The sequence below is a fragment of the Streptomyces sp. NPDC030799 genome, from assembly GCF_055572255.1.
Window position 1 is genome coordinate 1 of the sequence record NZ_JBVIDS010000020.1, and the last position, 57,076, is coordinate 57,076.

Consider the following 57,076-nt stretch of genomic DNA (forward strand, 5'->3'; position numbering starts at 1 on the left):
GTCTTGGCGACGGTGACCAGGTCGCCGCCGCGCAGCGCGCCCGCACACAGCCGGGTGATGGAGGACTTGCCGCGGATGCCGTTGACCAGCACCCGCTGGGGTATCGCGGCGAGGTTGTCGTAGTGCCTGCGCTGTTCGACCATGCCGGCGATCAGGAGGCCCAGGGAGCTGATGAGAAGGACGCTGTAGAGGAAGAGCATGACCTTGCTTCTCGGGGCGGGCTCTTGAGGGGAGCGGCTAGGTGCTCTGGGACGGGAGTGGCTCTGCTCAGGTGCTCAGGTGCTCTGGGGCTGGGGCCGCCGCTCGGTGGCGGGGGCGTGGTCGCGCCGCCGGCGTCCCGCCGCGACCAGCTGCTGCCGGACGAGTTCGAGGCTGCGGGCCACGGAGCCCACCTCGTCGTGGTGGACGGGGTAGATCACACTGGTCCGGTCACCCGAGGCGAGTGCCGCCGCCGAGCGGTCGAGGGCGCGCAGCGGACGCAGGACGGCCAGCTCCAGCCAGCCCAGACAGAGCAGCATCGCCGTGAAGGCGAGCAGCCCGGCCAGCTCGGCGTGCCGCTCCGTCTCGTACGCGGCGAGGCGCGTCCAGGACAGCGGCTTGTGGGTGACGACCCGCCAGTGCAGGCCCGCGACGGCCGGTGTCCCGCTCACGTCGGCGTCGGCGGCGAGGGTGGTGCGGCCATGGCCCGGCGGGGTGCTGAAGGCGATGAAGCCCCCGTTGGCAGCGATGATCCTGCCCCGCGCGTCGACCAGCCACGACCGGCCGAGGCCGGGGCGGTTCAGGACGCCGTTGAAGGCGTCCGGCCGCAGTTCGGCGAAGAGCTTGCGCCTGCCGTCGCCCACGGGCACCACGGCCGCCGAGACCGGCGTCGTGCCGGAGGTGTTGAGCTGGAGCACGGCGGGCGCACCCGGCTTCACGGACCTGGCGGCGGCGGCGCGGTCGATGCCGTACGGGGCCTCGCCGGTGCGTGCGACGACGTGGCCGCCCGCATCCACGAGGTAGAGGGAGCGCCAGGCTTCGTGCCGGAGCAGCTGCTCGTGGAGTACGGCGGAGATGCCGCCGCGGCTGTCGTCGGCGGCGAGCTGGGCGATCGAGGAGAGGTCGGCGACATTCTCGTCGAGGGTGCGCCGGACGCGGTCGGCGGCGGCCTGGGCGCGGTGCCGCTGGTCCTGCGCGGCCTGCGCCGGCGCCTGCGTCCGCCCTTCGGCGAAGCTGAGCAGGGGCAGCGCCACGGCCCAGGCCGTGACGAGGGCGGCGCAGCACAGGACGACGATGCGCAGACCGGCGCGGCGGGACGGCGCGAGGGCCGGGCCGGAGGCATCGCTCTCCCCGGAGAGCCGGCGGCGCAGCGACTCCAGCGACCGTCCGATCCGTGCGGCTTCCCCCCACCCGCGCACCGACACCGGACGCTTGACGTCCCCGCCTGCGAGGCGGCGTGCTTCCTGGTGCAGCCGGAGCAGCGGGCGCTGCACATGACGGACCAGCAGCCAGGTGACGAGGAGGCCTATCGCGAGCAGCACGCCCGCTGCCACGGGGCCGATGAGGCTGTTGCCGTGCGCGGCGGTCCCGGCCGGTACCGGAACCGCCGTGGCCACGGAGAGCCCGAGCCCGCGGACGCGGTCGCCGTCGGGCACGGCCGCGCGTCCGATGACGAGATAGCCCCGGCCCGCGCGGCGCAGGTCGACCTTTCCGTCCTCGACTGCCGTACGCAGGGCCGTGTTGGTGACGTTCTTGCCGACGGCGGCGATGATGCGGCCGCCGCTGTCGGTGACGAAGGTGGAGCGGGCGTCCTGCTCGCTCGGCAGGCGCAGTGTCGCGGACGAGACGACCAGCCGGCTCTTGCCCGCGGCTCCGTCGAGGGAGGCGAAGGACAGCAACCGGGGAGCGCCGGAACGCCCGGCGACGAGCCGGGGCCGCAGTCCACCGCTGCCACGGTCGGCCGCGGTGAGTCCGTCGAGCGGCACGGCCTCTCCGCGCGCGGCGAGCAGCCGGCCCGAGCCGGTGTCCACGACGGCGAGCCCGCGCCATTTGGAGTAGACGTTCGTAAGGGACGTCAGGATCGCGTCAGGGCTTTTCCGGCTGCCACCGCCGAGCAGCTCGACGGCATCGTGCAGATCCTGTGCGCTCTGTTCCAGAGACGCTCCCAGAGAAAGCGCGGAATCGGTCGCGATATCCCTCTGGGACTCGGAGACGGCGCGGGACACGTCATGGTCTTGAGAATTCCCGACAGTAAATATGGTCAGGGCGCAAACGGCCGCCAAGAGGCTCGGTAACAGGGCTATGGGTGGGCGGACACCACCGAGCAGCGGCATGTCCGCGCGCCGGCGTCGCACCTTGCGGGGGTGAGGGGCAGGCTTCTCTGCCTGCATGAGAACACTCCTGAACAGTCAGAACGCAGCTTGCATGGAGATGCCGGCGGTGTCCGCGACCGCCCCGGGGACGACGTTCGCAACCACAGCTGCAGGCGACCTCCAAGACGAGGGAAGTCATGGGCGGGTTCATCGACAACCGCAAATTTCCCGTCAGTTGAGCCTGTGACGGGTGCCACATGATGTGACCGCAACCCGTGTCGGTGCGGTCTCTCTCATACAGAGGAACTGCGAATTCACGAACGAGCCCCCAGCCCGATTCCCGACGCGGCGAAAGGCCCTGCTGATCGCTCTCACCACAAGCGCGGCCGCGGCCTCGACCACCTTTGCCCTCATGACCGCGCAGGGCCCCGAGCCCGCACCAGCGCGCCTCCTGCGTCTGGCGGCCGACCTCCGCGGCCACGTCGACGGCTTCCCCGGGACGGCGGCTACCGCAGCCCCACTCCCGCCGAGCGCTCCGCCCTGGCCGCCGCGTCATGGCGCAGGAGATCGACGCACCGCTGGGGATCCGGCAGGGGAAGTGACCGCGAGCAGCGCCTCCGCGTCGACGTACGGCGCGGTCGGAGTCGGCTCGCTGTACCGGCGCAGCGGCCAGGCCTCGCCCTCCAGCGCCGGAACGCCGCCAGTCGTAGCGGTGCACGACGCCGCCGGCAGGAAGTGCACCCACGCCGCGTCCCGCCGCCGCCCGCGCAGACGATGTCGGTAGTGACCCCAGTACTACACGCCGAGGTGTACCGGTCTGTGGCTCTACGCCGAACGGGGTCTCAAGACAGAGCGGTACCGAAGGGCGCGAGACTAAAGGTGGGACTCCAGTGCGGCGTAGACCTTCCGCCAGGCGTCCGCGCCGGCCTGCGGGTCGTAGTCGGCCGGGCGGTCCGCGCAGGCGAAGCCGTGCCGGGCGCCGGGGTAGGTCACCAGTTCGTGCGGGACCTTCGCCTCGGTGAGGCGCTGTTCGGCCTGCTCCCATTCCTCGGCCGGGATGATGTGGTCCAGTTCGCCGCGGAAGCCCAGCAGAAAGGCACCGCCCTCGGCGATCCGCTCGCTGGTCTCCAGCGGAGGCACCGGGCCGACCAGGGGGAAGCCGCTGTTCAGGAGCCAACCCGGGTAGAAGACGGCGGCCAGCTCGAAGCTCAGCTCGGTCGCCGCCCGTACCGCGATGTGGCCGCCCATGCTCAGCCCGAGGAAGGCCACGCCCCGCTGCCCGGCCTCCCCGCGTGCCGCCGCGAGGGCCGCCGCGGCGTCGGCCACCAGCTCGTCCCGGTCCAGCGCGCGCATCAGCACCAGGCCGTCCTCGCGTTCCTCGGCGGAGTATCCGAGTTCTGTGCGGCGCGCGTTGCGCCAGTAGTAGTCGGGGGCCAGCGCGGTGTACCCCGCTGCCGCCAGCTCCGCGCAGGTGTCGCGGACGTAGGCGTTCACCCCGTACAGCTCGGAGCAGACCACCACGGCGCCGCGCACCTCACCCGTCGCGCGGTGCACGTACGCCTCGATGCCGCCCGCTTCGCCGAGTGTCTCCCATTGACCGGTCATCATCGTTCCCCCGTACCTCGATCATCGGTTTTCGGCTGAACTCTACTCAGGGGAAAGGGAGTTCGCCGTCGGACGGTGCGATGTGGCCGGAGCGGGGTCAAGCCGTCCCCATTCCCCACAGCCCCTTCGTGATCGCCGTCGCGCCGCCCGCCAGGGACAACAGGAGAACCAGATGGCGGGCCCGGTGTTCGGGGATGCGGTCGGCGATCGTGTGGCCGGTCAGGGCACCCAGCGCCAGCGCGGCGACGGCCACCGCCCACTGGGGTCCGGTCAGGCGGGGCGTGCCGTTCGCAGCGATCGAGAACGCGTTGACGGCGACACCGTAGAACTGGGCGTTGGGCACGAAGTCCCGTACCGTCCAGCCCGCGTTGAGGGCGTACAACGACACCGGTGGGCCGCCCACCCCCGCCGCCGCGTTCATGAAGCCGCCCAGCGCTCCCGCGGTCACCGCTCCCTTGCCGCCGCGCAGGGCCGGCACCCGGGCGCCGCGCATCACGAGCAGGACGGCCGCCGTCACCAGCCCGCCCATCACCACCAGCAGGAGGGGACGCGGGAGTTGGCGGGTCATCCAGGCGCCCGCCGGGACCGTGCAGGCCGCGGCCAGGCACAGCGGGACCATGGCCGCGGGACGGACGCGGCGCCAGCCGCCCGCGAGGCCCACGACGCTGATGGCCCCGGCGGCGCAGTTGGCGAGCACCACCCCGTCGGCGGGGCCGAGCAGCAGCACCAGCGCCGGTACGGCGACCAGCGCGAAGCCCATGCCGGTCAGCCACTGCACGCATCCGCCGAGCAGGACGATCCCGGCGAGCAGCGTTTCCGTCATGTCATGCCCCCCTCATGGAAGGGAACGCTAGCGGTGCTCGCTGTGACCCGGGGCACTTTCCGCGTGGTCCCCGGCCCGGTGGGCAAGAGCCCTTCCGGAACACGACGGCCGACGTCTCACCATGCGGGAGCACGGTGGTGGGATTCGGGCGCTCGTTAGACTGAGCCGACACAAACGAACCGAGCGAGGAGCGCACGTGGGCCTTGTCGTGCAGAAGTACGGAGGCTCCTCCGTAGCCGATGCCGAAGGCATCAAGCGCGTCGCCAAGCGGATCGTGGAAGCGAAGAAGAACGGCAACCAGGTTGTCGTCGTCGTTTCCGCGATGGGCGACACGACGGACGAGCTGATCGATCTCGCCGAGCAGGTTTCTCCGATGCCTGCCGGGCGCGAATTCGACATGCTGCTGACCGCCGGAGAGCGGATCTCCATGGCCCTGCTGGCGATGGCGATCAAAAACCTGGGCCACGAGGCCCAGTCCTTCACCGGCAGCCAGGCAGGCGTCATCACCGACTCGGTCCACAACAAAGCACGGATCATCGACGTCACGCCGGGCCGGATCCGCGACTCGCTGGACAAGGGCAACATCGCGATCGTCGCCGGTTTCCAGGGCGTCAGCCAGGACAAGAAGGACATCACCACGCTGGGCCGCGGTGGTTCCGACACGACGGCCGTGGCGCTCGCCGCCGCGCTCGACGCCGAGGTCTGCGAGATCTACACCGACGTGGACGGCGTGTTCACCGCCGACCCGCGCGTGGTGAAGAAGGCGAAGAAGATCGACTGGATCTCCTTCGAGGACATGCTGGAGCTCGCGGCCTCCGGCTCCAAGGTGCTGCTCCACCGCTGTGTGGAGTACGCCCGCCGCTACAACATCCCGATCCACGTGCGGTCGTCCTTCAGCGGACTGCAGGGCACCTGGGTCAGCAGTGAGCCGATTGGGGACAAGAAGGTGGAGCAGGCCATCATCTCCGGTGTCGCGCACGACACCTCCGAGGCCAAGATCACGGTCGTCGGCGTGCCGGACAAGCCGGGTGAGGCCGCCGCGATCTTCCGGGCCATCGCCGATGCCGAGATCAACATCGACATGGTCGTGCAGAACGTGTCCGCCGCCTCCACCGGCCTGACGGACATCTCCTTCACGCTGCCGAAGACCGAGGGCCGCAAGGCCATCGACGCGCTGGAGAAGAGCCGCTCCGGCATCGGCTTCGACTCGCTGCGCTACGACGACCAGATCGGCAAGATCTCGCTGGTCGGCGCCGGTATGAAGACCAACCCGGGCGTCACCGCCTCCTTCTTCGAGGCGCTGAGCGACGCGGGCGTGAACATCGAGCTGATCTCGACCTCCGAGATCCGTATCTCGGTCGTCACCCGCAAGGACGACGTGCCGGAGGCCGTCCGTGCCGTGCACACCGCTTTCGGGCTCGACTCGGACACCGACGAGGCCGTCGTCTACGGCGGCACCGGCCGTTGATCCCGGGTACAGGCCGATGACCAGCAAGCCGACGCTCGCGGTCGTGGGAGCGACCGGAGCCGTCGGCGCGGTCATGCTCCAGATCCTGTCCCAGCGCGCGGACATCTGGGGCGAGATCCGCCTGATCGCCTCCCCCCGCTCGGCCGGCCGCAAGCTGGCCGTGCGCGGGGAGGAGGTCGAGGTGACGGCCCTGAGCGAAGAGGCCTTCGACGGGGTCGACATCGCGATGTTCGACGTCCCCGACGAGGTCGCCGCCCAGTGGGCGCCGATCGCCGCCGCGCGCGGTGCGGTCGTCGTCGACAACTCCGCCGCCTTCCGGCTGGACCCCGAGGTGCCGCTCGTCGTACCCGAGGTCAACCCGCACGCCGTACGGGTCCGCCCGCGCGGGATCGTCGCCAACCCCAACTGCACGACCCTGACGATGATCGTCGCCCTGGGCGCGCTGCACGCCGAGTTCGGGCTGCGCGAGCTGGTGGTGTCGTCGTACCAGGCGGTGAGCGGGGCCGGGCGGGCCGGCGTGGACACGCTCCGCGCCCAGCTGTCCCTGGTGGCCGGGACCGAGCTGGGGACCAAGCCCGGCGACGTACGGCGGGCCGTCGGCGAGGACACCGGGCCGTTCCCCGATCCGGTCGCCCTGAACGTCGTCCCCTGGGCCGGCTCCCTGCGGGAGGACGGCTGGTCGTCGGAGGAGATGAAGGTCCGCGACGAGGCCCGCAAGATCCTCGGGCTGCCGCAGCTGCCGGTCGCCGTGACCTGCGTACGGGTCCCGGTGATCACCACCCACTCGCTGACCGTGCACGCCCGCTTCCAGGGCGAGGTGACGGTCGACCGGGCCCGGGAGATCCTCGCGACCGCGCCCGGTGTGGTGCTGTGCGACGACCCGGCCGCCGGCGAGTTCCCCACCCCCGCCGACGTGGTGGGCACCGACCCGACCTGGGTGGGCCGGCTGCGGCGGGCCCTGGACGACCCGACCGCGCTCGAACTCTTCGTGTGCGGCGACAACCTCCGCAAGGGGGCCGCGCTGAACACCGCGCAGATCGCGGAACTGGTCGCGGCGGAGCGGGGCGACCGGGCTTAGGCCCGTCAGGAGCAGGTTTGTAGGATCTGTGTAAGAAGTGTGGCCGGAAGCATGGTCCGAACCACTTGAAACCATTGCCCAGGGCAACAGAGGATTTCCCTCCCCGTCCCCGCAACCTTGCGGCGGACGGGGAGCGTCTTTGCGGTCACTCTTCGGGCGTGGGGACGCCGTGACCGGGTCGGGTGCGGGGACCCACCCATATCGGAATATAAGGGAAGAGCGGGACGCATGACGGCACTTGAGGTACGGCCGGTCGTCGCACATGTGACGCCCGGCACGTACAACCCTGGCGGGGGCAGGCGTGTCCAACTGGCGTGGCAGAGGTACTCGAACTCAGTGCGGTCCGCGGCACGGCGGCCCTCCGGCCGCCCCGTGCGGCGCTCCGGCCCCGCACGCCCGGCGGCATGCCGGTGATCGCGCCCATGCCCGCAGCGCGGCCCGCCCGCATACCCAGTCAGCGTGACGGTGCCGAGGATGCCGCGGCGACCGAGGCCGTCGGTACGACCGTCGACCACCTCACCGAGACCTACCGCGCGCACTACCGCTCGCTGCTCGGCCTCGCCGCGCTGCTCCTCGACGACACCGCCTCCTGCGAGGACGTCGTCCAGGAGGCCTTCATCCGCGTGCACTCGGCCCGCAAGCGCGTCCGCGACCCCGAGAAGACCCTCGCGTACCTCCGCCAGACCGTCGTCAACCTCTCCCGCTCGACCCTGCGCCGCCGCATCCTCGGCCTGAAGCTGCTCTCCAAGCCGATGCCGGACATGGCGAGCGCGGAGGAGGGCGCCTACGACCAGCTGGAGCGCCGCGACCTCATCAAGGCGATGAAGGGCCTGCAGCGCCGCCAGCGCGAGGTCCTGGTCCTGCGCTACTTCGCGGACATGACCGAGGCCCAGGTCGCCGAGAGCCTCGGCATCTCCCTCGGTTCGGTGAAGGCGTACGGGTCACGGGGGATCGCCGCGCTGCGGGTGGCCATGGAGGCACCAGCATGAGCGAGCGAGCCGAAGGGGGCGATTCCGATGAGCGCCACTCCCACGAACGTCACGAGCCCTTCGCCTGGCACGAACCGACGAAGCGGGACGAGCAAGAGCACACGCAATCGCACGCTGGGAACGGAACTGTGAACCACGGCCCCGACGAAAAGGGCACCGAGGGCCGCCGCCACGGCCCCACCGGGCCCGAAGCGGACCGGGACGGGCTCGGCCAGGACCTGGACGGGTCCGGCCCGGCCCGGGACGGGCTCGGCGCCGACGAGGCGGCGCTGCGCCGGATGCTGCACTCCGCCGTCGACGACATCGAGCCGCGCGTCGGCACGCTGGACCAGCTGCGCCGGGCCGTCCCCGCGCGGCGGGCCCGCAAGCGGCAGGCCGCCGTCGGCATGGCCGCCGCGGCCCTGTTCATCGGCACCGCGATCCCCGCGCTCGTGCACGTCTCCCGCGCCGGCGACACCGACTACAACACCGCCATGGCCGGCCAGTCCTCCCAGGCCCAGGGCGGTACCGGGCAGAGCAGGGACAAGGGCGGCGACAAGGGCCCCCGGAGGGGCACCAGCAGCGCGAGCGCCCAGCCGGACAAGGGGCCCGGCAAGCCCGGTGAGACGGGCAAGCCCGGCGGCGGCACCACCGGCTCGACCGGCGGCGCCAACCCGTCCGCCACCCTCACCGCGGGCGGCGTACCCACGTGCACGGCGGCCCAGCTGGGCTCCGCCACCGGCACCGCCGACGTCCCCGACTCCGCGGGCGTGGTCTACGGCACGTTCCGCGTCGTCAACACCTCCGCCGCCGCCTGTACCGTCGCCGGTGCGGGCACCATCACCCCCACCGCGGTGGGCGCGGCCGAACAGGCCAAGATCAGCAGTACCCGGCATGTGGCCGGGGACGCGGCGACCGATCTGCCCGACCCCTCGCTGGAGGTCACCGGGCTGCTCCTGCAGCCGGGCGCGGCCTACGAGGAGAAGTTCGCCTTCGTACCCTCGGAGACCTGCCCCACCACCGGCGGCGACAACCCCACCGGCGGCACGGACCCGGGCCGGCCCTCGCCGGATCCGACACCCACCCCGGACGCGAACGCCTCCGGCGGTTCGGCCGACGGCGGCGGTTCGGGGGGTTCGGCGGGTCCCACGACCCAGCTGATGACCGAGGGCGGTACGGCGGACGGGAGCGTGCAGGTCACGCATACCGCGGAGGGCGGTTCACCGTCGGCCACGGCGACGGTGACCGGGGAGTGCGCGGGCACCGTGATCTACACCGGGGTGCTGGCGGGGGCTTAGCGCCGTCGGCGGTCAGGCGCCGTAGCTGCGGGCAGTCGTGCCGCCGGGGCGGCACGGGTGGGCGCAGCGGCACCCTGCACGGGCCGGCAAGCGATCCCGCCCCGGCCCGCACCGGTACCGGTCAGCTACTGCTCACCGGTTCCGGCGCTTCCTCCGGCACCAGGCCCAGCGCAGCGTCCCGCACCGCCTCCGCCTCCCGCCGCAGCAGCCGGAACCACATGAAGACCACGAAGCCGGCGAAGACGAACCACTCCCCGGTGTATCCGAGGTTCTGGAACGCCTTCAGATCCAGCCCGGTACCGCCCGGCGCCGTCGCGGGCACGCCCCTCATCCCGGAGTCGGCCCGGTCGAGCGTGACCCAGGCGTCGTACAGCCGGTCCGGCACCAGGTTGACCAGCGACGCCGAGCTGATCGCCGCGGTCTGCCCCGCCGGCAGCCCGCCCTGCGCGCTGACCCCGTTGTCCCCGGGCGTCTCGGACGCCTGCAGCGCGCCGGTGACGGTGACCTCACCGCTCGGCGGCGCGGGCGCCTTCGCCGGGTCCGCCTTGCCCGGCAGCCAGCCCCGCACGACCGGCAGCGCCTTGCCGGAGCCGGTGCGCAGCAGGGTGAGGACGTAGAAGCCGTTCTTGCCGTCCAGTTGCCGGCCGGGCACCAGCAGCTGCTTGCCGTAGTGCCCGCTCGCGGTGACCCGGCGGCCCGAGGTGGCCTTGTCGACGGGCAGCATCGACTCCAGCGGACGTGCGGTCTCGTGCCGGTCGGACGCGGCCTGCTCGGTCGCGGCCCGGTGGTCCTGGACCCGCCCCTCGAACCGGCTCAGCTGCCAGGACCCCATGAAGACGCAGAACGGGATGGCGAGCAGCACGAAGACGTTGATGCCCCACCAGCGGGGTGTCAGCAGAAACCGGTACACGCCTCCCACGGTACGGCGCCCGTGCCGCGTCGCTGCCCGCGGGTCAGCCCTTGGTGGCCTTGAGCGAGTAGATCAGCGGGATGCGCGGGTGGTCCGCCGGGAAGCGGTGGTAGCCGTCCCGGACCTCGAAGTTCTCGAAGCGCGGGAAGAGCGAGACGTCGTGTTCGTGCAGGAACTCGATGCGCAGCCCGGTCGCGGCGAGCGCGGAGACGACGTCGCCGAGGGTGTGCTGCCACTGCACGCTGCGGTTGTGGACGGTCACGGCGTCCTGGTCGGCGTAGGTGCCGGGCTCTTCCCACACCTGCCCGTCGCGGGCGAAGTAGTCGCGCACGATCCGCGAGCCGGTCGCGTCGTCCAGGGCCTCGGTGATCGGGTGGAACTCGGCGAGGTACAGGAAGCCGCCGGGCGCGACCAGCGAGGCGGCCGTCTCGGCCCAGCGGCGGATGTCGGGCAGCCAGCACAGCGCGCCCAGCCCGGTGTAGACGATGTCGTACGACGCCTCGGGTACGGCGTCGGCCGCGTCGTACACGTCGCTGGTGACGAACGCGGCGCGTTCGGGCCCGTGGCCAAGGTCGGCGGCAAGGGAGCGGGCGGCCTCGACGGCCGGTTGGGAGAAGTCCAGGCCGACGACGCGGGCGGCGCCCCGGTGGACCCAGGAGAGGGTGTCCGTCCCGATGTGGCACTGCAGGTGCAGGAGCGTCCTGCCGGTGACGTCGCCGACCTCGGCCGCCTCGAAGTCCCGCAGGACGTCCGGGTGTGCGCGGAAGCCGGCGAGGTCGTAGTACTCACCGGCGACGTGCACGGGGACCCTCTCGTCCCACATGGCCCGGTTGTCCTCGCGCCAGCCGTCGGGTGCGGAATGATGGTCGACCTGCGTGCTCATGGTCGGGAAGTTATCCACAGGCTGCGCACACTCGCCACCCAATTGTCGGCGCGGCCAGGCAGTATGGGCGCATGACTGGGGCGATGAGTGAGAGCAACGGGCCGGGTGCGCGGGACGCGGCCGGCATGCCGGACTGGGAGAAGCGCTTCCGTGCGCCGCGGGTGTCGCTGCCCGACTGGGCGGAGGACGCGCCGCACCGCTCCCTGTTCGTGTCGAACGCGACGGGCACGTACGAGCTGTACGCCTGGGACCGTGCGACGGGCGAGCAGCGGCAGGCGACGTTCCGGCCGAACGGCACGACGGACGGCGTGCTCTCCCCGGACGGCGCCTGGATCTGGTGGTTCGACGACAAGGACGGCGACGAGTTCGGCATCTGGCGCCGTCAGCCCTTCGGAGGAGGGGCGGACGAGCCCGCCGTCCCCGGCCTCGACCCCTCCTACCCGGCCGGCCTGGCCCTGGCCCGCGACGGCCGCACGGCGGTCGTCGGCCGCTCCACGGACGAGGACGGTACGACGATCCACCTGGCGCGCGAGGGCCAGGACCCGGTCGAGATCTACCGGCACCGCGAGTCGGCGGGCGTCGGCGACCTCTCGCACGACGGCTCCCTGATCGCCGTCGAGCACACCGAGCACGGCGACGCCATGCACGCGGCGCTGCGCGTGCTCCGCCCGGACGGCACGCCGGTCGCCGAGCTGGACGACACCAAGGGCGGCACCGAGGAGCTGGGCCTGGAGGTGCTGGGCTTCGCACCGGTCGACGGCGACACCCGCCTGCTCATCGGCCACCAGCGCCGGGGCCGCTGGGAGCCGCTGGTGTGGGACGTGACGACGGGCGAGGAGACCGACCTCGCCCTGGACCTCCCCGGTGACGTCAGCGCCGAGTGGTACCCGGACGGCTCGGCCCTGCTCATCGCCCATGGCTTCGAGGCCCGCAGCGAGCTGTACCGCTACGACCTGGGAAGCCGCGAGCTGACCCGCATCCCCACCCCGCCCGGCACGGTCTCCGGCGCGACGGCCCGCCCGGACGGCAGCGTGGAGTACCTGTGGTCGTCGGCCGCCGAGCCCCCGGCGGTGCGGTCGACCTCCGGTGGTGTGGTGCTGGATCCGCCCGGCATGGCCTGCCCGCCGTCGGTGCCGGTGGAGGACGCGTGGGTGGAGGGCCCCGGTGGCCGCATCCACGCGCTGATCCAGAAGCCGGCGGGTGCGAGCGGCCCCCTGCCGACGGTGTTCGACCTGCACGGCGGCCCGACCTGGCACGACAGCGATTCCTTCGCCGCGGGCCCGGCCGCCTGGGTCGACCAGGGCTATGCGGTGATCCGCATCAACTACCGCGGCTCCACCGGCTACGGCCGCGCCTGGACCGACGCCCTCAAGCACCGGGTCGGCCTGATCGAGCTGGAGGACGTCGCCGCGGTCCGGGACTGGGCGGTGTCCTCGGGCCTCGCCGACCCCGCCCGCCTGGTCCTCACCGGCGCCTCCTGGGGCGGCTATCTCACCCTGCTCGGCCTCGGCACCCAGCCCGAGGCGTGGACGCTGGGCATCGCGGTCGTGCCCGTCGCGGACTACGTCACCGCGTACCACGACGAGATGGAGGCCCTGAAGGCCATGGACCGCACCCTGCTGGGCGGCACCCCGGAGGAGGTCCCCGAGCGCTTCGAGGCCTCGTCCCCGCTGACGTACGTCGACGACGTCAAGGCCCCGGTCTACATCTCGGCGGGCGTCAACGACCCGCGCTGCCCGATCCGCCAGATCGACAACTACGTCAAGCGCCTGGAAATGAGAGGCGCGCCCCACGAGGTGTACCGCTACGACGCCGGGCACGGCTCACTGGTGGTGGACGAGCGGATCAAGCAGGTGAGACTGGAGATGGACTTCGCGGCCCGGCACCTGGGTGCTTCCTGAGCGAGGGTCAGCGCAGTTCCGCGAGGCCTCTGCGAGTGGCGGCGACGACGACCCGGTCCTCCTTCGACAGCACATGGTCCGGTGCCGTGTCCGTCCGTCCCTCCAGGGCCAGTACCCTCCAGGACCCGGCCCGGAAGGCGTCCCGCACCGTCCGTCCCTCCAGCTGGGGGTGCCCGGCGACATCGACCGCGGCGAACAGCAGCACCCTCCGCTCCACCGCGATGGCGCCGAGCACCTGCCGCCCGAGCATCGCCCCGGCGAACGCGGGCGCGGCCAGATGGGTGACGCTCCGGCTCCGGGTCAGGGCGTGCGGGTACGCGGCGCGCAGGGTGCGGTACACGGCGGTGGCGAAGTCGTCGTCGTACAGCCGCAGCACCACCCGCAGGTCGGGCCGTACGGACCGTGCGTACAGCACGGCCTCCAGGTTCGTGGTGTCCGCGCTGGTCACGGCGAGCAGTGCGTACGCCCGGTGGATCTTGGCGGACTCCAGCACCCCTTCCTGGGTGACGTCCCCGAACACCACCGGCACCCGCAGCCTGCGCGCGGTCGCAAGGCCCCGTGCCTCCGGGTCGGACTCGACGCACACGACGGGGATGTTCAGCTCGCGCAGCCGGGTCAGCACCCGGGTGCCGATCTTGCCGAGCCCGAGCAGCACCACATGGCCGCCGAGTCCGCGCGGTGGTTTGCGCAGCGCGGAGGCCGTGCGGAAGGTGCCCAGCGCCTCCAGCACGGCCGCCAGCAGCACCGGAAGCAGCAGCAACCCGACGAGTCCGGAGAGGAGTTGGAGGATCTGCCGGCCCAGCGGCGCGCCGATGGCCGGGTCGTCGATGGCGAACAGGTCGAGGAGGGTGTAGTAGAAGGCACGCAGCGGATGGATCCCCGGCGTGACCACCCACAGCGCCACGGCGAGCGCGACCACGCACGCCGTCGCGCCCGCCAGCGACCACCGCAGCCGCCGGGAGAACAGCGAGGCGAGCGGCGGTACTCCGCCTCGGCCGGGCGCGGCCGACTCCCCGCCGCCCGCCGACGACACCTGCTCCAGCACCACGGCCGCCCGCCCGGCGGCCTGCCGTACCTCGTCGTCGTCGGGCAGCAGCCGCGGCTCCTGCTCCCCGCCGCCCTCGGGATCCGCGCCCGGCGGGGACAGCAGGGCGAGCGTGCACAGCCCGGATCCGGCCGACGGCCGTTCGACGGCGCGCAGCAGCAGCCCCTCGGTCTGTACGACCTTGCTGGTGCCGGCGACGGCGGTGGCGGCCAGTGCGGGTGCGGCGGTGTCGGCGTCGGACAGCACGGTGGTGGACGCGTCCGAGCCGCCCTCGCCGTTGCCGGCCGCCAACGCAGCGGCCTGGTCGAGGAGTTCCTCGATGTGCTGGCCCAGCCGGCGGTTGTAGAGCCGGAGGACGAGCCGCAGCCGCGGGTTGAGCCGGCGGGCGGTCAGCGCGGCCCGGATGTTGGTCTCGTCGTCGTCGAAGACGAGGGCGAGCGCGGCGGCCCGTTCCACCCCGGCCTCGGCGAGCACGGCCTCGGTGACCTCGAAGGCCTCCAGCACGCGTGCACCGTCACCCCCGTTGCCCCCGCCGCCGGTGCTCGTGGCCGGCGCGGTGTGCGCGGATCCGGCGCCGCCGCGGCCGACCGCGGCGCTCACCACACGGTCGAACAGCGCGGCCGACGCGGAACGGGCCCGGCCGACCACCGGGGGTCTGGCGGTGCGCTCGTTCGGCGGTACCACGAGGGTGACCTGCTCGCCGTAGACCCCGCGCAACTCGGCGGCCAGCCGGTGCGCAAGCCCGTCGTCACCGCACACCACCATGTGCGCCGGCGGGGCACTGGGCCCCCCTTGATACGGAACGCTCGCCACGAGGTGAAAGAGTGCCCCAGGAAGAAGGGTGGTTCCAGCAGCGGTGTGAACACCTGGGGGACCCTGCGCGTACTGAGGGGGAGGGAGCCAGTACAGCCGGAGGTATCCACCCGTGGCCATCACCGAAGACGCCCCGCCCGGCGCGGAGGTCACCCCCACCGGTGTACCGGCCGCCCAGGAGGGCCGCCGGCTCAGCTCCCCGCTGGTGCTGGTGCTGACGCTGCTGCTGGCGGTGCTCGCCCAGTCCCCGATCCGCGGGCTCCTCGGCACCCCGGCGATGCAGAGCTGGATGACGGTGTTCGTCGCGGTGACCGTGCAGGCGCTGCCCTTCCTGGTGCTCGGTGTGCTGCTGTCGGCGGCGATCGCGGTGTTCGTGCCGCCGTCGTTCTTCGCCCGCGCCCTCCCGCGCAGCCCCGCCCTCGCCGTCCCCGTCGCCGGGATCGCGGGCGCCGTGCTGCCGGGCTGCGAATGCGCGTCGGTGCCGGTCGCCGGAGCACTGGTGCGCAGGGGCGTGTCCCCGGCCGCCGCCCTCGCCTTCCTCCTCTCCGCCCCCGCCATCAACCCGATCGTGCTGACCGCCACCGCCGTCGCCTTTCCCCACGACCCGGAGATGGTGCTGGGCCGCTTCCTGGCGAGCCTGCTCGTGGCGTGCGCGATGGGCTGGCTGTGGCAACGGCTGGGCCGCACCGACTGGCTGCGCCCGCCGGCCCACGGTGCGCACGAGGGCGCGACGAAGGGGGAGGCGTTCTGGAACTCGGTGCGGCACGACACCATGCACGCCGGCGGGTTCCTGGTGCTCGGCGCGATGGCGGCGGCCACGCTGAAGGCGGCGGTCCCGGCGGACTGGCTGCGCACGGCGGCCGGAAACCCCGTCTTCTCCGTGCTCGCCCTCGCGGTCCTGGCCGTGCTGCTGTCCATCTGCTCGGAGGCGGACGCGTTCGTCGCGGCCTCCCTCATCCAGTTCTCGCCGACGGCCAAGCTGGTGTTCCTGGTCGTGGGTCCGATGATCGACCTCAAGCTCTTCGCGATGCAGGCCGGCACCTTCGGCCGTACCTTCGCCCTCCGCTTCGCCCCCGCCACCTTCGCGCTGGCGATCGCGGGCGCCGTACTGACCTCGGCGGTGCTGCTGTGAACCGTCAGTCCCAGGCCGCCGTCCTGTTCCTGCTCGGTGCCGCCCTCCTGCACGCGGGCGGCACCGGCCTCTACCTCCGCTACGTCAAGGAAGGCCTGCGCCCGCTGCTGCTGGCCGCGGGTGTGGTGCTGATCGCGGCGGCGGTGGCGACGGTCTGGTACGAGCGCCGGCGTGCCCGGGCCGCCGCCCGCTCACACGGTCACGCCCACCCCGAACCCCGCATCTCCTGGCTGCTGCTGCTCCCCCTCCTCGCCCTCATCCTGGTCGCCCCGCCCGCCCTCGGCTCCTACAGCGCCCTGCGTTCGGGGACGGCGCTGCAAAAGCCGTACGCCTACGGCGCGTTGCCCGCCGCCGACCCCGCCCCCCTCTCCGTGATCGACTACGCCTCCCGCGCCGCCTACGGCCACGGCCGCTCCCTGCACGGCCGCACGGTCCGCGTCACCGGCTTCCTCGCCCTGGACCACTCGGGCGCGCCGTACCTGGTCCGCATGGCCCTCAACTGCTGCGCGGCGGACGCCCAGCCGGTGAAGATCGCCCTGACCGGCACCCTGCCGCCGGTCCTGCGGCCGGACGCCTGGCTGGAGGTCACCGGCACCTACTCGCCCCGGCTCACGCGGGATCCCGTCAACGGCGGCCCCATCCCGTACCTGAAGGTCACGTCGGCCAAACCGGTTCCGGTACCGCACGACCCGTACGACGAGACCTGGAACACCTGAGCCATCCGCGCACGAGGTCGTCAAGTGAGCGTGGTCCAGGCAACACCTGACCCTCCTTCATTGCCGGAACCGGCACAAGAACACCCCGGTGGCCCGGATGCACAATCGCGGGCGTGAACAGCTCTGACATGCTCTGCCGGTCCCCCTGGAAGCACGGCGTCCGCTGGTCGGTGGTCATCGGGGCGGGCGGGGGACTGCTCGCCGGAGTGGGGCTGGGGTGTGCGGGCGTGCTGCCGGACACCGTCCCCCTCGTGCTGGTGACCATCGGACTGTGCCTGGTGGGGGCCGCCGCGTGGTCGCTGTACCTGGTGACGGGCTGGGCGCGCGCGGACGCCTACGGGCTGCACACCTGGACGTTGCTGCGCCGCCGCAGCGTGCCGTGGCAGGAGGTCACGGATCTGCTGGTGCGGGTGCAGACCCTGCCCCGGGGCGGGGAGAACCGGCGCGTCATGGTGGCGCTGCGGGGTGGGCGGAGGCTGCTGCTGCCCCAGCCGTCCAGTGCCGGGTACGGCAAACCGGCCTTCGCCGAACGGCTGGCCGCGCTGCGCCGGATGCACCGTCGGTACGGCACTCCCGAGTCGACCGCGGTCCGCCATGTCACCGGCAAGAGCGTGGGCAGCGGCTGGGCGGGCCGGTTGTGTGCCTGCCTGCTGCTGCTCGTGGCGGCGGGTACGGCCGCGTGGTTCGTGTCGGCCGCCACGGCGCACCAGCGGGCCTGGGAGAAGGCCGTGCCCTGCGCGGCCGGGACGTCCGACGCCGACGCGTACGACTGTCTGTCCACCCTTCCGGCGGTGATCTCCCGGACCGATCCGCGCGGGCCGAAGCAGACCAGCCATCTGTACTTCGCCCATGGCAACCCGACCGACCGGCTGGCGGTGTCCGCCGATGCCGCCGAGGCGTTCCAGCCCGGCGACCGGGTCGAACTGACTGTCTGGCACCACCAGGTGATGAAGGTCGCGGGGAAGCGGTACGTCTGGCACGACCACGTCATCACGGGCGGCAGTGTGGCCGTCACGGCGGCCGCGCTCGTCCTCGTCGCGGGGTATCCGGCGGCCCAGGTGCTGCTGCGGCTGCGCGGGCGGCGGCTCCGGCGGCCCGACGACGAGGTGCTGCCGTCGGTCCTGCCGTTCGCGGGCGCCCTCGCCGGTACGGCCGCCTGGCTGCTGCCGCTGTGCTACCTCCACCCCACGGACCTGGCCGGCGCCACGGGGCCGGTCACCTGGCTGGCCGTCGGTTCGCTGGTCTCGGTCGCCCTGTTCGTCCTCGCCTGGCGAGCCACCCGTTTCCCGACGCCGCCAGAGCCGCAAGTGCCGCGACTCGCATAGGACTTCGGGGTGCCGGGGCGGTGGGCCCGCCTACTTCCTGCCCTCCTCCCCGAGCAGGCCGAAGCGCTCCAGGTCCCGCAGCCAGGCGTGGGCGTTGCCGTCCGACGGGGCGCGCCAGTCGCCGCGCGGGGAGAGGGAGCCGCCCGCCGAGACCTTCGGGCCGTTCGGCATCGCCGAGCGCTTGAACTGGGAGAAGGCGAAGAAGCGGCGGACGAAGACCTCCAGCCAGCGCACGATCTCCGGCAGCTGGTACGTGCCCCGGTCGGCCTCCGGGAAGCCGGGGGGCCAGGCGCCGGCCTCCTTGTCGTGCCAGGCGTGCCAGGCGAGGAAGGCGATCTTGGAGGGGCGGAAGCCGTAGCGCAGGACGTGGAAGAGGGTGAAGTCGTGCAGCGCGTACGGGCCGATCTTCGACTCGGTGGACTGCATCTCCTCGCCGGGGACGAGTTCGGGGCTGATCTCCGTGTCCAGAATGGCGGCCAGGATCTTGCCGGTCTCCTCGTCGAACTGCTCGCTGCTGATGACCCAGCGGATCAGATGCTGGATCAGCGTCTTCGGCACACCGGAGTTGACGTTGTAGTGGCTCATCTGGTCGCCCACGCCGTACGTGGACCAGCCGAGCGCCAGTTCGGACAGGTCGCCGGTGCCGAGCACGATGCCGCCGCGCTGGTTGGCGAGGCGGAACAGGTAGTCGGTGCGCAGGCCCGCCTGGACGTTCTCGAAGGTGACGTCGTACACCGGCTCGCCGGAGGCGAAGGGGTGGCCGATCTCCTTCAGCATCAGGCGTGCGGTCGGCGTGATGTCCAGCTCGGCCGCGGTCACGCCGAGGGCCCGCATCAGCCGGTGGGCGTTGTCCTTGGTGTGGTCGCTGGTGGCGAAGCCGGGCAGGGTGAAGGCGAGGATGTCGCTGCGCGGGCGGCCGGCGCGGTCCATGGCGCGGGCGGCGACGATCAGCGCGTGCGTGGAGTCCAGTCCGCCGGAGACGCCGATGACGACCTTGGGGCCGCCGATCGACGCGAGGCGCTGCTGGAGGCCGGCGACCTGGATGTTGTACGCCTCGTAGCAGTCCAGGGCGAGGCGGTCGGGGTCGGCGGGCACGAACGGGAAGCGTTCGAGGCGGCGGCGCAGGCCCAGGTCGGTCAGCGGAGGGTCCAGCTCGAACGACACCGTGCGGAAGTCGGCGGTGCGGGCGGTGTGGGTGCGGCGGTTCTCGCCGAACGTGCCCATCCGCTGCCGCTCCTGCCGCAGCAGGTCGAGGTCGACGTCGGCCACCGCGTACTGCTCGCCGAGCGGGAAGCGTTCGGTCTCGGCCAGCAGCACCCCGTTCTCGTAGATCAGGGTCTGGCCGTCCCAGGACAGGTCGGTGGTCGACTCGCCGAGACCGGCCGCCGCGTAGACGTACGCGGCGAGGCAGCGTGAGGACGCCGACCGGCACAGCAGCTTGCGGTCCTCGGCCCGGCCGACCGTGATCGGGCTGCCCGAGAGGTTGACCAGGACGGTCGCCCCGGCGAGGGCCGCCTCCGCGCTCGGCGGCACCGGCACCCACATGTCCTCGCAGATCTCCGCGTGCAGCACGAGACCGGGGACGTCCTGCGCGGCGAAGAGCAGGTCCACGCCGAAGGGGACCTCCGCGCCGCCGAGCCGGATCGTTCCGCCGCGCTCGTCGTCGCCCCCGGCGATCTGCCGGCGCTCGTAGAACTCCCGGTAGTTCGGCGGGTACGACTTCGGTACGACGCCGAGGATCCGGCCGCGGTGCACGATCACCGCGCAGTTGAAGAGCCGGTCGCGGTGCCGCAGCGGGGCGCCGACGACCAGCACCGGCAGCAGGTCCGCCGACTCGGCCACGATCGTGGCGAGCGCCTTCTCGACGTCGTCGAGCATGGCGTCCTGCAGCAGCAGGTCGTCGATCGCGTACCCGGACAGACACATCTCCGGGAACACGGCGACGGCGACGCCCTCCTCGGCGCACCGGCGCGCATGGCGCAACACCGCCCCGGCGTTGGCGGCGGGGTCGGCGATGACGGTGTGGCCCGTGCACGCGGCGACGCGCGCGAAGCCGTGCTGGTAGACCGACCAGAAGCTCAACGGGACCTCTTTCCGAAGCGACTTTCCCACAACAGGAAGCCTAAAGGGAGCCCGTCACCCACCGCCCACCTGCGGGTTTCAGTGTGCTGAAGCCCTTCCTGGCGGGCTGAAACCCGGCTGAAGCCGTGCTGAACCGCCCGGGCGGCAGTCTCTGCGGCATGACGACGACGGACCACGAACTCGCGATCGCAGCCACCGGGCTGCGCAAGTCCTACGGGGACAAGACCGTCCTCGACGGCATCGACATCCATGTGCCCGCCGGGACGATCTTCTCCCTCCTCGGACCGAACGGCGCGGGCAAGACCACCGCGGTCGGCATCCTGTCCACCCTGATCTCCGCCGACGGCGGCCAGGCGCGGATCGCCGGGCACGATCTGACCCGTGAGGCCCAGGCGGTCCGGGCGGCCATCGGGGTCACCGGCCAGTTCTCGGCCGTGGACGGGCTGATCACCGGCGAGGAGAACATGCTGCTGATGGCCGACCTGCACCACCTCTCCCGCCGGGAGGGCCGGCGGGTCACCGCCGGGCTGCTGGAACGCTTCGACCTGGTCGAGGCCGCGAAGAAGCCCGCCTCCACCTACTCCGGCGGTATGAAGCGCCGCCTGGACATCGCCATGACCCTGGTGGGCGACCCGCGGATCATCTTCCTCGACGAGCCGACCACCGGCCTCGACCCCCGCTCCCGCCACACCATGTGGCAGATCATCCGCGAGCTGGTCTCCGGCGGTACGACCGTCTTCCTCACCACCCAGTACCTGGAGGAGGCCGACCAGCTGGCCGACCGCATCGCCGTTCTCAACGGCGGCAAGCTGGTCGCCGAGGGCAGCGCCGGAGAGCTCAAGCGGCTCGTGCCCGGCGGCCATGTACGGCTGCGCTTCGCCGACCCGGTGACGTACGAACGTGCGGCCACCGCGCTGCGCGAGGTCACCCGGGACGACCAGGCGCTCACCCTGCAGATCCCCAGCGACGGCACCCAGCGCGAGCTGCGCGCCATCCTCGACTGGCTCGACGCCGCCGGTATCGAGGCCGACGAGCTGTCCGTGCACACCCCCGACCTGGACGACGTGTTCTTCGCCCTGACCGGCAGCTCCGTACCTTCCCAGCCCACCGACAAGGAGACCGTCCGATGAGTGCCGCCGCCACCCACGCCGTCCGTGACAACCTCACCATGCTGCGGCGCAACCTCCTGCACGCCCGCCGCTATCCGTCCCTCACCCTGAACCTCCTGCTCACCCCGGTCATCCTGCTGCTGCTCTTCGTGTACGTCTTCGGTGACGTGATGAGCGCCGGCATCAACGGCGGCCACGCGGACCGGTCGGACTACGTCGCCTACCTCGTCCCCGGCATTCTCTTCCTGACCGCCGCGATGACCTCGCTCGGCACCGCGGTGTCCGTGTGCACCGACATGACCGAGGGCATCATGGCCCGGTTCCGCACCATGGCGATCTCCCGCGCCTCCGTGCTGATCGGCCATGTGGTCGGCAGCGTGATCAAGACGCTGCTGGCTCTGGTGCTGGTCCTGGGCATCGGGCTGGCCATCGGCTTCCGGCCCGACGCGACGCCGGTGGAGTGGATCGCGGTGATCGGGCTGATGGCGCTGGCCGGCCTGGGGCTGACCTGGATCGCGGTCGGCATGGGCCTGGCGAGCCCCAACCCCGAGGGGGCCAGCAACATGGGCACCCCGCTGGTCATGCTGCCGTTCCTGTCCAGCGCGTTCGTGCCGGTGGACGCCATGCCGAGCTGGTTCCGCTGGTTCGCCGAGTACCAGCCCTTCTCGCCGGCCATCGAGACGCTGCGGGGGCTGCTGCTGGGCAGCGGGATCGGCACGGAGAACGCCGTGCTGACCGTGGCGTGGTTCGTGGGGCTGTCGGTGCTGGGGTATCTGTGGTCGAAGGCGCAGTTCAATCGCGAGCCGAAGCGGTGAGGTCTGCCGGCCGGCGGCCGCGGGTGCGTGGTGGGCTGGTCGCGCAGTTCTCCGCGCCCCAGGGGAGCTGCAGCTCGCCGCCCCGTTCAGGCGCCGTAGCTGCGGCACCTGGCGACGCGGGTCAGCGAACCCACCCCCACCGGCCCGCAGGGTGCCGGTCAACCTTGGGGAGCAGTCAGCTCGCGCAGCGCCTCCGCGCGCAACTCCTCCCGCCCCAGGGCGGCGTACCTCGACCTCGCGTCGGCGTACGCCGCCCCGTCGGCGTTCCCGGCCAGTGCCCGGGACCGGGACAGGGACAGGGTGGGGAACTCCCGCACCGCCGGCATCCGCTCCGCGAGCGCCACCAGCCGTACGGCTTCCCGTTCGCCCCGGGCCAGCCCGGCGAAGCCGAGCGCCAGCAACACCGTGCCGTACACCGGCAGTTCCACCGGAGCGCCGTCGGCCACAGTGCCGTCCGCCGGGGCGCCGGACAGCATGTCGAGCAGCCGTTCCCGCAGTTCCTCGGCGAGGTGGGCCACCGGCTCCAGCCGGCCGGCCTGCGCGTGCGCCGCCAGCGCGGCCGACCGCAGCTCCAGCGACCACGGTTCCACGAACGGGTCACCGGCATGCAGCAGTCCGACCTCCTGTACCTGCGCGACCGCCCGGCGCCACAGCCCGAGTCCGACCTCGGTCAGCCCCCGGGCCAACGCGATCTCCGCCCGGCTCGGCAGATCGGAGGAGAAGATCTGGGCGGACTCCGATGGCCGGTCCAGCTCCGCGAGCCTCAGCCAGTACTCGGCCTCGTCCAGTTCCCCACGCTGCAGACAGGCCAGTACCAGCCCCGAGTGCACCCCGACCGAGTCCGACCAGTCGCCGTGCCGGCCGAACTCGTCGAGCGCGTCCAGTGCGGCCCGCAGATGGCCGTACGCCTCCGCGCCCCGCTCGGACTGCAGGCACAGCTCGCTGATCCGCCCGTGACTGAGCAACGCCATGGCCGGATTCCCGAGCGGTTCGAGCGCGTCGAGCATCCGGCGGGCGTACTCCAGCGCGCCTTCCGAGTCGTGCCGGGATTCCCATACATAGCTCGCCACGCAGGCCGCGACGCCCGCCAGCAGGGGCTCGTCGGCCTCGCAGAGTTCCAGCAGCCGCCCGTACCGCGGCGGGTGCATGTCCGGTACGGCACACAGCACGATCGACAGCGCCCGCACCACGGTGTCCGGTGGCGCGGGCGGCAGCCGGCGCAGGATCACCAACTGCCGTACGGCGTGCGGGCCGCGGCCCATGAACAGGCTCGCGGTGCACACGACCGCCGCGCTGCGGGTTGCCTCGACGTCGTCCGGACCGGGGCGGAACCGGGACAGCGGCCCGCCGGACTCGGCGACCAGGGCGGCGAGCCGGAGGTAGTTGGAGTCGGTGGCCCACAGGGAGGCCAGTACGGCGGTGACGGCGGCCGTGCTCGGCCCGTCCTCGCGGGCCAGGGCGTGCCGCAGCGCCAGGACGAGGTTGTCCTGCTCGGCGCGGATGCGCAGCCACGCGGCCACCGCGTCGGAGCTGAACAGGACGTCGTGATGGGCGCGGCCGAAGTCCCGTGCCCAGGCGAGGAACCGGTCGGTGACCGCGTCCTCCTCGCCGGCTTCGGCACGCTTGACGGAGCCGAACTCCCGGAGTGTCTCCAGCATGTGGAAGCGCACCCCGGAGGGGCTGTCGTCCACCTTGATCAGGGACTGCCCGGCCAGTTGCTCCAGCAGCGCCAGCGTGTCCCCGCCCTCGCCGAGGACGTACTCCGCCGCGTCCTCGGCGAAACCCCCCGGGAACACGGACAGGGCGCGCAGGGCGGCCTGTCCGTCGGGTTCCAGCAGGTTCCAGCTCCAGTCGACCACGGCCCGCAGGGTGCGATGCCGCTCGGGCGCGTCGCGCGCACCCCCGCGCAGCAGGGTGAACCGGTCCCTGAGCCGGCGGGAGATGTCGGCCACGGACAGCACCCGGACCCGGGCCGCGGCAAGCTCCACGGCGAGCGGCAGCCCGTCCAGGTGCCGGCAGATGTCGGCGACCAGCTCGGGAGGCAGCTCCACACCGGGCCGGGCGGCCCGTGCCCGCCGGGTGAAGAGTTCCACCGAGGTCGCCTGGGACAGCTCCGGCAGGGCGTACACGGACTCCGAGGTCAGCCCCAGCGGGGCCCGGCTGGTGGCCAGGACCCGCAGCTGCCTGGACCGCGACACCAACGCCTGGACGAGAGCGGCCGCACCCGTGATGACGTGCTCGCAGTTGTCCAGCACCAGCAGGGCCGGCCCGGCCCCCAGCGCGCCCACGATGCCGCTCACCACGTCCCCGCCCCCGGCGAACTGCCGGCCCTCTCCGGCGCCGACCGCCGAGGCCACCTCACCGGCCACGTCGGCGTCGGCGGTGACACCGGCCAGGGCGACGAAGTGCACCACGGGCTGCTCGGCCGCCCGGCTCACCGCGTGCGAGAGCCGCGTCTTGCCCAGCCCGCCGGGGCCGACCACGGTGACCACCCGGGCCGCGCGCAAAAGCCCGGCCACGGCGGCGATGTCGGCGTCCCGGCCCAGCAGCGGATTCGGGTCGTGCGGCACACCGTGACGGACCGGCGGTGCGTCCGCGCTCAGCAACTCCTGGTGCACGGCCCTGAGTCGGTGTCCGGGATCGGTGCCCAGATCGTCCCGCAGCCGGCGGCGGTAGGCGTCGTAGCGGGTCAGTGCCGCGGCCCGGCCCGCGGTGGCGGCCTCGCAGCGCAGCAGCTCCGCCAGCACCTCCTCGTCCCGCGGCAGCTCCTGAGCCAGTTCGGCCAGGGGCGCCGCGGCCTGATCCCGCCGGCCCAGCCGGGCCAGGGCGAGCGCCCGGGAGCGGACCAGCGAGCGGTGTGCCCGGACCCGGTCGGCACGCAGCGCCACCAGCGGGTCGTGCAGGTCCTCTCCGGCCGCGGCACCCACGCTTCCGTCCCACAGCGCCAGCCCGGCCTCGGCCTCGGCCAGCGCGCCGTCGTGGTCCCCGGCCCGTGCGCGCTCGGCGCTCGCCGCCTCGCGCAGCAGCAGCGCCGACGCGTCGACCTGCGTCTCGTCCAGGGCCAGCCGGTACCCGGCCGGTGTGCTCACGACCAGCTCGGCACCCAGCTGCGCCCTGAGCCGCGACACCAGGATCTGCACCGCCTTGCCCGGCCGCTCGGGCAGCTCGTCCGCCCACAGCCCCTCCACGAGCCGGGCCGTGCTGCAACCGGTGTGCAGATCCTCCGCGAGCAGCGCGAGCAGACCGCGCAGCCGGGGTGCGGTGATCTCCCGCCCGCGGCAGGCGACTTCGGACAGCAGGGTCAGCTCGGTCGTCACGCCCCGAAGAGTAACCAGGGGCCCGGCCGGCGGATGCCTCGCCGTTGCCGGGTGCGCGTCCATGGCGGCCGGCCCTGCCCGCGCGGCGCCCCCGCCGGAGCGGGTGCGGCTCCCTTGCCCGGCCCCGGTGCCGTCAGCATGCCGTCAAGGGCGTCCCGAACACCGTAAGCGTCCCGTCAGGGCACCTCCGGTACGCCCCGGCACCGGGCATAACCTCGGCACCGCGCCCCGGCACCGCCTCCCCGCGTCCGGGGCACCCAGATCCCTCGCTCCCTGCCGAACCGGGAGGCACCCCATGGCAGAACTCCGCTACGGCGAAGACCCCGAGCCCTCCGATCCGTTCCCGGCCGGACCCCTGTACGTCCCGGTCCGGCCGGGACCCTCCGGGTGTGCGGCCCGGCTCTTCCGCACCCCGCTCGGCGACCGTACGGCCGTCGGCTTCACCACCGAGCGCCGGCTGTCCGCCGCCCTCGGCCCCGGTCGGCCGTGGATCCGCCTCGCCGAGCCCGCCCTGCGCGCGCTGACCGCGCCGCTCGGTGTCACCGCCCTCACGGTGGACCCGCGGTTCACGGCCCCGCCCGCCGCACCGGCCGCCTCCGAATCGCCCGCGCTGCAGGCCGCGTGAGGGGTAGAACTCCGAGCAGCGTCCGGTCAACCTGAGCGTTCCGGCTGCCGCCCGGTGCGTGCGCCGATACAGTGCTGGGACCATCGGGGGAAAGACGACGACCGTGGACGAGCTGACATTCACCGTGACGACAGTGCTCGCGGCACTCCTCAGTGAGGCGTCACAGGACACCTACGCCAAGGCCAGGGATGTCATCCGGCGTGCCGTGCGACGCGGTGACCGGCGGGACACCGGCGTCGTACTGGAGCGGCTGGACGAGGATCGAGCGCGTGTGGAGCGGTGCCCGGCGGCGTACCGCGACGAGGAGGCGCGCAGTGCGGCAGCCGCCCGGGCTCCCGCTCTGGAGGAGCTGATGCGAGGGGACCCGGTGGCCTTTGCGGAGCTACGGGCCCTTACGGGGGCGGATCGGCCGACAAGCGTGATCAACCAGCACAATCACGGCCAGGGCACGTTCATCAACGGCAATGTCCAGGGCGGCCTCACGATCCATCACGGCGCGACGCATGGCCGAGAAGCCTGAACCCCTGAGACAGCGGGAGCAGCACAACCACGGCCCCGGCATCTTCATCGCAGGGCATGTTCTGGGTGACGTGCATCATTACGCGCCGTCCCCGCAGGAAGGGCATCCACCCGACCTGCCTCCGAAGGGGGCCGGCGCCCGCACCGATGGGAGGGCGTCCGATGCTCAGGAGACCGCCGGTGGCAGGGGCGCCGCATACGGCCCGTTCGGGTCGCTGATGGGTTGTTCCTTCGCCGCACTCCTGCTCTTCGCGGCTGCGGGCGTGGGAGCGGCAGACACGTTCGCCGCGCGTACGCCGACAGCGGATCGGGTCCTGTCGGTGCCCGTGGCCGCAGGCCTGGCGATCGGTGGACTGGTGCCCCTGGCGTTCGCGCTCGCCGCGCTTGCCGAAGTCTGCGCCGCGGGCGCCGGTAATGCAGCCGGCGCGGCGGTCGCACGAGGAGAGGCGGGCAGGGCCGGCGCGGCTCGGCTCAATCTGCGCCACGCCCGGCTCCTGGCCCGGACAGCCGACAGGAGCGCGGTGCTCGCAGGGTATGCGGCGGCACTCGTCGGGTTCCTGGCAGTGGGCAGAAGAGCGGCGGATCGCGCGCAGGAGGCGTCGGATGCGGCGGTGAAGGAGCTGGAGAAGGCCGAGGCCGCATGGAGAAGCAGCGTCACCTGAACGCCCTGCTCACCTGAACGCCCTGCTCACCTGAACGCCCTGCTCACCTGAACGCCCTGCTCAGGTGAGCGCCCCCGCTGTGGCGCCTGCCGCTCTCCTTCGGCCTTTACCGGGCACGGCCTGTGCTGGATGCTGTGTCGGGTCGTCGGTTGATCTCGGGGGAAGCGCCGTGCGCATAGTTCTGCTGGGCCCTGTCCAGGTGCAAAGACACGGGGACGGCGCAGACGGTCCGCCGCCGGCCGTCGTCTCGGGGGCCCGGCTGCGCATGCTGTTCGCCCGGCTTGCCCTGGATGCCGGGCGGCCGGTGTCCGTGGACGCGCTGGTCGGCGGTCTGTGGGGCGAGGACCCGCCGGCCGAGGCGGGCAACGCGCTGCAGTCCCTGGTGTCCCGGCTGCGCAGGGCGCTGGGCGGCGTGGCCCGCGTGGAGTCCGCCGCCGGGGGCTACCGGCTCACCGCCGGCCAGGCGATGGAGGTCGACGCCGCCCGGTTCGAGGAACTGGCCGCCGAGGGGCGCAAGCGGTGCGCGGAGGGCGACCACGACGAGGCGGCGGCCGTACTGCGCGAGGCGCTCGGGCTGTGGCAGGGCGAGGCCCTCGCCGACGTACGGGAGGCGCCCTTCGCCGCCGCGGTCGTCACCCGCCTCGACGATCTGCGGGTCGCGGCGGCGCAGGACCTCTTCGAGGCCGAGCTGCGGCTCGGCCGGCACGCGGAGATCCTCGCCGACCTGGGCACGGTGGCGGCGGCCAACCCGCTGAGCGAGCGCCTGGCCGAGCTGCGGATGCGGGCCCTGTGGGCGGCGGGCCGTCAGTCGGACGCCCTCGCGGCGTACGAGGAGATCCGCGAGCGGCTCGCCGACGAGCTGGGCGTCGATCCGTCGGCCGGCCTTCGGGAGACCCATCTCGCGTTGCTGCGCGGAGAGTTGGCGCGCCCGGCGGCGGCCCGGCCGCACACGGTGGCGAACCCGCTGCCGGCCCGGCTGACCAGCTTCGTCGGCCGCGAGCGCGAACTGTCCCAGCTGGCCGCGCTGATGGCCGCGTCCCGCCTGGTCACCATCGTCGGCCCGGGCGGCGCGGGCAAGACCCGGCTGTCCCTCGAAGCCGTCGGCCGGGACCGGGCCCAGGAACGCGGCCGCGTCCGGTTCGTGCCGCTGGCCGGGGTCGGGGCGCCCGACCAGCTGGCCGACGCCGTGCTCGGCGCGGTCGGCTCCACGGACGGTGGCCTCTACGACGCCGGACGCACCCAGGGCGCCGCACCGGTCGACCGGATGGCCGAGCTCCTCGACATCGGCGACGCCGTCCTAGTCCTCGACAACTGCGAACACCTCGTCGACGCCGCCGCCGAACTCGCCGGGCAACTCCTCCAAAGGCTCCCGCAGCTGAGGATCCTCGCCAGCAGCCGGGAACCCCTCGCCATCGACGGCGAGGCACTGTGCCACCTCGGCCCGCTCGACGTACCCGCCGGCGAGCCGGAGCCCGCCGAGGCGGCCCGGTCGGCCGCGGTGCGGCTGTTCACCGAGCGGGCCGCGAGCGTCCGGCCGGGCTTCACGCTCGATCACGCCACGGTCGGCGCCGTGGTCGAGATCTGCCGGCGGCTCGACGGGCTGCCGCTCGCCCTGGAGCTGGCCGCCGCCAAGCTGCGCTCGATGGGCGTCGACCAGATCGCCCGCCGCCTCGACGACCGGTTCCGGCTGCTGACCTCGGGCAGCCGCACCGCCCTGCCGCGCCAGCGCACCCTGCTCGCGGTCGTCGAATGGAGCTGGGACCTGCTCGATGCGCCCGAACGGATCCTCGCCCGCCGCCTGTCCGCGTTCCCCGGCGGGGCGACGCTCGCCGCCCTCGAAGCGGTCTGCGCGGACGCGGACCTCCCCGCCGACGACGTCCTCTACATCCTCGACGCGCTCATCGAGAAGTCACTGGTCGACTCCTCGGACTCCGCACACGGCGAGCCGCGCTACCGGATGCTGGAGACCGTACGCGCCTATGCCGCCACCCGGCTCGACACCTCCGGCGACGACCTCACCGGCCGGTTCACGCAGTACTTCCTCGCCCTCGCCCAGGAACACGAACCCCGGCTGCGCACCGGTCGGCAGCTCGATGCCATCGCGGTGTTCGACGCCGAGCACCCCAATCTGGTGCATGCGCTGCGCTCGGCCGTGGACGCCGGGGACGGGGACCTGGCCGCCCGGTTCGTCGGAGCGCTGTCCTGGTACTGGGGTGTGCGCGGCATGAGTTCCCAACTGGACTCGGCGCTGGCGGAGTTGCAGACCCTCGGTGGTACGACGCCCCGGGCGGGCCTGCCGGTCGCGGACGTGGACTCGGCGGGTGCCCGCGAGTTCCGCCCGGCCGGGCTGTTTCTGCGCATCTCCCAACTCGCCGTGTCCGACGACGAGTCGGAGACCCCCGAGGGCCGCCTCGCGCGCTCGCTGCGGTCGCCCGACCCGTGGGTGCGGGCCAGCGCCCACCTCGCGTACGACTTCGTCCTCACCGAGCAGGGCGATCTGCGCACCGGTGCGGCCTCCCGGCTGGCCGCGCTGCGCGGCTTCGAGGAGGTGGGGGACCGCTGGGGCCTGGTGATGAGCCTGCTCCCCATCGGCCGCGACCACTCGCTGCGCGGTGAGTACGCACAGGCCATCGCCACCTTCGAGCGGGTGGTCGCGCTCAGCTCGGAGCTCGGCACCGACGACTACCTGGACCTCGGCCGGGTCCGCCTGGCCCGCGAACGGCGGCGCAGCGGCGACCTGGCCGGCGCGCGGCGCGACCTGGAGTGGGCCCAGGCCCAGGCCAGGGAGCGGGGCCATCGCCGCCTGGAGGCCAACATCGTGGCCGGCATGGCCAATCTGCACCGCAGGGAAGGCGATCTGGCGGGCGCCGACCGGGTCCTCGACGCGCTGGAGTCGTTCGTCCGCAGCCGGTCCCTCCCCGCGGAGTCGGCCCGGGACCTGATCATCAGCACCCGGATGGAGAACCGGCTGGCCGCAGGCGACGCCGCCGGGGCGCGGGCCCTGCTGCCCGAGGCGGCCGGCGGGCTGCTGGCCCAGGGTGCGGGAGCGGGCCTCGCCTGGGTCGCGGAGCTGCTCGGCGGGCTGCTCGCGCTGGAGGGCGACCCGGCCGGTGCGGCGCGCTCGCTGGGCATGAGTCAGGTGATGCGGGGCGCGTTCGACGAGGGGGAGCCCGAGCTGCGCGAACTCGTCGACCGGCTGACGGGGCGGCTCGGCGAGCAGGAGTACCGCGCGGCGTTCGACGAGGGCGCCGCGCTGTCACGGGCGGACGCGCTGCACCGGCTGGCCGGTGAAGTCGGCCGGCCGGTGCCGTCGTAGCGCCCCTGTTTCCCGAGGGAGTCGGTGATTACCCGGCGTTCCTGCGGTAGGCGCGCATCGCCAGCGGGAAGAAGACCGCGACCATGCCGGCCATCCAGCCGAGGCTGCCGAGCAGCGGGTCCGCGACGGCGCCGCCGTTGAGCAGACCGCGCACGGTGTCGGCCATCAGACTGACCGGGTTGATGTCCGACCAGGCGTGCAGCCAGCCCGGCATGGTCCGGTCCGGCACGAACACGTTGCTGGCGAAGGTCAGCGGCAGGACCACGACCGTCATCAGGCCCTGCACCGAACCGGGCGTCTTGGCCAGCATGCCGATGTACACCGACAGCCAGGAGAAGCTCAGCGCGAAACCGATGAGCAGGACCAGCGCGGCGAGCGTGGACAGCGGGTCCGTCCCGACCCGGTAGCCCATGATCAGAGCGAGGACCAGCAGCGTGCCGAGGCAGATGGCGTACCGCACGAAATCGGCGAGGACGGCGCCGACGAGCGGTGCCGAGCGGGCGATCGGCATGGACCGGAACCGGTCGAACATCCCAGTGCTCGCATCGGCGTTGAGGGAGACGCCGATGCCGATACTCGCCTGGAAGACGGTCATCACCATGACCCCTGGCGTGACCATCTGCAGATACGCGTGGTCATGGCCGCCGGAGATGGCGCCGCCGAAGAGGTAGACGAACATCAGCAGCGAGATGACCGGCGTCAGCACCACGTCGGTGAGCTGCAGCGGCGACTTCATGAACTTGGTGGCGCCGCGCCCGGCAAGGGCGAAGCTGTGCCGCAGGGAGCGTGCCGCACCGATGCGCAAGGGGGCGGCGGCCTGGCGGGTGGTGCGGGCGGGGGCGATGGTCTGGGCGCTCATGCCGCGGTCCTCTCAGCGAAGGTGTCGTCGTTCTGCTGGGCGTCGGTGGTGCCGGGGCGGCCGGTCAGGGCCAGGAAGACCTCGTCGAGGCTGGGCAGGCGCAGCCCCATCTCGTCGGTGCCGATGCCGTCCGCGGCCAGACGGCGGGCCAGGGCGGACACCAGCAGGGGGTCGTCGGCGGGCACGGTCAGCAGCCCGTTCGTACCGTCCTGGACGGGGGCCGTGCCGGTGAGCTCGGTCAGCATCGCGGTCACCCGGGGCACGTCCTGCAGCAGCGACGGACGGACCTGGAGGATCTGGCCGCCGACCTGGCGCTTCAGCTCGCCGGGGCGGCCCTCGGCGACCACCCGGCCGCGGTCGAACACCGTGATGCTGTCGGCGAGTTGGTCCGCCTCCTCAAGGTACTGCGTGGTGAGCAGCACCGTGGAGCCGTCGTCGACCAGGCGCCGGACCACGTCCCACACCTCGCCGCGGGCGTGCGGGTCGAGTCCGGTGGTCGGCTCGTCCAGGTACAGCACCTGCGGCCGCCCGACCAGGCTCGCCGCCAGATCCAGCCGGCGGCGCATACCACCGGAGAAGGTGCTGAGCGGCCGGCTCGCCGCCTCGGTGAGCGAGAACTGCTCCAGGAGTTCGGCCGCCCGCGCCTTCGCGGCCCGCTTCGGCAGATCGAGCAGCCGGCCCAGCAGCACCAGGTTCTCCGTGCCGGACAGGCTCTCGTCGACGGACGCGTACTGCCCGGTGAGTCCGATGAGCTGCCGCACCCGCACCGGGTCCCGCACCACGTCGTGCCCGCCGACCGTGGCCCGTCCGCCGTCCGGCCGCAGCAGCGTCGACAGGATCCGTACGGTGGTGGTCTTGCCGGCCCCGTTCGGCCCCAGCACGCCGATCACCCTGCCGGCCGGCACCTCCAGGTCGACGCCGTCCAGCGCGACCATGTCCCCGTAGCGTTTGACCAGACCCTCGGCCCGGATGGCGTACGACATCTGTGCCCTCCCCATCTCTTCGCTCGCCCGCTCTCGCGGTCCTCGCTGCTCTCGATGAGGAAGACGGTGCCGGACCGTGCTGGCAGGCCACTGGCAGACCGCTGGCAGAGGCCGTCGAAGCCTGTCAGCGGCCTGGCAGCGACGGGGAGTGTTCCGGCCCCGGCACGCCCACGCCCGCGCCCGGTGCCTCGGTGCCGGTCGGCGGAACCGCCAAGGGGCCTGATCCATTTCCTGGATCAGGCCCCTGAGCCGGTACTGCACTGGCGGGGTCGCGGATTCCGCACGGCGCCCTGCCGGGTGCTGCGGAGGTCTCTCGTCGCCCCGGCCGGCTCAGCCCTGCCTGCGGCGGCGGAAGCCGGCGAACAGCGCTCCGCCGAGGAGGACGGCCAGTGCCGACGCCGTGGCCGCCAGCGGCACCACACGGCTCGTGCCGGTGTCGGCCATGGCCCCGTTCCCGGAGCCGCCCGTCACCGTGGCGCCTCCGGTGCTGGCGCCAGTGTCTTTGCCCTCGGACGTGCCGCCGGACCCCGCCGCACCGCTCGCACCGTCGTTGCCCGTACCGCCCTTGCCGGTACCGCCGTTGCCCGTACCGCAGTTGCCCGTACCGCCCTTGCCCGCACCGCCGGTGCCCGAGCCGTGGCCCGGGGCGCGGACGACGATCGCCGCGGTGTTGTTGCTCGCGTCGGGGTCGGTGCTCAGCGACGACACCTTGACCCGGCCCGGCTTCAGGGCGGCCGGATCGACGACGCGCAGGTCGAAGGTCCAGGTCATGTACTGGCCCGGGTAGATCCACGCCTCGTGGGTGTCCTGGAAGCAGAGGTAGTGGACGGCGCCGTTCCTGGGTGCGAACTAGCACCCGTGATCCGCATCATGCCGCACGGGCATCACGCCACGTGAGACAACTTTTTAAGCGTGCTGCTCCGCCCGTGACGGGCGGAGCAGCGTCGGTGCACCTCGGGCTCGGCCTTCTCTGCGAAGGCCGCAGCGCTAAATTTTGTAGACCGCTATCCCTGTAACGGCGCCGGGATTGTCTGCGTAGTGGCCCGGATTCAGAGTAGCCAGCTTGGTGCCTTGGTTGCAGCCGGTGGTGATGTGCCAGAGTTCCACGCGATAGGGCGTCTGGTTTGAGACGGACCGATTGACCCTCTCAAGGGGATAGCAGCCGGGCGTCAGAGAGTTGACGTGCCTGGTTCCGGTCCTGTTTGCCCCCGTCCATCCACATGCATACCCCTTCGGGCAGGTATTTGGATCGGCTGCAGCCGGCGTGACGAACGCGCTGCCCAGCAACGCGCCGGTCACAGCTGCCAGCGTCAGGCCTTTCTTCAGCATGCTCATGCCAAGTGTCCTTATCCTTGATCGAACAGACTTTTGGATTTTAACTCAAGGGGCTTAGCTTTAGCCATTTTTGACGTGTCATCAGTTGACGAGCGCTCAGAGGTTGTCTCACATATTGAGTTTCGCGAGTCGCTTCCAGCAGGTAAGGGCCGTAGCCAGGCCGAGGAGGCGAGGTAGCGACTGCCCTGTCCGGCTTCTCTAAGGGCTACTACGCAGAAGACCTCACGGACGCCTGGACGCGGTACTGCCCTCCGCCCCGCAGAATCCGCCACGTCCGCCACACGGAAGCGGCAAGCAGCAGGGCTCGGACGCCAGTCGAGGAGCAATCCCGGATGAGCATCACCCTTGCTTCGCCACTCAGCGGGTTCTGTACCGACCGGAAGAAGCGGTGGCGGCCCTGGGTATCGGCCGCTCGCTGGTCTACGAAGAGATCCGTCTCGGGCGTCTCCAGACGGTGCGGATCGGCAAGGGGCGCCGACCGAAGGTGTACGGCGATACCAAGACTGAGGTCCGCCAGAAGATGCGGGACCTGAGGAAGGAAGTGCAGTCGGGCGTCAAGGCGCCGGCCAACTGCACCGTGGCCGACGCGGTGAACGACTGGCTGGAGCGCGGCCTGAAAGGTCGCGACGAGAAGGGCACCCTCGGCAAGAACCGCTCGATGGCGAACAAGCACCTGATCCCGTTCACCGGCAAAGCCAAGCTGGAAGACTTCGGCGCGGACGACGTCGACGACTGGATGGACGGGAGGGCTGAATTCCTCGCGACGCGTACTCTCCGCGACCTGCTCGCCGTCCTGCGCCGCTCCATCGAGCAGGCTCAGCCGCAGGGACAAGGCCGCGCGGAACGTCGCCCTGCTCGTCACCGCTCCAGAGGGAAGGCCGGGGCGTCCGAGCAAGGCCTTGAACCTGAAGCAGGCGGAACCTGTGCGCGCCGCCGCTCGCCCCTCGCGGCTGTACGCCTAACTCGTGCTCTCACTCCTCAGCGGCGTACGCACGGAGGAGGCGCGGCCAGAGTGGAGTCCGGCCGGCCGTGTCTTCACGACGAGGCCCGGTGAACCGCTGGACGCGGCCAACGTCCGGCGTGACTTCAAGGCCATCGTGAAGAAGGCGGGGCCGGCCCCGGCGCGGACGCCGCGCGAGTGGCGGCACAGCCTCGTCTCGCTGCTCTCGGATCACGGAATTCCGCTGGAGCGCATCGCGCAGCTTGTCGGGCACACCAGTCAAGCGACGACGGAGGCCGTCTACCGGAAGCAGCTCCGGCGGCCGGTCATCACCGAGGGCGCGGAGGCCATGGACGTGGGGTTGTGGCGGTTGCTGTACTTCACTGCCGTACAGCAGACGTACGGACAGCGGAAGCGTGAAGTACGCGCTGCATGTGAAAAGGCTTCAAACTAGTGGGGAAGGTGCCCCTACGGTCTGTCTCTTCGGTCAGCGTCGGGTCTGGTTTCTCACGGCGGCTGTCGGCGTCAGCGAGTGAACAGCTCGGGGTTCTTGCGGACGAAGTCGGCTACTCCTTCGGCGGACCGCCCGGTGACCTCTGCCATGCCTTCTGCCTGGCGGTCATAGCGGCCGTCCAGGTGCAGGCGAGCCATGGTGGAGATGTGCTGACGTACATGGGCCGGCAGTTCCAGCGCCGCGAGATCGTTGTCCAGCCATTCCTGCAACGGGACGGCGGTGTAGCCGACCGTGCGGTGCAAAGCATCGGAAATCTCCGCGGCCAGAGCGGCGACGTCCTGTGATCGGGGGCCGGTCAGCTCATAGCTCCGGCCGATGTGCCCGGCCGGATCGGCCAAGATCTCCTCGACAACCGCGGCAACGTTATCGGCCGCGATCGGGGAGGTTCTCGCCTCGCCAAAGGGCCACCTGATCACGCCGTCCTTGGCGATCGAGGAAAACACGGTCTGGAAGAGCGGGTTCTCCAGGAAGACGGTGGGCCTGACCTGAACCACGGGCAGGCCTGACCAGTCGAGAACCTGTTCGACCAGCCACTGCTGTCGATGCTGGTGCGACTCGGAGCCGCTGGTGGCGTCCATCTCGGAGACGGTCAGCTGCGACATGTTCACGAACGCCTCCAGCCTTCCGTAGGCGCGCGCGACCGCCGCCGTGGTCACGGCAGCCAGCAGATACTGTGCCGACACGGCCATGCCGAAATACATCCGACCGCAGCCGTCGAGGGCGTCGGCGACATCACGAGCACACGTCAGATCTCCGACCACGACCTCGGCGCCCGTCGCGCGCAGCGCCTGGGCACGGTCGTCATCCCGGCGCACCAGAGCACGGACCTGGAGACCCCGGCGCCGTAGACCCTGGACCACGGTCCTGCCGACAGCCCCGACGCTGCCCGCAGCACCGGTCACCAGAATGGGCCGCACGCCTGCTTCCGGGCTGTAGTCCATGTCGGCAGACTGCGGCCCGCATGGCCAGGACGCAATCGGGGGGCGTCCGGTCGACTCGCACTGGGGCCCAGCTTCGACGACCTAACGTGGTGTGGCCTTCACGCCCTGTTCCGCGGTTGCACCGGTGCGTTGCCGAGAGACGATGGGAAAAGGTGGGGCCGGCCGCACATACCGCTACGTCTGAGGCAGGAGGCGCGTTGTGCCCGATTCTCGATCTGTGACAACCCCCGTCCTGGAACCCTCTGCCCGAGAGCTGACGGAGGCCACATCACCGCATCCACGCATCTACGAAGTCCCGCCGGAGAACGGCCGCGAGATCCTCGATGGCCTCCAGGAGGGAACGGGGGTGGCCAAGCCCGCGGTCGATGAGGACTGGGTAACCATCGACGCCGGACAGTACGGCCACGTCCGCACACGCATTATCCGCCCCCAAGGATCGATGAAAACCCTCCCGGTGATCCTGTACATACACGGCGCCGGATGGGTGTTCGGCGATGAGAAGACGCACGACCGGCTGGTCCGCGAACTGGCGGTGGGAGTGGACGCCGCGGTGGTCTTCCCCGTCTACGACAGGGCCCCCGAGGCGAAGTACCCGACTCAGATCGAGCAGAACTACGCGGTCGGGAAGTGGATCCTTCAAAACGGCGGGGAACAGAACCTCGACGCCTCACGGATGGCGGTCTGCGGCGACTCGGTGGGCGGCAACATGTCGGCGGTCTTCGCACTGATGGCCAAGGAGCGCGGAGATGTCCAACTGGCTGCCCAGGTGCTGCTGTACCCCGTCACCGACGCCAACTTCGACACTCCGTCCTACCAGCAGTTCGCCGACGGCTACTACCTCACTCGCGACGGGATGAAGTGGTTCTGGGACGCCTACATCTCGGACCCTCAGCAGCGCACCGAGATCTATGCCTCGCCGCTGCGAGCCGACATCGAGCAGCTCCGTGGTCTTCCCACCACGTTGGTCATCACCGACGAGGCCGACGTGCTGCGCGACGAAGGTGAGGCCTACGCGGCCAAGCTCCGCGAAGCGGGAGTAGACGTCACCGCGGTCCGAGTGCTGGGAATGGTCCACGACTTCCTGATGCTCGACAGCCTCCGTGACTCCAAGGCCACAACGGTCGCCCGCACACTCGCCATCGAGGCACTGCAACAAGCACTGCGCCCCTGAAGCGTCCCAGGGCCTCCGATCGGCAATGTCGAGTTTGCTGGCGGAGCGGCTTTGGGTTGGAGCTGCTTTGGCGCGAGTGATCATGGCCCCGTAGGCTTCCGGCGCGTCGGGCAGTCTGTACACCTGCCCGGTAAAGCACGATGTTGGGGCCATGATCTGCGAGGCTCGCGCCACAGTGGGCTGCCTAAAGCCGTGGAGCCGACCGCCCCAGCCACCGCTGGGATGCGGGAGGGGGTGGAAGCACGTCGGGCGATGGGTTCCGCTCGCCAGTAGGGCGCTGACTGGAGACGAATTCCAAGATCGTCTCCAGGCTTCGTCCCGAAGCAACTTGAATGGGGACTCCACCTTGGGCTGGCGTGCTTCTCACCTGCTCAGATGGTCCGCAGACGTCTGCGCCCGTCCGCCGCTGTTCGTCGGCGTTGTCACGCAGTTAGACACTCACCCCTGCTGCGCCTCTACGCGTGAATCGCCCAGTGCGGGGACGCTGAACGCTGTCCTGCGGTGGCAAATGGCGTCCGGGTGACATCCGTCAACGGGCCAACAACGAGGAGCCCTCAGGCGAGTAGGCGGTTGCCGGCCAGCGGGCCCCGGTCCGTCCGCCCGAACCTGACCTGCAAAGCCAATACGTGCGACATTTGCCTTGTCATGCTCTTGTCGGTCTATTCGGTGTGTAGACCCCACAAGGATCCCTATATGAAAAACCATCAAGTTTTGCGGACAAGTCTTGGAGACTTCTCTCGAGCCGAACCGCCTGGGACACGAGACCCTGAAACAGGTCACATCTCGTGACGCCATCACTTCAGTGGGTCACCAGGTCACGCCTCCTCGAACGGAGTCTCCATGGCTCGTACACATATCGAGCGCCGGCCGGCGCGCCACTTCTTGTACCTCTTCATGACAGCCGCGCTGCTGGCGCTCGGGCTGACCGCTGTGCCAACAGCGTTCCCGGTCCGTGAGGGGGGCGGCACCGCACACGCTGCTCCTGCGGGCTCCACCATCCGTGACTTCCTCCTGGCCCACCGCAAGGAGATCAAAGCTGCCGTCGACACGGCCGGTGATGGTGCAGGGGGGACGGTCGTGGACCAATTCCTGGGAGCCTCCGGGTGGCATTGCCCGTCCCTCGGCAACCAGCTCCTTGACTTCATTCTCGGGATCACGCCTAGGATTGGCGACGTGGCCACGGCCTTGTGCTGGCAGGACACAGCATCTGATCCCAGCTTCCATCAACGTCGGCTCGATACCGTGGACGCGAGCCGAGCGGTTACGGGCACAGTCAATTCGGGAGACCCGACAGTTCCGCTTAACGTGCGTACGACGCCCAGCACGAGCAAACCGGTCGTTCGCACCCTGCCTCCGGGCGCCCAAGTGACGATCTTTTGCCAGACGCGCGCTGAAACAGTGCTGTACGGACCTTGGGCGCCGACGAACGTCTGGGACTACATCGGTGATGATGCAACAGGTATGACCCAGTTCGTCACTGACGGTTCAATGGATACAGGATCAAATGATCTGGTTACGCCACAGTGCCCTGACGCCGTGGCCGGGTATGGCGTTGGCGTGAAGTAGACACACCCTGTCCCACGAGACCTGGTCGACCACGGGTAGTCGACGACTGGGTCTCTTTTTCTTGTGCCGGTGCATCTGTTCAAAGCCACATCCGCTGGCAGCAGGCTGATCACGTGCACCGGTGTGCGGCGGACCCAGGTCTGAACCCCGGCCGACGACAGTCAGCCACGATGGCGGGCGCGTCAACCGATCAGGCGCGCGTGTGCAGCGCTGGCCCCCACCGACCTCAGCCACGCTGCTTGATCGACGTCCGTCCCGTCTGCGCCCGCGGATCACGCGCCCGGTGTTCCCCATTGCTTACCGCTCCATCGGGCACGGCTGGGGCACGCCCACTGGGCCCCCGCGTCCGGCGCTTGTACCGTTCCGAAGTGGCCTGGATATCACTACTTGCAACACTTGTTGGTGGCGTGATTGCTCTGGGATCGGCGCTTCTCGTGGAGCACCGAAGGGCGCGGCGAGAGGCGGTGTCTGAGTGGCATAGGACACGGCGGGAGCTCTACTCACGGTTTCTCGCGGCTCATGCCCAAGCTGGCAGCGATCTGCGGAACATTGCTGCCACGCCCGGTCTTGATGCGGGCGAGCGGTACCGGCTGACACGGTCGGCCTACACCCTCTGCTACGCATCACGCCATGAGTTGGAGCTTGTCGCGCCGCCCTCCGTCGTTCGCCCGGCTGAGGAATGTAGTCGGGCGGTGCGAATGATGCGCGATGCCGTGAGCGCGGGGGTGGGTCTCGACAGCGATGAGCTTGAGGAACTGACACGCAGGTACCTGGAACTGCGTCTGGAGACAAGAGGTGCCATGCGCTCGGACATCTCGGCCGATACCCATTGACCTGCTTCGGGCTTTCGACTGCGCTGCGACGTTCGGCTCTGCCTGGGTCGGCGGTGGACGGGATGGGAGCTCTCCGCGCCCGCCCCTACGGATCCGCAGTCGGCGGCGGCGCCCCCTCCATCCCGGTGCCGGCCGATCCCCCGCCGGAGACATTGCCTTGACCGCGGGCCGCACTATGCGGTGATCGACTCATGGCCACCGGCCCCATCCGCATGTGGGCGCGCGTCGGCGCAGCGCGGGCGGAGCGGGCCGGAGGCAGGAGCGGCGCCCGCAGCGGAGCCGGGAAGCGCGCCCGGCGGAGCGGAGCGCGGCCGGGGCTTGATGAGGTAGAGAAACCTGTAACGGGCTGCGGAGCTCAGCTACTCAGTCGGTATTCGAGGACGTAAGAGCCAGCGTCCAAGAGCATCTGGTTGACCTCGACCGGTCGGTCCTCGGCCGTGTACGCGATGCGGCAGATCTCGACCACAGGCTTCATGCCTGGACCTGCTGGACCGTCCGACCAGGTGCCCCGGCTGCCGTGCTCACGCGCCCGGCTGGGTTCGCGTGTCGGTGGACGGACTGTGCGTGCTCACCCACGACGGTGACCGGATCTGCCCGGCTGACCCCTCCTTCGGCACGTCGGCGGTGAGGGTGCTCCCCGTTGCTTCGCCCGTGGCCACGGTGGAGGTGGCTGCGTGACGGTCTTTCCCGTCGCCCCTGAGGCCGTGGCTGGTGCTGCGGCCTCCCTGGGTGCCGACCCGACCACGCTCGCCGACCTGTTCCGGGTGGCCAACAACCCTGGCTTCGACCGCTGGCAGGAACAGATTCGCCGAACCGGCGGCTGCGCCCACCCGATCCGCCTCATGGGCCAGACCGTCACCCGCGACGCCAAGACCGGCGACATCCTGTACGCGTATTCGACCGAGCAGGAGCCGGGCGGCATGCTCCGGGTCGCCTGCGGCAACCGGCGGGCCTCCCGCTGCCCCGCTTGTGCCTGGACCTACGCCGGGGACACCTACCACCTGATCCGGGCCGGGATCACCGGCGACGAACAGAAGGACGTGCCCGCCACCGTCCGGGATCATCCGCGCGTCTTCGCAACCCTCACGGCTCCGTCCTTCGGCCCCGTGCACAACCGGCCCGACACCGGCCGCTGCCGCTGCGGCACCCGGCATGCCGACGGCGACCCGGCCTTGGGCACGGCGCTCGATCCGGAGCGCTACGACTACGCGGGCGCGGCGCTGTGGAACAACCATGCCGGGGACCTGTGGCGGCGCTTCACCATCTACCTGCGCCGGGAGCTCGCCGCCCGCGCGGGCCTGACGCAGACCGAACTGAAGGAGGTGTGCCGGGTCTCCTTCGGGAAGGTCGCTGAGTTCCAGAAGCGTGGGGCCGTCCACTTCCACGCCGTGATGCGTCTCGATGGTCCCGACGGCCCCGGTACCGCTCCGCCGGCATGGGCGACAGTCGCGCTCCTGGACGACGCCACCAAGGCCGCCGTCGCCCGCGTCTCTGTGCCCGTTCCCGCCACCGGAGACCGCCCCGCCCGCACGCTGCGGTGGGGTTCCCAGGTTGATGTCCAGGCTATCGGCGCTCTGGGACAGGAGGAGCTGACCGAGCAGGCCGTCGCATCGTACGTGGCCAAGTACGCCACCAAGGCAGCCGAAAGCACCGGAGCCATCGACACCCCGGTCTACTGCAAGGCGTGCCGGGGGACCGGCCATCACCTGCGCTACCACCAGCCCTCTTCAGCGCTGAGCCGCTGCACCACCTGTCGCGGCACGGGCCTGCGCGAAGACTTTGCGCAGCTGGACATCCCGGAGCACACCCGTCGCCTCATGGCCGCGTGCGCCGAACTCCAACCCTTCTACCCCGACCGCCAGCTGACCCGCTGGGCCCACATGCTCGGCTTCCGCGGCCACTTCTCCACCAAGTCCCGCCGCTACTCCACCACCCTCGGCGCCCTCCGCCAGGTCCGCGCCGACTACCTCGCCCACCAGGAACGCCGCGAACGCGGGCTCTCCGAAGACCTCGACGACACGGAGGGCTCCACGCTCGTGCTCGTCCACTGGACCTACGCCGGACAGGGCCACACCCCCGGTGAATCCTGGCTCGCTGCCTCGATCGCCCGAGACATCCGACTGAACCGAGAGACAGCACGTGATGCCCTGACGGACCTTCAAGACATGGGGGAGTGGGATGACTGACGAGCTCCTGACGTTCCGTGAGGTCACGGCCGCACTGAAGATCGGTCGAACCTAGGTCTATGACCTCATCCGGACCAAGGAACTGCCGTCGTTGACCATCGGTCGTAGCCGCCGGATTCCGGCTGAGGCGGTGCGTACATACCTCGCTTCGCGTATGGACCTGGGGGAGGCGGCCTGATGACGAAGCGACGGAGCCGGGGCGACGGCGGTCTCCACTGGGATGAGAAGCGGCAGCGTTGGATCGCCACGGCGAGTCTCGGCTACGACGCCAGCGGCAAGCGGATCGTGAAGCGGGCCAGCGGCAAGACCAAGACGGAGGCCAAGACCAAGCTCAAGGAGGTGTTGCGCGACTACGAAGACGGCCTTGCCATCGCGCCGACCGGCTATACCGTCAAGGACGCGGTGTCGGACTGGCTGACGTACGGTCTGGCGGCCCTCGACTCCAGCACTGTCGAGACGATGACTCTGCTGAGTCAGAAGCACGTCATCCCGTCCCTCGGCGCCCGCAAGCTTCGTGACCTGAGCGCGGAGGACGTAGACCGCTGGCTGTCCACCAAGGCAAAGACGCTCAGCACGCGCACGCTCCAGGGGATCCATTCCTGCCTCAACCGCTCGGTCAAGCGGGCCATGGCGCGGGACAAGGTGAAACGGAACGTCGTTGAGCTGTGCTCGGTTCCTCAGGGACAGGCGGGGCGCCCCTCCAAGGCACTCACCTTCGCTCAGGCTGAGGCAGTGCTGAAGGGGGCCGAGGGGACGTCGATGTACGCCTACATCGTCGTCGCGCTGCTGACCGGGGCCCGGACCGAGGAACTGCGGGCGCTCACCTGGGACCACGTCTTCCTGAAGGGTCGGCCGGACCTCGATCCGCCACAGCCCCCACACATCGCTGTCTGGCGCTCGGTCCGGCAAAGCGGGGACACGAAGACCCGGAAGTCCCGGCGCACGCTCGCTCTGCCGGCGCGCTGCGTCGAAGCCCTCTGGCAGCAGTTCGAAGATCAGGGCTGGGATCGGCTCGACGCCGAGGACAAGTGGGAGGAGCATGGGCTCGTCTTCTCCTCGGCCGTGGGAAAGCCGCTCGACGCTGCAAACGTCCGGCGTGCCTTCCGTCAGGCGCTCAAGGGCATCGATGGGCTCAACGCCGACGAGTGGACACCCAGGGAGCTGCGGCACAGCTTCGTGTCCCTGTTGTCCGACCGGGGCGTCCCGCTGGAAGAGATCTCCCGGCTTGTCGGGCACTCCGGGACGGCCGTGACCGAGGAGGTGTACCGGAAGCAGATCCGGCCTGTGATCCAGACCGGCGCGGTGGTCATGGACGGGATCTTCGGAGCGCAGGAGCGGCGCCCGTAGACACGCGAAAAGCGGTAGTCACGCAGTTAGACACGCAGAGAAAACAGGTGAGGCACCTACTAGTCGCTAGTAGGTGCCTCACCTGCTGTTTCGGCTGTCGGGGTGGCGGGATTTGAACCCACGACCTCTTCGTCCCGAACGAAGCGCGCTGCCAAGCTGCGCTACACCCCGATGTCGCTGCTCTCGCGGCGACGACGTTTACTTTAGCCCACTGGTGGCTGTAGACGAAATCCGGTTTAGACCCGGCGGCGGACCGGGGTCGGGCGGGTGTGGTCCAGGGCCACGAGGAGGACGGCGAGGGCGTGGATCCCGAGGCCCAGGAGGAGCGCATTGGCCAGGGTGCTGCGGTAGCCGTGGGCGGCCGCGTCCAGGAAGGGATACAGGTAGCGGGAGGGGGTCGACGGGGCGAGGAAAGCCGCCCGGGTCAGGGAGAAGGCCAGGTAGGCCAGGGGGTAGAGGAGCCAGGCGGCAGTCTGGCGGAGGTGCAGCCGGGTCGCGGGCGTGAGCAGCAGCCAGTCCAGCAGGGCCGCCGTCGGCGTCACCGTGTGCAGGATCTGGAGGGTGGCCCACTGGGCGTGCCAGCGCTCCGGGGCCGTCGTCGCGCCGGTCATGGAGAACGGGGGCGTCGTGTGGGCCAGGAGCAGGTGGTAGACCAGCGCCGCGACCAGGGCGTAGAGGAGTGTGGCGCCTGTCACGGCGGAGGGGAGCGGCCGTCGGGCCCGGCCGGCCCTGGACGCCGACAGGAGCATGACGACGGCCAGCAGGATGTTGGCCTGGACGCTGAAGTAGCTGAGGGTGCGGGCCGGGGTGCCCAGCAGGAGCTCCAGGGCCACGCCGGCTGCCGCCGTCAGACCCGTCAGCAGGCGGAGGAGCGCGACCATCGGGCGGCGCACCGGCGCCACCACCGCCGTGGCCGGGACGGATGTGGGCGGTGGCAGGGGCGGGCGCGGGACCGCGGGCAGGTCCGGGAGGTCCCTGGGTATCGGGGCGGTCATGCACCTGACGCTAGGTGCGGGGAAGGGGCGGGGCTATTCGGCGTAGTCCGGATGGGTGCAGTCCCGGGTGGGTCCACTCCGGTCGGCTGTGATCCGGCGTTACCTCGTCCCAGCCCCGTACTTCCGCGCTTCGGACGCCCCGCACCTCACGTCCCCACGCCGCACGTCCCCGCACCGCACGTCCTCACACCCCCGTCCCCGCCCCTCACATGCCCGTACTACCGCCCCACCAACGTCAGCAATGTCGCCTCCGGCGGGCAGGCGAAGCGGACCGGGGTGTAGCGGTTGGTGCCGCAGCCTGCTGAGACGTGGAGGTAGGAGGTGTGGCCGTCCGCCGTGTGGGTGGAGAGGCCCTTCACCCGGTCCGTGTCCAGGTCGCAGTTGGTGACCAGCGCGCCGTAGAAGGGGATGCACAGCTGGCCGCCATGGGTGTGGCCGGCCAGGATCAGGGGGTAGCCGTCCGCCGTGAACGCGTCCAGTGTGCGCAGGTACGGGGCGTGGACCACACCGAGCGAGAAGTCGTACGTCCCCGACGGGCCGCCCGCCACCCGGGCGTAGCGGTCGCGCTTGATGTGCGGGTCGTCGAGGCCCGTCAGCTCGATCGAGATGCCCTCGACCTTCAGGACACCCCGCGTGTTCGTCAGGTTCAGCCAGCCCGCCTCGTCGAAGCCGTCGCGCAGGTCCTCCCACGGGTTGTGGACCGCGCCGACCGCCGGCGGGTTGCCGTTCAGGCCATGGCGGCCGCTCGTCTTCTCCAGCAAGTAGCGGGCCGGGTTGCGGAGTTTGGGGCCGTAGTAGTCGTTGGAGCCGAAGACGTAGGCGCCCGGGAACTCCATCAGGGGGCCGAGCGCGTCCAGGACCTCCGGGACGCCCTCGGGGTCCGAGAGGTTGTCGCCGGTGTTGATCACGAAGTCCGGACGCAGGCCCGCCAGCGACTGCAGCCACCGCTGCTTCTTGCGCTGGCCGCTCACCATGTGGATGTCGGAGACCTGCAGCACGCGCAGCGGACGTATGCCCGGCGGCAGTACCGGGACCGTCACTCGTCGCAGGCGGAAGGAGCGGGCCTCGAAGCCCGCCGCGTACGCCAGCCCGGCGGCGCCTGCCGCCATGATTCCCAGGGGTACTCCGTATCGCGCGCGCATACGCCCATCGTGTCAGACCCCGGCGGCACGGTGAGACCGGCCGACCCTCGATCGCCCGACCGGCGTCCCCCGGGCGACCGGGCGTCGGCACCCCTTAAATCAGCGGGCGTTCGGGCTGGCACACCTGCGACAATCGATCGCATGACCACCACGCTCAAGTCGAAGCTGCAGGACGACCTCAACGCCGCGATCAAGGAGCGCGACGAGCTCCGCTCCTCGACGCTCCGGCTGACGCTCGCCGCGATCACCAAGGAGGAGGTCGCGGGCAAGGAGAAGCGGGAGCTGTCCGACGACGAGGTCCTCAAGGTGATCACCCGCGAGGCGAAGAAGCGCCGCGAGGCGGCCGACGCCTTCGCGCAGGGCGGTCGCCCGGAGCAGGCCGAGCGGGAGAAGGCGGAGGGCGAGGTGCTCGCCGACTACCTGCCCAAGCAGCTGTCCGACGAGGAGCTGAACGCGATCGTCGCGCAGGCCGTGGAAGAGGCGAAGGCGGCCGGTGCCGAGGGGCCGCGGGCCATGGGCGCCGTCATGAAGATCGTGAACCCGAAGGTGGCCGGTCAGGCCGAGGGCGGCCGCGTCGCCGCCGCGGTGAAGAAGCTGCTTCAGGGCTGAGTTGCACCAGACAGCTGCACACAGACAGCTGCACACAGACAGCTACAGCCACACAGTCAGCGACGGGGCCGCGCTCTTCGCGAGAAGGGCGTGGCCCCGCTGCCGTATCTCGGTAACTGAGCCCGGCCTCGCCTGCCTAGCCCCGCCTGCCCGGCCTAGCCCCGCCGGCCGCCGTTCCCATTGCCGCCGCCACCGCCGTTGCCCTGGCCCTGGATGAAGTTGCCCGGGAGGGAGAAGGTCGGCGTCGGGACGGGGCCGCCGATGGTGCCGCCGATCGTGTCACCCGTGCCGCCGTCCGTCGTTCCCCCGTCCGTCAGACCGCCGATCAGGCCGCCGATCCCGCCCGTGCTGTCCCCCTTCTTGCCGCCGTGCTTCTTCCCGTGCCCTTTTCCCTGGTCGTCCCCGGTGTTGTCGTCGGGGATGTCGATCAGGTGGAAGTCCTCGGCCGGCTTGCCCTCCAGCGCGCCGGTCATCATGTCGCGCCAGATCGGGCCGGGCACCTCACCACCGAACACCTTGTCGTGCGGTACGCCGCCGATGCTGATGTTGATCATCTTGCGCTTGTGCTGCGGGTCGCCGACCCAGACCGCGCCGGCCATGTTCGGGGTGTAGCCGACGAACCAGGCCGCGAAGCGCTCGTCCGTCGTACCGGTCTTGCCCGCGCTCGGGCGGTCGCCGAGGCCGGCCTCCTGACCCGTACCGTCCTCGACCACGCCCTTGAGGATGGTGCTGACGGTGTCCGCGGTCTTCTGCGACATCGCCCGCGAGCAGTTCGACTTCGGCACCGGAAGGGACTTCACCTGGCTGCCGATCTTCTGGGTGACCGACTCGATGGCGACCGGGGTGCAGTACATACCGCGCGAGGCGAAGGTGGCGTACGCGCCCGCCATCGTCAGCGGTGACATCTCCTGCGTGCCGAGCGCGATGGACGGGGCCTGGTCGATCTTGCGGCCGTCCGCGCGCGCCACACCCATCTTCTTGGCCATGTCGATGACCGGGCAGATGCCGATGTCGCCGATCAGCTGCACGTAGTAGGTGTTGACCGACTTGGCGGTCGCTTCCTTCATGCCGTACGGGCCGTGCTCCGACTCGTTCTCGTTCGCCAGCTTGGCCGGCTTGCGCGGGTCGTTGCGCCAGATCCTGCCGTTGCACGCCTGCACGGTGCTCGGGTACGGCATCTCGTACGGCGACGAGTACTCCTGCGTCGGGGGCTTGCCGCCCTCGATCGCGGCCGCCGCGACGATCGGCTTGAACGTCGAACCGGGCTGGTAGCCGGCGCCGCCGCCCATGTCCGAGTTGACGGAGAGGTTGATCTGCGTCTCGTTCTTGCCGAAGCCGTACGGGCGGGACTGGCCCATGGCGAGGATCTTGCCGGTGCCCGGTTCGACGATGGCCGCGGCCGTCGCCACCTCGTCGGACTTGTAGACATGGTCCTTGATGGACGTCTGCGCGGAGTCCTGCGCCTGCGGGTCGAGCGTCGTACGGATCGTCAGGCCGCCCTGGTTCCAGAGCTTCGCCCGGGCCTGCTTGGTGGTGCCGAAGACCGGGTCGTTCAGGACGACGTCGCGTACGTAGTCACAGAAGAAGCCGGCGCCGCGGACCGCGGTGATGCAGCCGTTCTTGGGGTGGCTGGGGTGCAGCGCGAGCGGCTTCTCCTTGGCCTGGTCGGCCTCCTTCTGGGAGATGTCGCCGAGCTCCGCCATCCGCTGGAGCACGACATTGCGCCGCTTGGTGGCCTCGGCGTCGTCGTTGACCGGGTCGTAGCGGCTCGGGGACTGCACGATGCCGGCCAGCAGCGCCGATTCCTGGAGGTTCAGGTCCTTGGCGTGCTTGGAGAAGTAGCGCTGGGCGGCGGCCTCGACACCGTAGGCCTGCTCGCCGAAGAAGGTGATGTTCAGGTAGTTCTCGAGGATCTTCTTCTTGCCGAGCTTCTCCTCGGTCTGGATCGCGTACTTCAGCTCGCGGATCTTGCGGCCGAGGGTCTGCTGGGTGGCCTCGGCGACCTTCGTCGGGTCGTCGCCGGCCTCCTCGATGAAGTAGTTCTTCACCAGCTGCTGGGTGAGCGTGGAGGCGCCCTGCGCGACACCGCCGCTCTGCGCGTTCTTGTTCAGGGCACGCAGCACTCCCTTCAGGTCGATCGCGCCGTGCTTGTAGAAGCGCGAGTCCTCGATCGCGACGATCGCCTTCTGCATGTACGGCGAGATGTCCTTGAGTTCCACCACCGTGCGGTCACGGGAGTAGACGCTCGCGATCGGTTTGCCCCGGTTGTCCAGGATGGTCGTGCGCTGACTGAGCTGGGGGCTCTTCAGATTGGCCGGGATCTCGTCGAAGCTCTTGACCGAGCCCTTGGCCGCGAGGCCCAGCGCGCCGGCCGCGGGCAGTGCGATGCCCGCCATCACGGCTCCGGCGAGCACACTGACACCGAGGAACTTGGCGGCCTGCTGCGTTGGCGACAGACCACCGCCCGAGCGCTTCTTTGGCATGGGGGCAGCCTAATCCGTACTCATGAGCGTTCCGAGGGAGCGGCTCTCCCTCGGGATGTTCGGGTGCCGGATCGTGACGGCAGCGCAACCTGACCTGCCTACGTTTCCATTTCCCGGACATGTGCGCAGGCCTTGGCCTAAGCTGCTCTCAACTGTCACAGCAGTGCGGCCATGTATCAATACGTCCGGCGACCCCGAATCGTTCCGGAGGAACCCCGACTTTTTGATGGGGGCGTGCCCGAATCCGCCTCGTGTGTCACCTGGCGCCCGATGTGACGTACCGCAGAAGTCCCGCTTTGCCGGGATGATCACGCATGTCACCAGCTCACTCCCCCGGGTGATCTGCCGCTTACCCATAGTCCGTTCGGGCCATTCAAGATTGGGCCCGAAGGGGGTGTTGCGCTGTGCCCACCTTCCGTAACGTCCTCAACTGGCGGCGGTGAATATGCCGCTGCCGCCGTGGGGGAGCCTCGATTCGGGAGAGGACGGCGCCGGTATGGGCTGGGTAACCGACTGGAGTGCGCAGGCTGCCTGCCGCACTACCGATCCGGATGAACTGTTCGTTCAGGGAGCAGCGCAGAACAGGGCCAAGGCGGTGTGCACCGGATGCCCGGTACGCACCGAATGCCTGGCCGACGCGCTGGACAACCGCGTCGAGTTCGGCGTGTGGGGAGGTATGACGGAGCGGGAGCGCCGCGCACTGCTGCGCCGCCGGCCCACCGTGACCTCCTGGCGCAGGCTGCTGGAGACCGCCCGCTCGGAGTACGAGCGCGGCGCGGGCATCGTGCCCCTCGACAGCGACGAGGTGTACGAGCACTACGCGGCGGTGAGCTGAGGGCATTCCCTCCGGCACACCCCCGGGGCACAGGTCCAGGGGGTGCCGAGTGGGTGCATGCCCGGGACCCGGGAAGCGACGGGGTCCGGGAAACGCCGATCCGGCCTGCGCCCGGGGAAGCCGCGATCTGCCGTGCGGCCTCTCCCGCGGAGGCGGCCCGGGTGGGCCGAGGCGCTCTGCGCGGAAGGCTTGTGGCCTTGCATCCGCGCATGTGCCGGCCATGCCGAGCGCGCGTGTGCCACCCACGCGCGCAGGACGGCCACTGGTGCACGTACGACCGCTTGTCTGTGCGCATATGACGGTCATCGACGCATGTACGACCGCTTGTCCTGGGCGCACACGACGGCCACTGACGGATGTACGACCGCTTGTCTGCACGCACAAGACGGTCACCCGTGCACATGCGACCACTCGCGTGCGCGCGTGCAACCGCTCGCCCGCGCGCAGACGACGGTCACCTGCGCGCCTGCGGCCGCTCGCCGCACGAGGTGCCGCGCGGCCTGCCGGGCGCCCGTGTGGCCGCGCTACGGCAGTTCCGTGCGCTCTGCCGTGCCCGCTGCCAGTCGGGCGCCGATGTCGCGCAGGCCCGCGAGGTCGTGGACGTCGCCGGGCAGCGCGGCTACTTCGACCACCGCCACCTCGGGGTGACGGGCGGTGAAACGGTCACGCGTGCGCTGCTCGCGCGAGAGCAGCTGCATGCGATCGGCGTGCAGTCGCAGCAGCCCCGCGGTGAGCCGGTCGACGGAGTGCTCCGCGTCGGCGGGGGAGCCTTCTTCGGAAGGGGCGTCGATTGCGGTCTCGGATGCGGGAAGGCGCGAACTGCCGTATGCATCGGGAGAGTTACGAAGTCCAGCTTTCCCGCCCCCCTGATCCACAATGCGGGGGTCCTCAAGATTTTCGGCGGCGGCGAGCGCCCGCTCGGCCGACAGCCGGCCGGCGCCGCTGCCATGGACCCGGTTCAGCACCAGGCCCACCAGCGGCATCCTCTCCTCGGCCAGCCGCTCCACGAAGTACGCCGCCTCCCGCAGCGCGTCCCGCTCCGGGGCCGCGACCACCAGAAACGCCGTGCCGGGCGCCTGGAGCAGCTTGTACGTGGCGTCCGCGCGCGTACGGAACCCACCGAAGGTGGTGTCCATCGCCGCCACGAACGTCTGGACGTCCTTCAGCAGCTGGCCGCCCAGCAGTTTGCCGAGGGTGCCGGTCATCATCGACATGCCGACGTTGAGGAAGGCCATCCCCGCGCGTCCGCCGAGCTTGGCGGGGGCGGTCAGCAGCCGGATCAGCCGGCCGTCGAGGAAGGAGCCGAGCCGCTTGGGCGCGTCCAGGAAGTCCAGCGCGGAGCGGGACGGCGGGGTGTCGACCACGATCAGGTCCCACTCGTCCTTCGCGCGCAGCTGGCCCAGCTTCTCCATCGCCATGTACTCCTGCGTGCCCGCGAAGCCCGCCGAGAGCGACTGGTAGAAGGGGTTCGCCAGGATCGCGGCCGCCCGCTCGGGGTCCGCGTGCGCCTCCACGACCTCGTCGAAGGTGCGCTTCATGTCGAGCATCATGGCGTGCAGTTCGCCGCCCGCCCGTCGCTCGCCACCGTCCTCGGCCGAAGCGCCGCGCGACACGTTTCCTTGATCCTCGATGCCCTTCACCCGGCGCGGGACGTTGTCGAGCGAGTCGATGCCCATCGACTGGGCCAGCCGCCGGGCCGGGTCGATGGTCAGCACGACCACCTTGCGGCCCCGCTCGGCCGCCCTCAGGCCGAGGGCTGCCGCGGTCGTCGTCTTGCCGACCCCGCCCGAGCCGCAGCACACCACGATCCGGGTCTTCGGGTCGTCCAGCAGCAAGTCGATGTCGAGGGAGCGCGCGGGGGAGAGACCGTGGGTCTTCTCCCGCCCCTCGGCCGTCACTGCCGCGTCGGGCGCCTCGGCCGGGTCCGGACTCATGACAACCCCTGCTTCCGCAGCTCGGTGGCGAGTTCGTACAGGCCCGCCAGGTCCATGCCCTCGGCGAGCAGCGGCAGTTCACCCAGGGGCAGGCCCAGCTCGCCGAGTACCGCGCGCTGCTCCTGCTCCAGCGCGTACCGCTCGGCGTACTCCGCTGCCTGCTCCAGCAGCGGGTCCACCAGCTTCTCCGCGTTGCCGCCACGCCGGGCCCCGCCCAGCCCGGCCGCCGACAACGCCTGTGCGACAGAGGAACGCTCCACGGTCCGTACGAGTTCCAGGTCGGCCGCGTCCAACACCTCCGGCCGGACCATGTTCACGATGACCCGGCCCACCGGCAGTCGCGCGGCACGGAGTTCGGCGATGCCGTCGGCGGTCTCCTGGACCGGCATCTCCTCCAGCAGCGTCACCAGGTGCACCGCCGTCTCCGGCGACTTCAGCACCCGCATCACCGCCTGTGCCTGATTGTGTATGGGGCCGATCTTCGCCAGGCCCGCCACCTCGTCGTTGACGTTCAGGAAGCGGGTGATGCGGCCGGTCGGCGGGGCGTCCATGACGACGTAGTCGTACGCGAACCGGCCGCTCCTGTCCTTGCGGCGCACCGCCTCGCACGCCTTGCCGGTCAGCAGGACGTCCCTGATGCCCGGGGCGATGGTGGTGGCGAAGTCGATCGCGCCGAGCTTCTTCAGGGCCCGGCCCGCGCCACCGAGCTTGTAGAACATCTGGAGGTAGTCCAGAAGGGCCAGTTCGGGGTCTATGGCCAGGGCGTACACCTCGCCGCCCCCCGGAGCGACCGCGATCTTCCGCTCCTCATACGGCAACGCCTCCGTTTCGAAGAGCTGGGCGATGCCCTGCCGGCCCTCGACCTCGACGAGAAGCGTCCGCTTCCCCTCGGTCGCGAGGGCCAGCGCCAGTGCGGCGGCGACCGTCGTCTTTCCGGTCCCGCCCTTGCCGCTGACGACCTGGAGCCTGCTCACGTATTCGAGACTAACCAGTCCGGCCGGGACTCACGCGGGAGGCTGTGGATAACGCTGGTCACAGCCCGCTGCCCGGCCTGTGGACGACGCCGGACACAGCCGGCCGTGGCCGGCCGCCGTCCCCGCCGGTCGCAGCGGCTACAGTCGGCCCCATGACCAAGTGGGAATACGCAACCGTGCCGCTGCTCGTCCATGCCACGAAGCAGATTCTGGACACCTGGGGCGAGGACGGCTGGGAGCTCGTCCAGGTCGTGCCCGGGCCCAACAACCCGGAGCAGCTCGTGGCCTACCTGAAGCGGGAGAAGCAGGCATGAGCGCGGTCGAGGCCAAGCTGGCCGAACTGGGGCTGACCCTGCCGGAGGTCGTACCGCCGCTGGCCGCGTACCAGCCGGCCGTGCAGTCCGGCGCGTACGTGTACACCGCCGGCCAGCTGCCGATGGTCGAGGGCAAGCTGCCGGTCACCGGCAAGGTGGGCGCCGAGGTCACGCCGGAGGAGGCCAAGGACCTGGCCCGCACGTGCGCGTTGAACGCGCTGGCCGCGGTGAAGTCCGTCACCGGCGACCTCGACCGCATCGCGCGCGTGGTGAAGGTCGTCGGCTTCGTCGCCTCCGCCGCCGACTTCACCGGGCAGCCCGGTGTCGTCAACGGTGCCAGCGAACTGCTCGGCGAGGTCCTCGGCGACAAGGGCGTGCACGCCCGCAGCGCGGTCGGCGTCGCGGTGCTGCCGCTGGACGCGCCGGTCGAGGTCGAGATCCAGGTGGAACTCGCCCAGTAACCCCACGCACCGCACCGGAGCACCGCCGGCCTCGGGCACCTCTCGAACATTCGCCCTACACGGGATAGCCTCCGGCCATGGCGAACGGTCAGTGGTACCCCCCGGAGTGGCCGAACCGCATCCGCGCGCTCGCGGACGGCACGCTCACCCCGGTGTCCCCCAGACGCGCGGCCACGGTGCTGCTCCTGAAGGACACCGAATCCGGTCCGGTCGTCCACATGCTGCGCAGACGCGCCTCCATGGCCTTCGCCGGAGGCGCGTACGCGTATCCCGGGGGCGGGGTCGACCCGCGCGACGACGACCGTCTGGTGGGCTGGGCGGGCCACACGCGCGCGTGGTGGGCGGACCGTCTGGGCGTGGACGAGCCGGGCGCCCAGGCGATCGTCTGCGCGGCCGTACGGGAGACGTACGAGGAGGCGGGCGTCCTGCTCGCCGGGCCCGACGCGGAGTCGGTCGTCGGCGACACCACCGGGGACGACTGGGAGGCGGACCGGGCCGCGCTGGTCGCGCGTGAGCTGTCCTTCGCCGAGTTCCTGGACCGGCGCGGCCTGGTGCTGCGCTCGGACCTGCTGGGCGCCTGGACCCGCTGGATCACCCCGGAGTTCGAGGCCCGCCGCTACGACACCTGGTTCTTCGTGGCCGCCCTGCCCGAGGGCCAGCGCACCCGGAACGCCTCCACGGAGGCCGACCGCACGGTGTGGATCCGCCCCGCTCAGGCCGCCGCCGGCTACGACAGGGGCGAGCTGCTGATGATGCCGCCCACCATCGCCACGCTGCGCCAGCTGCTGCCGTACGCCACCGCCGCCGAGGCGCTGGCGGCGGCCCCCGCGCGTGACCTGACGCCGGTGATGGCGGGCGCCCGTCTCCAGGACGGCGAGATCGTCCTGTCCTGGCCCGGGCACGAGGAGTTCACCAAGCACATCCCGACGGATCCGACGACCGCCGGCACGAGCGCTGCGACGAACACCGGGACGCCCACCGGGACCAGCGCTGCGACGACCGCCGAGACGACGGGTGGAGGCCCCGTATGACCGACGCAAGCGCCCTGCCGGGCCAGCCCCGCGGCCAAGTGCTCTCCGGCCCCGCCACCGAACGGGCCGTCAACGTCCTCGCGCCCAACGCCTCCGCGATGACCCTGGACGGCACCAACACCTGGATCGTCGCCGAGCCGGACTCCGATCTCGCCGTGGTGATCGACCCGGGCCCACTGGAGGACGGCCATCTGCGCACCGTCGTGGACACCGCAGAGAAGGCCGGCAAGCGCATAGCCCTGACCCTGCTCACCCACGGCCACCCCGACCACGCCGAGGGCGCCGCCCGCTTCGCGGAACTGACCGGCACGCGCGTGCGTGCCCTCGATCCGGCGCTGCGCCTGGGCGACGAGGGCCTGGCCGCCGGCGACGTGATCACCGTCGGCGGCCTGGAGCTGAGGGTCGTACCGACCCCCGGGCACACCGCGGACTCGCTGTGCTTCCATCTCCCGGCCGACCGGGCCGTGCTGACCGGCGACACCATCCTCGGGCGCGGTACGACGGTCGTGGCGCACCCGGACGGCCGTCTCGGCGACTATCTGGACTCCCTGCGCCGTCTGCGGTCCCTGACGGTGGACGACGGCGTGCACACCGTCCTGCCGGGCCACGGGCCGGTCCTGGAGGACGCCCAGGGCGCCGTGGAGTTCTACCTCGCGCACCGCGCGCACCGGCTCGCCCAGGTGGAGACGGCGGTCGAGGACGGCTACCGCACCCCGGCCCAGGTCGTCGCCCACGTCTACGCCGACGTGGACCGCTCGCTGTGGCCGGCGGCGGAACTGTCGGTACGGGCCCAGCTGGACTACCTGAGCGAGCACGGACTGATCTAGGGGCGAGCGCCTTCTCGGCGGCGTCGAGGATGTTGCCGAAGGTGCGCGTGATCACCGGGCGGGCCAGGAACCGGGTGAGCGGGGCGCCGAGCAGCGGCAGGGGGATCTCCGCCCGGGTGGTCCACCGGACCAGGGTGCCGCCGGCCGTCTCGGTGAACGTCATGGGGCCGAGCTCGTGCCGGGCCGGCCGGCTCAGCCGAGTGATCCTTTGCCGAGCGCGCCTCCGTCGAGTGGCCGGACCACGTCGGCGCGGTCCAGCTTGTCCGGGTTGCGCATGCCGTAGAGGCCGGTGATCCGTCCGTCCCGGATCTCGAACGCCACCGGCCAGTCCAGCGCGTCGCCGGCGAGGAACCGCGCGGCGGGCATGCCGTTGTAGCGGGCGGGTTCGATGCGGGCCGTCGTCGCGCCGCGTGACCGCGCGGCGACCGCCTTGCCGCCGCCGTCGGAGATCACCACGACATCGGGCGCGAGCAGGTCCATCAGGGCCTGTACGTCGCCGTTCGCCGCCGACCGCAGAAACCGTTCGACGATCTCCCCGGTGGCGGCGGAGTCGGGCTCGAAGCGGCGGCGCCGCGCGTGGACGTGGGCCCGCGCGCGGTGGGCGATCTGCCGGACCGTGGGCTCCGTCTTGCCGATCGCGGCGGCGATCTCGCCGTGCGGGTGGCCGAACACCTCGTGCAGGACGAACACCGCCCGCTCGGTCGGGTTCAGCGTCTCCAGGACCAGCAGCATGGCCATCGAGACCGACTCGGCCAGGACCACGTCCTCGCCGACCTCGGGCACGGTGCGGATCGGCTCGGGCAGCCACGCGCCGACGTACTCCTCGCGCCGGGCCCTGGCCGTGCGCAGGTGGTTGAGCGCCTGCCGGGTCACCGTGCGCACCAGGTACGCGCGCGCGTGCTCCACCGTGTCCGCATCGACCTGCCGCCGGCGCGGACAGCTCTCCTGGAGCACGTCCTCGGCGGTGACGCGCGTCACGGGCATGCCCCTGCGGGTCCCCCCGGTCGGTCAGCTCTGCGGCGCGGGTCCTTCAGGCGGGCACGCGCGCGAGGGAGCGTTCGTGCGGCGGGGGCGCTGGTGGCGGCGGCAACGACAGCGGGGCCCGGCTCACGAGAGCGGACCCCGGGGTCGTACGGCCGATACCGGCGTCAGCGGGAGCGCTTGGCCAGCCTCTCCACGTCCAGGAGGATCACCGCCCGCGCCTCCAGGCGAAGCCACCCGCGCTGGGCGAAGTCCGCCAGCGCCTTGTTCACGGTCTCGCGCGAGGCGCCGACCAGCTGGGCCAGCTCCTCCTGCGTGAGGTCGTGGACGACGTGGATGCCCTCCTCGGACTGCACGCCGAAGCGGCGCGAGAGGTCCAGCAGGGCGCGCGCCACGCGGCCGGGGACGTCGGAGAAGACCAGGTCGGACATGGCGTCGTTGGTCTTGCGCAGACGGCGGGCGACGGCGCGCAGCAGAGCGCCGGCCACCTCGGGGCGGGCGTTCAGCCAGGGCTGGAGGTCGCCGTGGCCGAGTCCGAGCAGCTTGACCTCGGTCAGCGCGGTCGCGGTCGCCGTACGCGGGCCGGGGTCGAAGAGCGAGAGCTCGCCGATCAGCTCGCCGGGGCCGACGACGGCGAGCATGTTCTCGCGGCCGTCGGGGGAGGTGCGGTGCAGCTTGACCTTGCCCTCGGTGACGACGTACAGCCGGTCGCCCGGGTCGCCCTCGTGGAACAGGGAGTCGCCGCGTGCGAGGGTCACCTCACTCATGGAGGCGCGAAGCTCCGCGGCCTGCTCGTCGTCGAGAGCCGCGAAGAGCGGGTTGCGCCGCAGAACGTCGTCCACTGAGTTCTCTCCTTGTCGACCTGCTCAGGGGATCTTGCTCCCCCGAGTGCCAGGGGACCGTGTTCCCCATTTTGCCGGACGGTCCAAACAGTGTGATCTGTCACAAGGATGCCGCACAGGTGTCCCGAGGTAAGCGTCAGGGGTCCAATCGGAGTCCGATCAACGGGGTCCGGGGCGGATGTGGGTGCCGGGCTCTAGGCTGGCCGGGTGTCCAATTCGCCGGTGAGAGCACAGGCCAAGGGGGTTGAGCGAGTGGTTGAACGTCGCAATTC

At 71.2% G+C, this 57,076-nt stretch carries 46 protein-coding genes, 1 tRNA gene and 2 pseudogenes; 27 read left to right on the forward strand and 22 right to left on the reverse strand.

The window, feature by feature from the left end; all coding sequences use genetic code 11:
- The 4 genes and pseudogenes from ACZ41I_RS38080 to ACZ41I_RS38095 form a co-directional block, all read right to left on the reverse strand.
- Positions 1 to 200 (reverse strand): annotated as a pseudogene (locus tag ACZ41I_RS38080) (poly-gamma-glutamate synthase PgsB); the annotation flags it as partial.
- A 75-nt stretch (positions 201 to 275) separates the two neighbouring features.
- Complete coding sequence (locus tag ACZ41I_RS38085) at positions 276 to 2,204, reverse strand: HAMP domain-containing protein (protein ID WP_468516302.1); 1,929 nt, start codon at positions 2,202 to 2,204, stop codon at positions 276 to 278.
- 960 nt (positions 2,205 to 3,164) lie between these two features.
- Complete coding sequence (locus ACZ41I_RS38090) at positions 3,165 to 3,896, reverse strand: dienelactone hydrolase family protein (RefSeq protein ID WP_468516303.1); 732 nt, start codon at positions 3,894 to 3,896, stop codon at positions 3,165 to 3,167.
- Between the two features lie 97 nt (positions 3,897 to 3,993).
- Positions 3,994 to 4,719 carry a sulfite exporter TauE/SafE family protein gene (locus ACZ41I_RS38095; protein ID WP_468516304.1) on the reverse strand — a complete coding sequence of 242 codons (726 nt, stop codon included), beginning with the start codon at positions 4,717 to 4,719 and terminating at the stop codon, positions 3,994 to 3,996.
- Positions 4,720 to 4,915: 196 nt separating this feature from the next.
- Between ACZ41I_RS38095 and ACZ41I_RS38100 the strand changes: the two genes are divergently transcribed.
- The 4 genes from ACZ41I_RS38100 to ACZ41I_RS38115 all read left to right on the forward strand — a co-directional run bounded on the left by ACZ41I_RS38100 (position 4,916) and on the right by ACZ41I_RS38115 (position 9,531).
- Positions 4,916 to 6,187 carry an aspartate kinase gene (locus ACZ41I_RS38100; protein ID WP_351243754.1) on the forward strand — a complete coding sequence of 424 codons (1,272 nt, stop codon included), beginning with the start codon at positions 4,916 to 4,918 and terminating at the stop codon, positions 6,185 to 6,187.
- A 16-nt stretch (positions 6,188 to 6,203) separates the two neighbouring features.
- Entirely contained in the window at positions 6,204 to 7,265 is a 1,062-nt protein-coding gene (locus ACZ41I_RS38105; RefSeq protein ID WP_363215622.1) for an aspartate-semialdehyde dehydrogenase, read from the forward strand.
- A gap of 314 nt (positions 7,266 to 7,579) precedes the next feature.
- Complete coding sequence (locus tag ACZ41I_RS38110) at positions 7,580 to 8,254, forward strand: SigE family RNA polymerase sigma factor (protein ID WP_363215621.1); 675 nt, start codon at positions 7,580 to 7,582, stop codon at positions 8,252 to 8,254.
- A 128-nt stretch (positions 8,255 to 8,382) separates the two neighbouring features.
- Positions 8,383 to 9,531: a hypothetical protein gene (locus ACZ41I_RS38115; protein ID WP_468516305.1), complete on the forward strand. Its 1,149-nt coding sequence runs from the start codon at positions 8,383 to 8,385 to the stop codon at positions 9,529 to 9,531.
- A gap of 121 nt (positions 9,532 to 9,652) precedes the next feature.
- Here the strand turns inward: ACZ41I_RS38115 and ACZ41I_RS38120 are convergent, their stop codons facing one another.
- Both ACZ41I_RS38120 and ACZ41I_RS38125 read right to left on the reverse strand, forming a co-directional pair.
- Complete coding sequence (locus tag ACZ41I_RS38120; protein WP_468325598.1) at positions 9,653 to 10,441, reverse strand: SURF1 family protein; 789 nt, start codon at positions 10,439 to 10,441, stop codon at positions 9,653 to 9,655.
- Between the two features lie 43 nt (positions 10,442 to 10,484).
- Positions 10,485 to 11,324: a class I SAM-dependent methyltransferase gene (locus ACZ41I_RS38125; RefSeq protein WP_468516306.1), complete on the reverse strand. Its 840-nt coding sequence runs from the start codon at positions 11,322 to 11,324 to the stop codon at positions 10,485 to 10,487.
- A gap of 83 nt (positions 11,325 to 11,407) precedes the next feature.
- Here ACZ41I_RS38125 and ACZ41I_RS38130 point away from each other — a divergent pair, with 83 nt between their 5' ends.
- Entirely contained in the window at positions 11,408 to 13,225 is a 1,818-nt protein-coding gene (locus tag ACZ41I_RS38130; RefSeq protein ID WP_399773505.1) for a S9 family peptidase, read from the forward strand.
- A 7-nt stretch (positions 13,226 to 13,232) separates the two neighbouring features.
- On the opposite strand, the gene ACZ41I_RS38135 is transcribed toward ACZ41I_RS38130, so the two are convergent.
- Positions 13,233 to 15,035: an NAD-binding protein gene (locus tag ACZ41I_RS38135; RefSeq protein WP_468516369.1), complete on the reverse strand. Its 1,803-nt coding sequence runs from the start codon at positions 15,033 to 15,035 to the stop codon at positions 13,233 to 13,235.
- A 160-nt stretch (positions 15,036 to 15,195) separates the two neighbouring features.
- Here ACZ41I_RS38135 and ACZ41I_RS38140 point away from each other — a divergent pair, with 160 nt between their 5' ends.
- From ACZ41I_RS38140 to ACZ41I_RS38150, 3 genes are all read left to right on the forward strand, one after another.
- On the forward strand, positions 15,196 to 16,215 hold the full coding sequence (locus ACZ41I_RS38140; RefSeq protein WP_468325591.1) for a permease: 1,020 nt from the start codon (positions 15,196 to 15,198) through the stop codon (positions 16,213 to 16,215).
- The gene (locus tag ACZ41I_RS38145) at positions 16,212 to 16,931 is read left to right on the forward strand and encodes a TIGR03943 family putative permease subunit (RefSeq protein WP_468516307.1); all 720 of its coding nucleotides are present in this window, start codon (positions 16,212 to 16,214) and stop codon (positions 16,929 to 16,931) included. Before ACZ41I_RS38140 ends, ACZ41I_RS38145 begins: the two co-directional genes overlap by 4 nt.
- Positions 16,932 to 17,044: 113 nt before the next feature.
- Positions 17,045 to 18,256 (forward strand): PH domain-containing protein, encoded by a 1,212-nt coding sequence (locus ACZ41I_RS38150; RefSeq protein ID WP_468516308.1) that lies wholly within the window; start codon positions 17,045 to 17,047, stop codon positions 18,254 to 18,256.
- Positions 18,257 to 18,286: 30 nt separating this feature from the next.
- Here ACZ41I_RS38150 and ACZ41I_RS38155 read toward each other — a convergent pair whose 3' ends face one another.
- Positions 18,287 to 20,338 carry an NAD(+) synthase gene (locus ACZ41I_RS38155; RefSeq protein WP_399773495.1) on the reverse strand — a complete coding sequence of 684 codons (2,052 nt, stop codon included), beginning with the start codon at positions 20,336 to 20,338 and terminating at the stop codon, positions 18,287 to 18,289.
- Between the two features lie 158 nt (positions 20,339 to 20,496).
- Here ACZ41I_RS38155 and ACZ41I_RS38160 point away from each other — a divergent pair, with 158 nt between their 5' ends.
- Together ACZ41I_RS38160 and ACZ41I_RS38165 are read left to right on the forward strand one after the other, a co-directional pair.
- On the forward strand, positions 20,497 to 21,468 hold the full coding sequence (locus tag ACZ41I_RS38160; RefSeq protein WP_399773493.1) for an ATP-binding cassette domain-containing protein: 972 nt from the start codon (positions 20,497 to 20,499) through the stop codon (positions 21,466 to 21,468).
- Complete coding sequence (locus ACZ41I_RS38165; RefSeq protein WP_399773490.1) at positions 21,465 to 22,262, forward strand: ABC transporter permease; 798 nt, start codon at positions 21,465 to 21,467, stop codon at positions 22,260 to 22,262. The genes ACZ41I_RS38160 and ACZ41I_RS38165 overlap by 4 nt, the downstream gene beginning before the upstream one ends.
- A gap of 158 nt (positions 22,263 to 22,420) precedes the next feature.
- Here the strand turns inward: ACZ41I_RS38165 and ACZ41I_RS38170 are convergent, their stop codons facing one another.
- Positions 22,421 to 25,579 carry an ATP-binding protein gene (locus ACZ41I_RS38170; protein ID WP_468516309.1) on the reverse strand — a complete coding sequence of 1,053 codons (3,159 nt, stop codon included), beginning with the start codon at positions 25,577 to 25,579 and terminating at the stop codon, positions 22,421 to 22,423.
- Positions 25,580 to 25,874: 295 nt separating this feature from the next.
- Here ACZ41I_RS38170 and ACZ41I_RS38175 point away from each other — a divergent pair, with 295 nt between their 5' ends.
- From ACZ41I_RS38175 to ACZ41I_RS38190, 4 genes are all read left to right on the forward strand, one after another.
- Positions 25,875 to 26,204, forward strand: coding sequence for an SAV_915 family protein (locus tag ACZ41I_RS38175; protein ID WP_468516310.1), 330 nt, complete (start codon positions 25,875 to 25,877; stop codon positions 26,202 to 26,204).
- A 103-nt stretch (positions 26,205 to 26,307) separates the two neighbouring features.
- Positions 26,308 to 26,724: a hypothetical protein gene (locus tag ACZ41I_RS38180; RefSeq protein WP_399773481.1), complete on the forward strand. Its 417-nt coding sequence runs from the start codon at positions 26,308 to 26,310 to the stop codon at positions 26,722 to 26,724.
- Entirely contained in the window at positions 26,708 to 27,385 is a 678-nt protein-coding gene (locus ACZ41I_RS38185; protein ID WP_363215607.1) for a hypothetical protein, read from the forward strand. Before ACZ41I_RS38180 ends, ACZ41I_RS38185 begins: the two co-directional genes overlap by 17 nt.
- A 169-nt stretch (positions 27,386 to 27,554) precedes the next feature.
- Positions 27,555 to 30,701, forward strand: a complete 3,147-nt coding sequence (locus ACZ41I_RS38190) for an AfsR/SARP family transcriptional regulator (protein WP_468516311.1) — start codon at positions 27,555 to 27,557, stop codon at positions 30,699 to 30,701.
- Positions 30,702 to 30,729: 28 nt separating this feature from the next.
- Here the strand turns inward: ACZ41I_RS38190 and ACZ41I_RS38195 are convergent, their stop codons facing one another.
- From ACZ41I_RS38195 to ACZ41I_RS38210, 4 genes are all read right to left on the reverse strand, one after another.
- A complete protein-coding gene (locus ACZ41I_RS38195; protein WP_468516312.1) occupies positions 30,730 to 31,560 on the reverse strand; it encodes an ABC transporter permease in 831 nt (276 codons plus the stop codon).
- Positions 31,557 to 32,543: an ATP-binding cassette domain-containing protein gene (locus ACZ41I_RS38200; protein WP_363215604.1), complete on the reverse strand. Its 987-nt coding sequence runs from the start codon at positions 32,541 to 32,543 to the stop codon at positions 31,557 to 31,559. Before ACZ41I_RS38200 ends, ACZ41I_RS38195 begins: the two co-directional genes overlap by 4 nt.
- Positions 32,544 to 32,873: 330 nt before the next feature.
- Positions 32,874 to 33,314: a hypothetical protein gene (locus ACZ41I_RS38205; RefSeq protein ID WP_468516313.1), complete on the reverse strand. Its 441-nt coding sequence runs from the start codon at positions 33,312 to 33,314 to the stop codon at positions 32,874 to 32,876.
- Between the two features lie 216 nt (positions 33,315 to 33,530).
- On the reverse strand, positions 33,531 to 33,878 hold the full coding sequence (locus tag ACZ41I_RS38210; protein WP_363215601.1) for a peptidase inhibitor family I36 protein: 348 nt from the start codon (positions 33,876 to 33,878) through the stop codon (positions 33,531 to 33,533).
- 388 nt (positions 33,879 to 34,266) lie between these two features.
- Here ACZ41I_RS38210 and ACZ41I_RS38215 point away from each other — a divergent pair, with 388 nt between their 5' ends.
- Positions 34,267 to 34,932, forward strand: a complete 666-nt coding sequence (locus ACZ41I_RS38215; RefSeq protein WP_468516314.1) for a hypothetical protein — start codon at positions 34,267 to 34,269, stop codon at positions 34,930 to 34,932.
- On the forward strand, positions 34,844 to 35,272 hold the full coding sequence (locus ACZ41I_RS38220; protein WP_468516315.1) for a tyrosine-type recombinase/integrase: 429 nt from the start codon (positions 34,844 to 34,846) through the stop codon (positions 35,270 to 35,272). The genes ACZ41I_RS38215 and ACZ41I_RS38220 overlap by 89 nt, the downstream gene beginning before the upstream one ends.
- A 71-nt stretch (positions 35,273 to 35,343) precedes the next feature.
- On the opposite strand, the gene ACZ41I_RS38225 is transcribed toward ACZ41I_RS38220, so the two are convergent.
- Positions 35,344 to 36,273, reverse strand: coding sequence for an NmrA family NAD(P)-binding protein (locus ACZ41I_RS38225; RefSeq protein WP_468516316.1), 930 nt, complete (start codon positions 36,271 to 36,273; stop codon positions 35,344 to 35,346).
- Positions 36,274 to 36,490: 217 nt separating this feature from the next.
- Here ACZ41I_RS38225 and ACZ41I_RS38230 point away from each other — a divergent pair, with 217 nt between their 5' ends.
- The 5 genes and pseudogenes from ACZ41I_RS38230 to ACZ41I_RS38250 all read left to right on the forward strand — a co-directional run bounded on the left by ACZ41I_RS38230 (position 36,491) and on the right by ACZ41I_RS38250 (position 43,376).
- Positions 36,491 to 37,444 (forward strand): alpha/beta hydrolase, encoded by a 954-nt coding sequence (locus ACZ41I_RS38230; RefSeq protein WP_468516317.1) that lies wholly within the window; start codon positions 36,491 to 36,493, stop codon positions 37,442 to 37,444.
- A gap of 840 nt (positions 37,445 to 38,284) precedes the next feature.
- Entirely contained in the window at positions 38,285 to 39,010 is a 726-nt protein-coding gene (locus ACZ41I_RS38235) for a hypothetical protein (RefSeq protein WP_468516318.1), read from the forward strand.
- Positions 39,011 to 40,517: 1,507 nt separating this feature from the next.
- Positions 40,518 to 42,029 carry a replication initiator gene (locus ACZ41I_RS38240; RefSeq protein WP_468516319.1) on the forward strand — a complete coding sequence of 504 codons (1,512 nt, stop codon included), beginning with the start codon at positions 40,518 to 40,520 and terminating at the stop codon, positions 42,027 to 42,029.
- A pseudogene (locus ACZ41I_RS38245) lies at positions 42,022 to 42,207 on the forward strand (helix-turn-helix domain-containing protein). Before ACZ41I_RS38240 ends, ACZ41I_RS38245 begins: the two are co-directional and overlap by 8 nt.
- Positions 42,207 to 43,376, forward strand: a complete 1,170-nt coding sequence (locus tag ACZ41I_RS38250) for a site-specific integrase (protein WP_468516320.1) — start codon at positions 42,207 to 42,209, stop codon at positions 43,374 to 43,376. The pseudogene ACZ41I_RS38245 and the gene ACZ41I_RS38250 overlap by 1 nt, the downstream one beginning before the upstream one ends.
- 97 nt (positions 43,377 to 43,473) lie before the next feature.
- Here the strand turns inward: ACZ41I_RS38250 and ACZ41I_RS38255 are convergent.
- The 3 genes from ACZ41I_RS38255 to ACZ41I_RS38265 form a co-directional block, all read right to left on the reverse strand.
- A tRNA-Pro gene (locus ACZ41I_RS38255) sits at positions 43,474 to 43,547 on the reverse strand.
- A gap of 65 nt (positions 43,548 to 43,612) precedes the next feature.
- A complete protein-coding gene (locus ACZ41I_RS38260; RefSeq protein WP_363215597.1) occupies positions 43,613 to 44,371 on the reverse strand; it encodes a Pr6Pr family membrane protein in 759 nt (252 codons plus the stop codon).
- 218 nt (positions 44,372 to 44,589) lie between these two features.
- A complete protein-coding gene (locus ACZ41I_RS38265; RefSeq protein WP_399773325.1) occupies positions 44,590 to 45,513 on the reverse strand; it encodes a metallophosphoesterase in 924 nt (307 codons plus the stop codon).
- Positions 45,514 to 45,654: 141 nt separating this feature from the next.
- Between ACZ41I_RS38265 and ACZ41I_RS38270 the strand changes: the two genes are divergently transcribed.
- A complete protein-coding gene (locus tag ACZ41I_RS38270; protein WP_399773322.1) occupies positions 45,655 to 46,122 on the forward strand; it encodes a GatB/YqeY domain-containing protein in 468 nt (155 codons plus the stop codon).
- A 155-nt stretch (positions 46,123 to 46,277) separates the two neighbouring features.
- On the opposite strand, the gene ACZ41I_RS38275 is transcribed toward ACZ41I_RS38270, so the two are convergent.
- Positions 46,278 to 48,605 carry a transglycosylase domain-containing protein gene (locus ACZ41I_RS38275; RefSeq protein ID WP_363215594.1) on the reverse strand — a complete coding sequence of 776 codons (2,328 nt, stop codon included), beginning with the start codon at positions 48,603 to 48,605 and terminating at the stop codon, positions 46,278 to 46,280.
- A 496-nt stretch (positions 48,606 to 49,101) separates the two neighbouring features.
- Between ACZ41I_RS38275 and wblA the strand changes: the two genes are divergently transcribed.
- Positions 49,102 to 49,440: a transcriptional regulator WblA gene (gene wblA / locus ACZ41I_RS38280; protein WP_362111877.1), complete on the forward strand. Its 339-nt coding sequence runs from the start codon at positions 49,102 to 49,104 to the stop codon at positions 49,438 to 49,440.
- A gap of 524 nt (positions 49,441 to 49,964) precedes the next feature.
- Here the strand turns inward: wblA and bagB are convergent.
- The gene (gene bagB, locus ACZ41I_RS38285; RefSeq protein WP_399773317.1) at positions 49,965 to 51,374 is read right to left on the reverse strand and encodes an ATPase BagB; all 1,410 of its coding nucleotides are present in this window, start codon (positions 51,372 to 51,374) and stop codon (positions 49,965 to 49,967) included.
- Positions 51,371 to 52,348 (reverse strand): ATPase BagA, encoded by a 978-nt coding sequence (gene bagA / locus ACZ41I_RS38290; RefSeq protein WP_363215592.1) that lies wholly within the window; start codon positions 52,346 to 52,348, stop codon positions 51,371 to 51,373. Before bagA ends, bagB begins: the two co-directional genes overlap by 4 nt.
- 152 nt (positions 52,349 to 52,500) lie before the next feature.
- On the opposite strand from bagA, the gene ACZ41I_RS38295 reads away from it, so the two are divergent.
- The 4 genes from ACZ41I_RS38295 (at position 52,501) to ACZ41I_RS38310 (ending at position 54,981) form a co-directional block, all read left to right on the forward strand.
- A complete protein-coding gene (locus ACZ41I_RS38295) occupies positions 52,501 to 52,662 on the forward strand; it encodes a DUF4177 domain-containing protein (RefSeq protein ID WP_003975360.1) in 162 nt (53 codons plus the stop codon).
- A complete protein-coding gene (locus ACZ41I_RS38300) occupies positions 52,659 to 53,123 on the forward strand; it encodes a RidA family protein (protein WP_363215591.1) in 465 nt (154 codons plus the stop codon). The genes ACZ41I_RS38295 and ACZ41I_RS38300 overlap by 4 nt, the downstream gene beginning before the upstream one ends.
- Before the next feature lie 77 nt (positions 53,124 to 53,200).
- The gene (locus tag ACZ41I_RS38305; protein ID WP_468516321.1) at positions 53,201 to 54,154 is read left to right on the forward strand and encodes an NUDIX hydrolase; all 954 of its coding nucleotides are present in this window, start codon (positions 53,201 to 53,203) and stop codon (positions 54,152 to 54,154) included.
- On the forward strand, positions 54,151 to 54,981 hold the full coding sequence (locus tag ACZ41I_RS38310) for an MBL fold metallo-hydrolase (protein ID WP_363215589.1): 831 nt from the start codon (positions 54,151 to 54,153) through the stop codon (positions 54,979 to 54,981). Before ACZ41I_RS38305 ends, ACZ41I_RS38310 begins: the two co-directional genes overlap by 4 nt.
- A 192-nt stretch (positions 54,982 to 55,173) precedes the next feature.
- Here the strand turns inward: ACZ41I_RS38310 and ACZ41I_RS38315 are convergent, their stop codons facing one another.
- Complete coding sequence (locus tag ACZ41I_RS38315; RefSeq protein ID WP_468516322.1) at positions 55,174 to 55,965, reverse strand: sigma-70 family RNA polymerase sigma factor; 792 nt, start codon at positions 55,963 to 55,965, stop codon at positions 55,174 to 55,176.
- Positions 55,966 to 56,129: 164 nt separating this feature from the next.
- Complete coding sequence (locus ACZ41I_RS38320) at positions 56,130 to 56,804, reverse strand: Crp/Fnr family transcriptional regulator (RefSeq protein WP_014674022.1); 675 nt, start codon at positions 56,802 to 56,804, stop codon at positions 56,130 to 56,132.
- Positions 56,805 to 57,076 lie beyond the last annotated feature (272 nt).

What these genes read in the sequence shown, in the direction of transcription:
- ACZ41I_RS38090 (WP_468516303.1), bottom strand. Translation starts at nt 3,896, where the DNA reads ATGACCGGTCAATGGGAGACACTCGGCGAAGCGGGCGGCATCGAGGCG.
- ACZ41I_RS38095 (WP_468516304.1), bottom strand. Translation starts at nt 4,719, where the DNA reads ATGACGGAAACGCTGCTCGCCGGGATCGTCCTGCTCGGCGGATGCGTG.
- ACZ41I_RS38105 (WP_363215622.1), top strand. Translation starts at nt 6,204, where the DNA reads ATGACCAGCAAGCCGACGCTCGCGGTCGTGGGAGCGACCGGAGCCGTC.
- ACZ41I_RS38125 (WP_468516306.1), bottom strand. Translation starts at nt 11,324, where the DNA reads ATGAGCACGCAGGTCGACCATCATTCCGCACCCGACGGCTGGCGCGAG.
- ACZ41I_RS38130 (WP_399773505.1), top strand. Translation starts at nt 11,408, where the DNA reads ATGAGTGAGAGCAACGGGCCGGGTGCGCGGGACGCGGCCGGCATGCCG.
- ACZ41I_RS38135 (WP_468516369.1), bottom strand. Translation starts at nt 15,035, where the DNA reads ATGGTGGTGTGCGGTGACGACGGGCTTGCGCACCGGCTGGCCGCCGAG.
- ACZ41I_RS38160 (WP_399773493.1), top strand. Translation starts at nt 20,497, where the DNA reads ATGACGACGACGGACCACGAACTCGCGATCGCAGCCACCGGGCTGCGC.
- ACZ41I_RS38165 (WP_399773490.1), top strand. Translation starts at nt 21,465, where the DNA reads ATGAGTGCCGCCGCCACCCACGCCGTCCGTGACAACCTCACCATGCTG.
- ACZ41I_RS38175 (WP_468516310.1), top strand. Translation starts at nt 25,875, where the DNA reads ATGGCAGAACTCCGCTACGGCGAAGACCCCGAGCCCTCCGATCCGTTC.
- ACZ41I_RS38185 (WP_363215607.1), top strand. Translation starts at nt 26,708, where the DNA reads ATGGCCGAGAAGCCTGAACCCCTGAGACAGCGGGAGCAGCACAACCAC.
- ACZ41I_RS38195 (WP_468516312.1), bottom strand. Translation starts at nt 31,560, where the DNA reads ATGAGCGCCCAGACCATCGCCCCCGCCCGCACCACCCGCCAGGCCGCC.
- ACZ41I_RS38200 (WP_363215604.1), bottom strand. Translation starts at nt 32,543, where the DNA reads ATGTCGTACGCCATCCGGGCCGAGGGTCTGGTCAAACGCTACGGGGAC.
- ACZ41I_RS38205 (WP_468516313.1), bottom strand. Translation starts at nt 33,314, where the DNA reads ATGACCTGGACCTTCGACCTGCGCGTCGTCGATCCGGCCGCCCTGAAG.
- ACZ41I_RS38210 (WP_363215601.1), bottom strand. Translation starts at nt 33,878, where the DNA reads ATGAGCATGCTGAAGAAAGGCCTGACGCTGGCAGCTGTGACCGGCGCG.
- ACZ41I_RS38225 (WP_468516316.1), bottom strand. Translation starts at nt 36,273, where the DNA reads ATGGACTACAGCCCGGAAGCAGGCGTGCGGCCCATTCTGGTGACCGGT.
- ACZ41I_RS38235 (WP_468516318.1), top strand. Translation starts at nt 38,285, where the DNA reads ATGGCTCGTACACATATCGAGCGCCGGCCGGCGCGCCACTTCTTGTAC.
- ACZ41I_RS38250 (WP_468516320.1), top strand. Translation starts at nt 42,207, where the DNA reads ATGACGAAGCGACGGAGCCGGGGCGACGGCGGTCTCCACTGGGATGAG.
- ACZ41I_RS38260 (WP_363215597.1), bottom strand. Translation starts at nt 44,371, where the DNA reads ATGACCGCCCCGATACCCAGGGACCTCCCGGACCTGCCCGCGGTCCCG.
- ACZ41I_RS38265 (WP_399773325.1), bottom strand. Translation starts at nt 45,513, where the DNA reads ATGCGCGCGCGATACGGAGTACCCCTGGGAATCATGGCGGCAGGCGCC.
- ACZ41I_RS38270 (WP_399773322.1), top strand. Translation starts at nt 45,655, where the DNA reads ATGACCACCACGCTCAAGTCGAAGCTGCAGGACGACCTCAACGCCGCG.
- ACZ41I_RS38275 (WP_363215594.1), bottom strand. Translation starts at nt 48,605, where the DNA reads ATGCCAAAGAAGCGCTCGGGCGGTGGTCTGTCGCCAACGCAGCAGGCC.
- wblA (WP_362111877.1), top strand. Translation starts at nt 49,102, where the DNA reads ATGGGCTGGGTAACCGACTGGAGTGCGCAGGCTGCCTGCCGCACTACC.
- bagB (WP_399773317.1), bottom strand. Translation starts at nt 51,374, where the DNA reads ATGAGTCCGGACCCGGCCGAGGCGCCCGACGCGGCAGTGACGGCCGAG.
- ACZ41I_RS38295 (WP_003975360.1), top strand. Translation starts at nt 52,501, where the DNA reads ATGACCAAGTGGGAATACGCAACCGTGCCGCTGCTCGTCCATGCCACG.
- ACZ41I_RS38300 (WP_363215591.1), top strand. Translation starts at nt 52,659, where the DNA reads ATGAGCGCGGTCGAGGCCAAGCTGGCCGAACTGGGGCTGACCCTGCCG.
- ACZ41I_RS38305 (WP_468516321.1), top strand. Translation starts at nt 53,201, where the DNA reads ATGGCGAACGGTCAGTGGTACCCCCCGGAGTGGCCGAACCGCATCCGC.
- ACZ41I_RS38310 (WP_363215589.1), top strand. Translation starts at nt 54,151, where the DNA reads ATGACCGACGCAAGCGCCCTGCCGGGCCAGCCCCGCGGCCAAGTGCTC.
- ACZ41I_RS38315 (WP_468516322.1), bottom strand. Translation starts at nt 55,965, where the DNA reads ATGCCCGTGACGCGCGTCACCGCCGAGGACGTGCTCCAGGAGAGCTGT.